Source organism: Magnetospirillum sp. LM-5, assembly GCF_902729445.1.
Taxonomy (GTDB): Bacteria; Pseudomonadota; Alphaproteobacteria; order Rhodospirillales; family Magnetospirillaceae; genus Magnetospirillum.
In genome coordinates this window covers 54,181-108,008 of record NZ_CACVCE010000003.1, presented here as the reverse complement: position 1 = coordinate 108,008, position 53,828 = coordinate 54,181, and the positions used below count along the sequence as shown (strand labels likewise).

The window sequence follows — 53,828 nt, the reverse complement described above, 5'->3', positions numbered from 1 at the left end:
CCGCCTACCAGCATGGCGTCCGCCTGGCCGTTCCCGGCAGCGAGGCCAGGCGCCACCTGCCGCTGGTGGTCAGCATCCAGGACAATGGCGCCGGCATTCCCGATGATCTGCGCCAGCACCTGTTCGACGCCTTCGTCACCACCAAGCCGGCCGGCAAGGGCCTGGGCCTGGCCCTGGTCGCCAAGATCGTCGGCGATCATGGCGGCATCGTCGAATTTGACTCTATTCCACGGCGCACCGTGTTCAGGGTGATGTTGCCGATGGTCGAGGAAGGGGATCGAGCCTAGGTCATGAGTACACCATCCACCATCCTGGTCGCCGACGACGATCGCGGCATCCGTACTGTTCTGGCCCAGGCGCTGGGCCGCGCCGGCTACGAGGTCCGCACCACCGGCAACGCCTCGACCTTGTGGCGCTGGGTGTCGGAAGGCGAGGGCGACCTGGTCATCACCGATGTCGTGATGCCCGATGAAAGCGGCCTGGATCTGCTGCCCCGCATCAAGAAGATCCGCCCGGAAATGCGCATCATCGTGATGAGCGCGCAGAATACCTTGCTGACCGCGGTCAAGGCGACCCAGCGCGGCGCCTTCGAATATCTGCCCAAGCCGTTCGACATCAAGGAGCTGGTCTCGGTCGTCAACCGTGCCTTGACAACGCCGCGCAGCCAGCCCAGCGAGGATGGCGCCGTCGAGGACGAGGAAAAGCTGCCGCTGATCGGCCGCTCGGCGGCGATGCAGGAAATCTATCGGACCCTGGCCCGCCTGATGGGCACCGACCTGTCGGTGATGATCACCGGCGAGTCGGGCACCGGCAAGGAACTGGTGGCCCGGGCGCTTCACAATTACGGCAAGCGCCGCAATGGCTCGTTCGTCGCCATCAACATGGCGGCGATCCCGCGCGAACTGATCGAGTCCGAGCTGTTCGGTCATGAAAAGGGCGCCTTTACCGGCGCCACCCAGCGGGCGTCCGGCCGGTTCGAGCAGGCCGAAGGCGGCACGCTGTTCCTGGACGAGATCGGCGACATGCCGCCCGAGGCGCAGACCCGGCTGCTGCGCGTGCTGCAGGAAGGCGAATACACCACCGTCGGCGGCCGCACGCCGATCCGGGCCAATGTCCGCATCGTCGCCGCCACCCACCGCGACCTGACCCAACTGATCCGCCAGGGACTGTTCCGCGAGGATTTGTTCTATCGCCTGAACGTGGTGCCGATCCGGCTGCCGCCCTTGCGCGAGCGGACCGAGGACATCCCTGAACTGGTTCGCCATTTCCTGAGCCAGGCCGGCGCCGAGGGATTGCCGCCCAAGGCCATCGATTCCCAGGCGATGGACCGTCTGAAGCGGCATCGGTGGCCCGGCAACGTGCGCGAGCTGGAAAATCTGGTTCGCCGGTTGGGCGCGCTTTATTCCCAGGAAGTGATCGGCGTCGATGTCATCGAGGCTGAGTTGGCCGGCGGCGCCCCGATCGCCGATGCCGTCGCCTCGGTCGAGGGCGAGGGGCTGTCGGCCAGCGTCGAGCGCCACCTGCGCGAATATTTCTCCAGCCACGGCGACAATCTGCCGCCGCCCGGCATCTACGACCGCGTGCTGCGCGAGGTCGAGCGGCCATTGATCAGCCTGGCGCTCGAGGTGACCCGCGGCAACCAGATCAAGGCCGCCCATATCCTGGGCGTCAACCGCAACACGCTGCGCAAGAAGATCCGCGATCTCGACCTGTCGGTGGCCCGCGGCGGGCTGAAATAGCCGATGGCCGGCGACCGCAGGCGCCAATTGCCGCGTTTGATGGTGTGGGCCAGAAAGATCGGGCTGGCCCGTAAACTGGCGCTGTTGTTGGCCTTCACCACCGTACCGTCGGTCATCGCCACCTTCCTGGCCATGACGGTGTCAGGCCCCGAGGTGCCCGACCCGCGGACCGTCCTTAGCCTGCTGGCGCTGGATGTCGCCTTGCTGCTGGGATTGGGCGTGCTGGTGGGGTTGCGCATCGTCTCGGTGTGGCGGGCCCATCGGCGCGGCACCACCGGCTCGCGCCTGCATTTGAAATTCGTCCTGCTGTTCTCGTTGGTGGCGCTGACGCCGGCGATCCTGGTGTCGGTCGGCTCGACGGTGTTTTTCCGCTATGGCGTCGAGGGGTGGTTCTCGGACCGGGTGCGGACCGCGCTGCAGGCCTCGCTGGCCGTCGCCAAGGCCTATCAGGAGGAACACCAGCAGATCATCGGCGGCGACGCCCTGGCCATGGCCAACGACATCAATCGCGAAGGGCCGATGCTGACCCGGTCGCTGGCCCGCTTTTCCAATTTCGTCTCGACCCAGGCGGCCGTCCGCGGCCTGACCGAGGCCATCGTCTTCGACGCCCAGGGCAGGGTGCTGGCCAAGTCCGGCCTGGCCTTCTCGATCGAATCGGGGCTGGATCAGATTCCGTTCTGGGCCTATGAAAAGGCCCGGTCGGGCGAGGTGGCGGTGCTGACCAGCGAGGATGACGACCGCATCCGCGCCCTGGTGATGCTGCAAGGCTTCTTCAGCGAGACGTTCCTATATGTCGGCCGCTTCGTCGATCCCAAGGTGATCGGCCATATGGAGCACACCTCGGCGGCGGTGGCCGAATACGAGCGGCTGGAAGGCAAGCGCCAAGGGCTGGAACGGGCCTTCTCGCTGGTGTTCGCCGTGGTCGCGCTGTTGCTGCTGCTGGCCGCCGTGTGGGTCGGCCTGAGCATGGCCATGACGCTGGCGACGCCGATCGCCAAGCTGATCGATGCCGCCGAGAAGATCCGCGCCGGCGACCTGTCAATCCGGGTTGACGAGGATGCCGCCGACGAGGTCGGCACGCTGGCCCGTGCCTTCAACCGTATGACCGGCCAGTTGGACCAGCAGCGCCGCGAGCTGATCGAGGCCAACCGCGAACTGGACGAACGCAGCCGTTTCACCGAAACCGTGCTGGCCGGCGTGTCGGCCGGCGTGATCGGTCTGGACCGCGAACAGCGCATCCATTTGCCGAACCGCTCGGCGTGCGAGTTGCTGGGCCTGTCGTCGGAAGAGATGATCGGCCACCCCCTGGTCGATATGGTGCCCGAACTGGCCGACGCCATCGACGACATGCGCCGCCGGCCCGACCGTCTGGTCCATCACGAGGTGCGCCTGTCGCGCGCCGGCCGGGCCAGGACCTTGCTGGTGCGTGCCGCCGCCGAGCGGCTTGAGGGCGAAACCATCGGCTATGTCGTCACCTTCGACGACATCACCGAATTGGTCTCGGCCCAACGCAAGGCCGCCTGGGCCGACGTCGCCCGGCGCATCGCCCACGAAATCAAGAATCCGCTGACCCCGATTCAATTGTCGGCCGAGCGGCTGAAGCGCAAATATCTTAAGGAAATTCAAAGCGATCCGGACACCTATGTAACCTTGATCGAAACCATCGTCCGTCAGGTCGGCGACATCGGCCGCATGGTCGATGAATTCTCGTCCTTCGCCCGCATGCCGGCCCCGCAGATGAAGCCCGAGAACCTGTCGGCCATCTGCCGCGAATCGCTGTTCCTGCAAAAGACCGGATATCCCGAGGTCACATTCACCGGCGACATTCCCGATCATCCGGTGACCTTGTTCTGCGACGCCCGCCTGATGGGCCAAGCCCTGACCAATCTGTTGAAGAACGCGGTCGAGGCCATCGCCGGCCGGGAAGGCGACGATCTGCCGCCCGGCCAGGTGTCGCTGGTGCTGACCGAGGACGCAACCGGCGCCATCCGCGTCGAGGTGACCGACAACGGCAAGGGATTGCCGGCGGAAAACCGCGAAAGATTGACCGAGCCCTATGTCACGACGCGGAGCAAGGGCACGGGATTAGGTCTTGCCATCGTCAAGAAAATCGTGGAAGACCATGAAGGTGACCTTTATCTGGAGGACGCCCCCTCAGGCGGGGCCCGCATCGGGATGGCGTTCCGCCACACCGAGTCGCAAGCGGCCTCCGCGTCTGCCGACATGACGGTTGAAAATGGCGCATGACATTCTGATCGTCGACGACGAGGCCGACATCCGGGCCTTGATCGCCGGAATTCTTGAAGACGAAGGCTATTCCACGCGTGAGGCCGCCCATTCCGATGCGGCGCTCGAGGCCGTGCGGGCGCGCCGTCCCAGCCTGATCATCCAGGATATCTGGCTGCAGGGCTCGAAGCTCGACGGCCTGGGCATCCTCGAGGCGGTCAAGGCCGAGCACCCCGACGTGCCGATGGTGATGATTTCCGGCCACGGCACCATCGAGACGGCGGTCGAGGCCATTCACAAGGGCGCCTATGACTTCATCGAGAAGCCGTTCAAGACCGACCGCCTGCTGATCATCATCGAGCGCGCCATCGAGGCCGCCCGCCTGCGTCGCGAGAACCAGGAACTGCGCCTGCGCATCGGCGGCGCCACCGCCGTCGGCGACATGGTCGGCGTGTCGGCCTATGTCCAGCAGATCCGCCAGATCATCGAAAAGGCGGCGCCGACCAATTCGCGCGTGCTGATCACCGGCCCGGCCGGTTCGGGCAAGGAAGTGGTGGCCCGCATCGTTCACGCCCATTCCAAACGGGCCGACGCGCCCTTCGTGGTGCTGAACTGCGCCGCCATGCACCCCGACCGCATGGAAATCGAGCTGTTCGGCTCGGAACACGGCCATGACGGCCAAGATGGTCAACGCAAGGTCGGCACCTTCGAACAGGCCCATGGCGGTACGCTGCTGCTGGACGAAGTGGCCGACATGCCGCTGGAAACCCAGGGCAAGATCGTCCGCGTCCTGCAGGACCAGACCTTCGAACGGGTCGGCGGCACCAAGCGGGTCGAAGTCGATGTCCGTGTCATCGCCACCACCAACCGCGACCTGCAATCGGAAATGGCCGCCGGCCGTTTCCGCGAGGATCTGTTCTATCGCCTGAACGTCGTGCCGATGCGGGTGCCGGCGCTGCGTGACCGCAAGGAAGACATCCCTCATCTGGCGCGCCATTTCATGTTCCTGGCGGCCCAGGCCGCCGGCGTGCAGCCGCGCACTTTGGGCGAGGACGCGCTGGCGGCGCTGCAGGCCTATGACTGGCCGGGCAATGTGCGCCAGTTGCGCAACGTGATGGATTGGTTGCTGATCATGGCCCCGGGCGAGCAGGCCGAGGCGGTGCGCGCCGACATGCTGCCCAGCGAGATCGGCGCCATCACGCCGGTCGTGCTGCGCTGGGAGAAGTCGGGCGAGATCATGACGTTGCCGCTGCGCGAGGCCCGCGAATTGTTCGAGCGGGAATATCTGCTGGCCCAGGTCAACCGTTTCGCCGGCAACATCTCGCGCACGGCCGCCTTTGTCGGCATGGAGCGGTCGGCGTTGCATCGCAAGCTCAAGCTTCTGGGCGTCAACACCGACGACAAGGCCCGCTAGTGTCCAGCCCCCGAAATTCGCAAGGCGAATTCCGGGGATAAGCAGGCCACTCATTTGTTGAATTGTGCACTGATCCCTTCGGATGGTCGGTGTACCATCTGAAGGGATCAGTGCACTAGGGGCGGGTCCAAAGGGGGCAGGGATGAAGGTCATCGTTTGCGGCGCCGGCCAAGTCGGCTTCAACATCGCCCATTACCTGGCCGGGGAAAGCAACGACGTCACCGTCATCGACCAGCGCCCCGATCTGATCAGGAAGATCACCGACACCCTGGACGTCCAGGCGATCCTTGGCCACGCCTCGCATCCGTCGGTGCTGGAACAGGCCGGAGCCGGCGATGCCGACATGATCATCGCGGTGACCCACGCCGACGAGGTCAACATGGTGGCCTGCCAGGTGGCGCACTCGCTGTTCAACGTTCCGACCAAGATCGCCCGCGTGCGCGCCCAGACCTATCTGCAGCCGATGTGGTCGACGCTGTTCACCCGCGATCACATGCCGATCGACGTCATCATCAGCCCCGAGATCGAGGTGGCCCGCGCCATCACCCGACGGCTGGAAGTGCCGGGCGCCATCGACGTCATCCCCATGGCCGGCGACAAGGTCCGCCTGATCGGGGTCCGCTGCGACCTGCAGACGCCGCTGATCAACACGCCGCTGCGTCAATTGACGGTTCTGTTCCCCGATCTCAACATCGTGGTGGTCGGCATCGTCCGCGACGGCCGCGCCATCGTGCCCAGCCCGGAAGACCAGATGCTGGACGGCGACGAGGTCTATTTCGTCGTCGATACCCTGCATGTGCCGCGCGCTTTGTCGGCCTTCGGCCGCGAGGACCAGGAAGCCCGCCGGATCATCATCTTCGGCGGCGGCAATGTCGGCCTGTTCCTGGCCCAGCAATTGGAAGAGGACTTCCCGGCGGCGTCGATCAAGGTCATCGAGGCCGACAAGGAACGCGCCGAATTTGTCGCCAAAAGCCTGAACCGCGCCGTGGTGCTGAATGGCGACGTGCTGGACCCGGAAATCCTCAACGAGGCCGGCGTCTCCCACGCCGAGGCGGTGGTGTCGGCCACCAACGACGATGAAACCAACATCCTGGCCTCGCTGCTGGCCAAGCGCTACGGCGCCCGGCGCTCGATGACGCTGATCAACAAGACCACCTATTCGGCGCTGATGGGACCGCTGGGCATCGACGTGGTGGTGTCGCCCCGGACCATCACGGTGTCCAATATCCTGCAGCATGTCCGCCGTGGCCGTATCCATGCCGTCCATTCGCTGCACGAAGGCTTCGGCGAGTTGATCGAGGCCGACGCGCTCGAGACCTCGAGCCTGGTGGGAAAGCCGCTCAAGGAAGTCAAGCTGCCGACCGGCGTGCTGTTGGGCGCGGTGGTGCGGGGCGGAACGGTGATCAGCCCGCGCGGCAACACCATCATCCAGTCCGGCGACCGTGTCGTCCTGTTCGCCGCCGCCGAATCGGTCAAGAAGGTCGAGAAGATGTTCTCGGTCCGGTTGGAGTATTTCTGATTGTCCCGCGTCAGCTATGTCAACGGCCGCTATGTGCCGCACGACCAGGCGGTGGTCCATGTGGAAGACCGCGGCTTCCAGTTCGCCGATGGCGTCTATGAAGTTCTGCCCCTGGTCGCCGGCCGCATCTGCCATCTCGATCAGCATCTCGATCGCCTGGGCCGGTCGCTGGGCGCCCTGGCCATCGCCTGGCCGGTGCCGCGTCGGGTTCTGCCGATTCTGCTGGCCGAAGTGGTGCGCCGCAATCGGTTGGCCGACGGCCTGGCCTATATCCAGGTGACGCGCGGGCCGGCGGCTCGCAATCACCAATTTCCGGTGGCGGCGGTGCCCAGCCTGGTCATCTCGGTATGGCCCACCAAGGCGGTGACCGCCCACCAGCTGGAAAACGGCGTGGCGGTGGTGACCCGGCCCGACCAGCGCTGGAAGCGCCCCGACATCAAGAGTGTCGGCCTGCTGCCCAATGCCCTGGCCCGACAATCGGCCAAGGAAGCCGGCGCCGTCGAGGCCTGGATGGTCGATGACCGGGGCGTGATCACCGAGGGCGCGGCCACCAACGCCTTCATCGTCGCCCGCGACGGCGCGCTGCTGACCCATCCGGCCGATCAGCGCATCCTGGCCGGCATCACCCGGGGCAATGTGATCGTCTTGGCGCGCGCCGACGGCATCGAGGTCGGCGAGCGCCCCTTCACGCTCGAGGAACTGAAGAATGCCCGCGAGGCCTTCATGACCGGCTCCACCATGACCGTGCTGCCGGTGACCAGGATCGACGGCCAGCCGGTCGGCGACGGCAAGCCGGGGCCGATCACCCTGCGGCTGCGCGCCCTTTACGCCAAGTTGCGGCAATCGTGACCATTCGACCGCGCGCCATTCTATTCGACTGGGACAACACGCTGGTCGATTCCTGGCTGTGCATCCAGGAGGCCTATAACCGCACCTTCCGCCATTTCGCCATGGCGGAATGGAGCCTGGATCAGACCAAGGCCAACGTCGCCCGATCGCTGCGCGACACCTTCCCGGAAATGTTCGGCGAGCGCTGGCTTGAGGCCAAGGACGTCTTCTACCAAAGCTTCGAAGCCATCCACCTGTCGCATTTGCGCCCCTTGCCCGGAGCCCAGGACATGCTGGAGGATTTGCAGGCGAGGGGGATCTATCTGGCGGTGGTCAGCAATAAGCGCGGCCAATATCTGCGCCAGGAAGCCGAGCTGCTGGGATGGGCCGGCTTCTTCGGAGCGCTGGTCGGCGCCGCCGACGCCTTGCAGGACAAGCCGGCCGCCGCCCCCGTCCATCTGGCGCTCAGTTCGGCGCCGGTGGCCGCCGGCCCCGAAGTGTGGTTCGCGGGCGATGCTGGCGTCGATCTGGAATGCGCCGTCAATGCCGGCTGCGTTCCGGTCCTGATCAGGCCCGAACCTCCCCAACCGGGTGAGTTCGCGTCCCACCCGCCCCGATATTATTTGGAAAAATGCCAGAGTATGACCGCGCTTATGGCCGATCTATGGGTTCCCAACGCCCCGATTTGATGGTAACTCCAAGGCAACAGGGGAGCTTCATCGCCAATGCGGATGAAGACTCTACTCGGGCAATAAGAACGGAACTAAAGACGATGTCCGCCGAAAAATCTCAGAACGTGCAAGATGTGTTTCTCAATCACATCCGCAAGAACAAGACCCCCGTCACCGTCTTTCTGGTCAACGGTGTGAAGCTTCAGGGGATCGTGACCTGGTTCGACAACTTCTCGGTGCTGCTGCGCCGCGATGGTCACACTCAGCTAGTGTACAAGCACGCCATCTCCACGGTGATGCCGTCGACGCCGATCCAGCTGTTCGAGCCGCAGTCCAAGGAAGGCGGCGAGGAATAGGTGCCAGGCGAACAGGCCGACAAGCCCGGTTCGACCCGCCCGCGTGCCATGGTCGTCCACCCGGCCCTCAAGGCCGGGGAGGGTGGTTGTCGCTCGCCCGAGGGGCGGCTGGCCGAGGCTGTCGGCCTGGCGCAGGCCATTGATCTCGACATCGTTGCCGCCGAATGGGTGGCGGTCAACAAACGCCGCCCGGCGACCTTGATCGGCAAGGGCGCGGTCGAACGCCTGGCTGTACTGGTCGAAGAACAGGCGATTGCCGTCGCGGTGATCGACGGCCACCTGACTCCGGTGCAGCAGCGTAATCTGGAAAAAGCGTGGTCGTGCAAGGTCATCGACCGCACCGGCCTGATCCTGGAAATTTTCGGCGCCCGCGCCCGCACCCGTGAAGGCACGCTTCAGGTCGAACTGGCGGCCTTGTCCTATCAGCGCTCGCGGCTGGTGCGGTCGTGGACCCACCTGGAGCGTCAGCGCGGCGGCTTCGGCTTCCTGGGCGGCCCCGGCGAGACCCAGATCGAGGCCGATCGCCGCATGATCGGCGACCGCATCGTCAAGCTGAAGCGCGAGCTGGAAGAGGTCAAGCGCACCCGCGAGCTGCATCGCCACGCACGCCGCCGGGTTCCCTATCCGATCATCGCCCTGGTCGGCTACACCAATGCCGGCAAGTCGACCTTGTTCAACACCCTGACCCGGTCCGAGGTGCTGGCCAAGGACATGCTGTTCGCCACCCTGGACCCGACCATGCGCGGCCTGGTGCTGCCCTCGGGGCGCCGGGTGATCCTGTCGGACACCGTGGGCTTCGTGTCGGACCTGCCGCACGAGCTGGTGGCCGCCTTCCGCGCCACCCTGGAAGAAGTGCTGGAAGCCGACATCGTCGTCCATGTCCGCGACATCTCGCACCCCGACACCGAGGCCCAGGCCGCCGACGTCGAGACGGTGCTGAAGGAACTGGGCCTGGCCGAAGTGGTCGATCGCGGCCTGGTCGAGGTGCTGAACAAGATCGATTGCCTGCCCGAGGCCGAGCGCCTGGAATGCCGCAATCAGGCCGAGCGGCGCCCCGATTGCCTGGCCCTGTCCGCCCTGACCGGCGACGGTGTCGATCTCTTGCTGGCCCACCTGGATTCGCGACTGTCGCACGGCCAGGAAACCATCGAGGCCGAGGTGGCGCTGGCCGACGGCGCCGGCATCGCCTGGCTGTACCGTCACGGCGACGTGACCGCCCGCATCGATGACGACCATGTCGCCCGCCTGACCGTCCGTCTGGACCCGGCCAACGCCGAGCGTTATCGTCAGCGCCTCGCCAAGAAGAGCAAGACTCCATGATCGACGTCGCCCGGGTCACCGCCATCATCCGTGAGGTCGCCGAGGCCGAGATCCTGCCGCGCTTCAAAAATCTGCGCCGCGACCAGATCCGCGAAAAGAAGCCGAACCAACTGGTCACCGAAGCCGACACCGAGGCGGAGCGGGTCCTCGCCCCCCGTCTGCGCGAACTGGCCGACGGCGTGGTGGTCGGCGAGGAAGGGGTCGAAAACGATCCGTCGGTGCTGACCGCGCTGGAGCGATCTGGCGTGGTGTGGGTGATCGATCCGGTCGACGGCACCGCCAATTTCGCCAACAACAATCCCCGTTTCGCGGTGATCGTCGCCCTGGTGGTGGACGGAATCACCCAGATCGGCTGGATCCATGATCCGGTGCCCAACCTGACCGTGGTCGCCGAGCGCGGGCAGGGGGCGTGGCGCGACGGCACCCGCCTGAAGGTCGCCGCCGAAGTGCCGCTGGCCCAGATGACCGGCTCGGTCAAGAAACGGGGCCGTGTCGCCGACCAGGTGCTGCATGTGGCCCGGCGCGGCAGTGCCGCCCACGATTACCTGGACCTGGCCGCCGGACGGCAGCATTTCGTCCATTTCCGCCGCCTGATGCCGTGGGACCACGCCGCCGGCGTGCTGATCCATCAGGAAGCCGGCGGTTTCGCCCGCCTGTTGAATGGCCAGGATTACCGGCCGGTGCTCAACGTCGAAGGTCAGCTGCTGCTGGCGCCAGGCGAAAAAAGCTGGCAGGACATCGCCGCCCTGATGGATTGATCAGCGGCGATAGACCGTCAGGCCGGCCGGCGCCTGGCAGGTCGGCATCATCTCGATGCGGTTGATGTTGACATGGGCGGGCAGGTTGGCCGCCCACACCACCGCCTCGGCGACATCTTCAGGGGTCAGCGGCTCGGTGCCGGCATAGACCTTGGCCGCCGCGTCCTTGTCGCCCTTGAAGCGCACTTCGGAAAATTCCGAGCCGCCGCACAGGCCCGGTTCGATGTTGGTCACCCGCACCCGGGTCTTGACCAGATCGGTGATCAAATTCAGCGAGAACTGAGTCACCGCCGCCTTCGAGGCGCCATAGGCGTTGCCGCCGGGATAGGGGTAGGTGCCGGCGGTCGAGGACAGGTTGATCACATGGCCGCGGTCGCGCGCCACCATGCCGGGCAGCACCGCCCGGGTCATGGCCATCAAGCCCTTGACGTTGGTGTCGATCATGGTTTCCCAATCGTCCAGGCTGGCCTGATCGGCCGGTTCCAGCCCCAGGGCCAGGCCGGCATTGTTGACCAGCACGTCGATGCCGGCGAAATCGGCGGGCAGGGTGGCGATGGCCTGTTCGATTCCGGCGCGGTCGCGGACATCCAAAACCAGCGGCAAGATCGGCACCGCCAGTTCGCCGGTCAAGGCGGCCAGCCGATCGGCGCGCCGGCCCACCAGGATCAGGCGATCGCCCAGGGCGGCGAAGCGCTTCGCGATGGCCTCGCCGAAGCCGGCGGTGGCGCCGGTGATCAGGATGGTGCGGGGCATGGCGTGGCTCCTAAAGCGGGCGACTGGGGTCGGGATCGCGCAGCATCACCAGGGTCGGCGTCGACGACAGCGCGTTTTCGATCTTCCAGATATAGACGCGATACTGGCCGAATGGCCTGACCTCGGTGGCGTTGTGGCGCAAGACGTTGGCATCGGTGGTGATGCGGAACTCGCCTTCCATGCCGATGCCCAGCTCGGCCATGCGCTGGGCGTCCGACGCCTTGACGCCGTTGGCGTCGATGATGATGGTGCCGTCCTCGTTTGATTTCAACGAGATCAGGCGGGCGTCTCGCCGCAGAAGCGAGGTCAGCTGCACCTTGCCCAGCCGACCGCCGCGTTCGTATTTCAGATGGAAGCGGCCCTTGCCGACCTTCTTCAGATCCTTGACGGCGATGTCGCGCACCAGATCCTTGTAGATGTTGTTGTGGCGCTCCAGCTCGTTCTCGGGCGTGATCGTGCCGTTGGCGTAATCATGCAGGATGGGCGCGTAGATGACGTCGCCCTCGTAGGTGATGGCCCAGTCGCCATAGCGCGAGATGCGCAGCTCGCCCTTGAACTTGTCCGGGATGTAGCATGACGACAACAAGATGGTGAGGGCCGCCACCGACAGCAAGCGGACCATGCCGCCGAACATACCCCTCATGGCCCGTCCCCCTTGCTCCGTTCCTGGTGCTTGGCCTGCACCCATAATGCTTCCATCTCATCGAGGGTCGCCTGGGCCGGGGTCCGGCCGGCGCGCCTCAATTCGGATTCGATATGACGAAATCGGCGCTCGAACTTGGCGTTGGCCCGCTTCAGGCACCGCTCGGGGTCGATTGTGAGCTTGCGGGCCAGGTTCGCGCAAGCGAAGAGAAGGTCGCCCATCTCGTCCTCGACCCGGTCAATTTCGGCGTCATCGATGATTTCTGTTTTTATTTCAGCAAGTTCTTCATCGATCTTGTCAACGACGTCGAGCGGTTTTGCCCAGTCAAAGCCGACACGGGCGGCGCGCGCCTGCAGCTTCAGCGCCCGGGTCATCGGGGGCAGGGAGCGGGCGATTCCGTCCAGCACGCTGTCGGTCCCCTTGGCGGCTCGCTCGGCCTCCTTGGTGGCTTCCCACGCCTGGGTCTGCTCGGTGGCATTGCGCGCCTCGGCCTGGCCGAACACATGGGGATGGCGGCGGATCATCTTGTCGCAGATCGCCGCCACCACATCGTCGAAGCCGAAATGACCGGCCTCGGCGGCCATCTGCGCATGAAACACCACCTGGAACAGCAGATCGCCCAATTCGTCGCGCAAGGCCTCCATGTCACCATGGTCGATGGCGTCGGCGACCTCGTAGGCTTCCTCGATGGTGTAGGGGGCAATGGTGGCGAAATTCTGTTCCCGGTCCCATGGACAGCCGCCTTCCGGCGCCCGCAAGGTCCGCATGATGGTCAGCAAGTCGTCAATGGAGGGCATGGCCTGCGGCGGGGAAGGTTGATGGGACGGCAACCATAGCGCATCCCAACCCACCCGTCTGCGTGGAGATTGGCCCGTCCACCTGCGTTGACCAGCCAGCCCCACGGGGTGAAGCGGCCATAGCCCTTCCTCATGTAAGGTTTCCTTCATAGGGGACCATCAGAGTCCCGTCATGGGAGGCAGGAATGTCCGTCAGGCATCCGATCATCGCGGTCACCGGCGCCTCGGGCGCGGGCCGGGAATCCGTCAGGTTCGTTTTCGACCGTCTGTTCCGGCGGGAAGGCATCACCGCCGCCTATGTCGCCGGGGAAAGCTTTCACCGCTTCGACCGGGCCGAGTTCAAGGCCGCCGAGGCCGACGCCGCCGCCAGCGGCAACCCGCATTTCAGCCATTTCGGCCCCGACGCCAATCTGTTCGACGAGCAGGAGCGTCTTTACCGGGATTACGGCCAGACCGGCACCGGCCGGCGACGCCATTATCTGCATGGCGACGAGGACGGTCGCCGGCTCGGCTATCCCGAGCTGGGGGCCGGCCAGTTCACCCCGTGGGAGGATTTGCCGCAAGACACCGACCTGATGCTGTACGAGGGACTGCACGGCGTGGTCCGGGGCGACGGCTTCGATCTTGGCAAGCATGTCGATCTGAAAATCGGCATGGTGCCCATCGTCAATCTTGAATGGATCCAGAAGGTCCACCGCGACACCGCCAAGCGGGGGTACTCGCGCGAGGCGGTGATGGACCGCATCCTGCACCGGATGCACGATTACACCCATTACATCCTGCCGCAATTCAAGCATTCGGATATCAACTTCCAGCACGTGCCGGTGGTCGATACCTCCGAGCCGTTCATCGCCCGCGACATTCCTGCGGTGGACGAGCGGGTGGTGGTGATCCGCTTTCGCAAGCCCGAGGAAATGGGCGTGGATTTTCCGCTGCTGCTGAGAAAGATCGCCGGCTCGTGGATGACCCGGCGCAATACGCTGGTGGTGCCCGGTGGCAAGCGTGAACTGGCCAAGGAATTGATCCTGACCCCGATCTTGCGCCGCCTGATGGACCGCCGCGCCGAGGTCAGGGGAGCGGCCTGACATTCAGGTCCTGGCGAGAAGCAGGGCGGCTTTCACAAGGAAGCCGCCCTTATCGCCATATGCAAATGTCGCATAATGCATATTATGACAACATTCGGATGATCCACGCCAGGTCACCCGGGCAGGCTGATCCTTAGCCCGTCATGGGCCGGCGCAACTCCCGCCGGCAGCCTGGCCTTCAGGGTCTCGTAATCCAGCGACGGCGTCATGTGGGTCAGCCAGGCCTGGCGCGGCTTGACCCGTTCGACCCATTCCAGGACCTTGTCGAGATGGGCGTGGGTCGGATGCGGAGCCAGGGTCAGGCAGCCGACGATCCAGGTGTCGATACCGGCCAGCGCGGCGAAGCTTTCATCCGGCAGATCGACCACGTCGGTCGAATAAGCCAGCGGGCCGAAGCGATAGCCGGTGGTGCGGCAATAGCCGTGATCCTGGTCGAACGATACCACCTCGATATCGCCGACCCTAAAGCGCGGCTGCAATTCGGTGAAATCCAGCATCGGCTTGTAGATGGTCTGCCCCTCCTCGACCGCGCCCACCACATAGGCGAACCGGGTGCGGATCGAGCCCAGCACGTCGGGGCTGCCGAACACCGGGAACGGCTTGCCCATGGCCCGATTGACCTCGCGCAGATCGTCGATGCCATGCAGATGGTCGGCATGGTCGTGGGTGTAAAGCACCCCGTCCAGCCGGTTGGTGCCGGCGCCGAGCAATTGCTCGCGGCAATCGGGCGAGGTGTCCACCAGCAGAGTGGTCGTTTCGGACTCGACCAGGATCGACGGCCGCAGCCGGCGGTTCTTCGGATTGGCCGGATCGCACAAGCCCCATCCCCGCGAGATCGACGGCACGCCGCCGGCCGAACCGCACCCGAGGATGGTGGCCGAGATCATTGCGCCACCTTATTGAAAAGACGGCGGAAATTGGCGGTCGTCGCCTCGGCCAGCCGGTCGGTCGAGACCCCCTTCAACTCGGCCAGCTTGGCCGCCGTGTGGGCGACATAGGCCGGTTCGTTGCGCTTGCCGCGATAGGGGATCGGGGCCAGATAGGGGCAGTCGGTTTCCACCAGCAAACGGTCCAGCGGAACCGTCGCCAGGGTGGCCTGCAACGCCTCGGCCTTCTTGAAGGTGACGATGCCGGAAACCGAGATGTAAAGGCCTAAATTCAATGCGATTTCAGCAAGTTCCGGTCCAGAGCTGAAGCAATGCACCAGCCCGGTGAAGGCCCCCTTGCCCATCTCCTCGGCCAGGATGGCGGCCATGTCGTCATCGGCGTCGCGGGTATGGATCACCACCGGCAGACCGGTGGCCCGGGCGGCGGCGATATGGGTGCGAAACGAGTCCCGCTGCCGGTCGCGCGGGCTTTTGTCGTAGTAATAATCAAGCCCGGTTTCGCCGAAGCCGACCACCTTGGGATGGCGGGACAAGCCGATCAGGCCGTCCAGGTCGGCGGCCGGCTCGGTGCCGGCCTCATGCGGGTGGATGCCGACGGTGCAATAGACTTCCGGGAATCGTTCCGCCACCGCCAGGACCTGGGGGAAACGGGTGACATGGGTGTTGATGGTCAGCATCATGCCGATTCCGGCCGCGCGCGCCCGCGCGACCACCGCGTCCAGTTCGTCGGCGAAGTCGGGGAAATCCAGGTGGCAGTGGCTGTCGACCAGCATCAGGCCGCCCCCTCCTCCTCGACGAAGCGCGGAAACACCCCTTGCGGCGCCGGAAGCGCCGTGCCGGACACCAGGGCGCCCTCCATGCCGCACCGATCCAGGGTGCGGGCGTCGGGGGCCACCGCCAGCTGGTCCAGCAAGCGGGCCGAGGAATCGGGCATGAAGGCCTGGGTCAGCAGGGCCAGGTTGCGCACCGTTTCGGCCAGCACCCACAGCACCGTTCCCATGCGTTCGGGGTCGGTCTTCTTCAAGGCCCACGGGGCCTGGCGATCGACATAGCCGTTGGCCGCGCGGATCACCACCCAGGCGGCTTCCAGCGCCTCGTGGAACATCTGGCGGTCCATGGCGTCGCGCATCTTGGCGACCAGGCCGTGGGCGGCGCCCAGCATCTCGTCGTCCTCGGGGGTGAAGGGGCCGCGGGCCGGGACAAGGCCGGCGCAATTCTTGCCGATCATCGACAGCGAACGCTGGGCCAGATTGCCGTAATCGTTGGCCAACTCGGAATTCATCCGGGTGATCATGGCGCGATGGCTGAAATCGCCGTCATTGCCGAACGGGACCTCGCGCAGCAGGAAATAGCGCACCTGATCCAGGCCATAGCGCTCGATCAGGCCGTTGGGCTCGATGACGTTGCCGACGGACTTCGAAATCTTCTGGCCCTCGTTGGTCCACCAGCCGTGGGCGAACACCCGCTTGGGCGCCTCCAGGCCGGCGGCCATCAGGAAAGCCGGCCAATAGACCGCATGGAACCGCACGATGTCCTTGCCGACCATGTGCAGATCGGCCGGCCACCACTTGGCATAGGCGCCATCGACATCGGGATAGCCGATGGCGCTGATATAGTTGGTCAGGGCGTCCAGCCAGACATACATGACATGGGCCTCGTCGCCCGGTACCGGCACACCCCAGGTAAAGCTGGTGCGCGACACCGACAGGTCCTGCAGGCCGCCCTTGACGAAGCTGATCACCTCGTTTCGGCGCGACTGCGGCGCGATGCAATCGGGATTGGCCTCGTAGAAGGCCAGCAGGCGGTCCTGCCACGCCGACAGGCGGAAGAAATAGCTGGGTTCCTTGACCCATTCGACCGGAGCGCCGGTGGGGGCCAGCTTGGAGCCATTCGGGCCGGCGACCAGTTCGTCCTCGCCGTAGAAGGCCTCGTCGCGCACCGAATACCAGCCCTCGTAATGGCCGAGATAGATGTCGCCGGCCTCGACCAGCTTGGTCCACAAGGCCTGGACGGACTGGATGTGGCGGGGCTCGGTGGTGCGGATGAAATCGTCGTTGGTGCAGTTCAGACGGGCGGCCAGCTCGCGGAAATTGGCGGAATTCTGGTCGGCCAGGGCTTGCGGGCTCATGCCGGCGGCCTCGGCCGACTTCTCGACCTTCTGGCCGTGTTCGTCGGTGCCGGTCAGGAAGCGGACATCGAAGCCGTCCAGGCGCTTGAAGCGAGCCATGACGTCGCAGGCCAGCGTGGTATAGGCGTGGCCGATATGGGGCTTGTCGTTCACGTAATAGATCGGCGTGGTGACGTAGAAGGTCTTGGCCCCACTCATAATCATCTCCGTATCACTATGCTGGACCTGGGCGCGGCGGCGGCCCGGATCAACCCTTGGCCAGACGTTCGATCGCCAGGAACGCCGTCAGGATGGCCTGTTTGCGGTCCAGGTTGACCGCGTCGGTGCGACCGAACAGGGCGGAGACCTTTTCCCACAGCTCAAGCCAGCGTTCAAGGCCGGCGGCGGCCAGAAGCCGGGCCATCACCTGGCCCTCGCCGGGAACCACCTCGGCCATGCCCCTGCCCTCGCGTCCGCCGACCTGGACCAGGCGGGCCAGCCACCATACCAGCAATTCGGTCACCGTGCGCCAGGCGGCTTCGGCCTCGGGGCGGCTGGTGCGGTCGGCGAAGGCGTGCAGCGCCGGCACGTCCAGCCGCGGCAGCGCCACCAGCAGGCCCATCAATTCCTGATAAAGCTCGAGCCCGCCCTCGGCGGCCAGGCCCAGCGCCTTGCCCAGGCTGCCCTCGCCCAGGCGGGCCAGGGCGGCGATCTCGGAATCGGTCAGCTCGGGGCGATAATGGGACAGAAGCTGGCTGACATGCTGTTCCGACAGGGGATTCAAGGCCAGCTTGCGGCAGCGCGAGCGGATGGTCGGCAACAGCCGGCCGGGGCTGTGGCAGACCAGCAGGATCAGCGCCTGACGCGGCGGCTCTTCCAGCACCTTCAAGACGGCGTTGGCGGCGTTGCGGTTCATTTCATCGGCGGCGTCGATCAGCACCACCCGCCAGCCGGCATCGGCGGTCTGGTGGAACAGGTCGCCGATCTTCCTGACGTCATCGACGACGATCTCGGACTTCAGCTTGCCCTTCTTCTCGTCGGCGACGCCGCGTTCGATCACCTTCAGGTCGCGGTGGGCCTGCGAGGCCATCTGGTGGAACACCGGATGATCGGCGGAAATCTCCAGGCTGTCGGGCGGGCCGCCGAACAGCCCGCCGCCCTCGCCGCCGCCGGCCAGGGCGAAGCGGGCGATGCGATAGGCCAAGGTCGCCTTGCCGATGCCCTTGGGCCCGGTCAGCAGCCAGGCATGGGCCATGCGGCCCGAATTCCACGCATCCAGGAACACCCGCTCGGCAGCCTGATGGCCGACCAGATGGGGATTGGCCCGGGGATGGGGGATGTCGGTCATGCGGCCAGTCGCTGAGTCACCACCGCCAGGACGGCCTGGTGCACCCATTCCGGCCCCTGGGTGGCGTCGATGACCGCGCAGCGGTCCGCATGGCGTCGGGCGATGTCCAGGAAGCCCTGGCGCAGGCGGCGGTGGAAATCCAATCCCATCCGTTCATAGCGATCCTCGGCCCCGCCACGGCCGCCGGCGCGGGCCAGCCCGGCCTCGACCGGCAAGTCCAGGATCAGGGTCAGGTCGGGGGCGAAGTCGCCGACCGTCAAGGCGGTCAGGCGCTCGAGCTCGTCGATGGGCAGGCCATGGCCATGGCCCTGATAGGCGATGGTCGAATCGGCGAAGCGGTCGCACAGCACCCACTGGCCGGACTCCAAGGCCGGCCACACCGTCTTGACCAGATGGTCGCGCCGCGCCGCCGAATGCAACAAGGCCTCGGTGCGCGCGTCCCAGCGGTCGGTGTCGCCGGTGACCAGCAGGGCGCGGATGGCCTCGGCCCCGGGCGAGCCGCCGGGCTCACGCGTCAGAATCACCGGCTTGCCCATGGATTCCAGCGCGGCGGCCAACAGGCGGATCTGGGTCGATTTCCCGGCCCCCTCCCCGCCTTCCAAGGTGATGAACCGTCCGCGCATCAATTCTAGCCCTTCGGCCCCCACAGGATATGGCGCAAGGCCGTGCTGATGCGGCCGATCACGCCCAGTTTGGCGACATCGGCGCCGGCGGCCAGCGGCAGTTCCACCGTCTCGATCCCCGGCGCGGTGATCACCAGCTTGCCGACCACCTCGCCGCGACGGATGGGCGCGGCGATCGGGCCGGTATAGACCGCCGTCACCTTCATGCCCTGGCGAGCCCGGCGCGGCATGGTCACTTCCAGGCGCTCGGCGGCGACCAGCGGGATGGTGGCCTGTTCGCCCAGCCACACCTCGGCATCGGTGACGACGTCGCCGACCTTGAACAGGGCGTAATTCTCGAATTCGCGATAGGCCCACTCGATCAGGCGCTGGCTTTCCTCGGCGCGGTCCTTCATCGACTTCAGGCCGTTGATCACCATGATCAGCCGGCGCTCGCCGCGCTTGACGGTGCCGACCAGGCCGTAACCGGCTAGTTCGGTGTGGCCGGTCTTCAGCCCGTCGGCGCCCGACACCCCGTACAGCAGCGGATTGCGGTTGCCCTGCTTGATGCCGTTGAAGACGAATTCCCGTTCCGAATAGATCGGGAAAAATTCCGGGAAGTCGGTGATCAGGCGCCGGGCCAGGATCGACAGGTCGCGCGCGGTGGTCAGATGCTCGGGGTCGGGCCAGCCCGACGCGTTCCTGAGGGTGGTGTTGCGCATGCCCAGATCGCGGGCGCGCCGCGTGGCGAATTCGGCGAAGGCTTCCTCGGTGCCGGAATGGGCCTCGGCCAGAACCGAGCAGGCGTCGTTGCCCGACTGGATGATGACGCCGCGGATCAGGTCGGACACCTTGGCCTCGGAACCGACCGGCAGGAACATCAGCGAGCCGCCAGACTTGAAATGGCGTTTCCAGCTGGTTTCCGACACCGGCAGCCGGTCATCCATCTTCCAGCTGCCTTCCTTCAGCTTCTCGAAGACCAGATAGGCGGTCATCAGCTTGCTCATCGACGACGGCGCCATCAACTCGTCGGCGTTCTTTTCCAGCAAGATCGCCCCGGTGCGATAATCGAGAATGATGGCCTGGCGGGCCGAGGTCTCGAGCGGCTCGGCCTGGGCGGCCGGGCGAACGGCGACCAGCAGGCACAGGGCCAGAACCAGCAGGCGAATGGACGGCAACGGATCGATCTTCAACGGAAAAGTCCTCGGTTCAATTAATCGACGATGACGCGGGCATCCTGCTGCCCGGTGGCGATGACCGATTCCAGCAGGCGGTCGGCCTCTTCGACGCTGGAAAGCGGGCCGAAGCGAACCCGGAACAGGGTCTGCCCCTTGACATGGGTCTGCGAGATGACCGGACGGCCCACCCCCGACAGGCGGGCCTGCAGGCGAAGGGCGTTGTCGTGACGGCTGAAGGCGCCGGCCTGGACGAACAGGCTGGTCGCCTTGACCGAATCCATCTGGACGTCCGGGTTGGCCAGGGCGCGTTCGGCCTTGGCCAGCGCCTGGGCGTTGCGGGCTTCGGCCGGCGACGAAACGGTGCCGCTGGAAATGGTGCGCGGCGCCTCGCGGCTGCCCGGCGCCGGCAGGGTCTCGGCGGTCACGCTCTCGCGCGGGGCGGCGGCCACTTGCGGCTCGCGGCCGCCCGCAGTCGGCGCGGTGTTCAGCTTGCCGGCCAGGGCGCGGCTTTCCTCGGGCATGATCTGCACGCGCACCCGTGCGGTGCCCTGCCCCTCGAAGCCCAGCAATTGCGCGGCTCGCCGCGACAGATCGATGACCCGGCCGTTGGCGAAGGGGCCGCGATCATTGACCCGGATCACCAGGGCGCGGCCGTTTTCCAGGTTGGTCACCCGCACCACCGACGGCATCGGCAGGGTCTTGTGCGCCGCCGACACGGCGTTCTGGTCGAAGATCTCGCCGTTGGCGGTCTGCTTGCCGTGGAAGTCGGGGCCGTACCACGAGGCGATGCCGGATTCGTCGTATTCCCAATCCTCACGCGGATAGTACCACACGCCCTTGACCTGATAGGGCTTGCCGATCTTGTAATTGGGGGCCGCTCCGCCGACCGGCGGAGGGTCGTCGCCGGCGGCCCGCTTGGCCATGTGGCCGAACAGATTCATCTCCGAGCAGCCGGTCAGCAGCGTGGCCGACAGCAACAGCGCCGCCCAGGGTCGCGGCCTATGCCGTGTCGCCCGCATCATCTAGTTGCCCCCTCGGCCGTCACCCAAAGATGTGGTAGTCTACTTGGCGCCGATCCGCTCCGCAAGATGGCCGACGGCCAGAGCGAAATAGGTCGACCGGTTCCATTTCAGGATGGTGCGGAAATTCTCGTAGACCAGGAAGGTCGGCCCCTTGCCGTTCTCGGCATAGATCACCGACGCCTGCAGGTCGGCCTTGGGCAGTTTCTTGCCGTTGGCGGCGGTCAGGCCCAGGGCGCTCCACTCGGCCAGGCTTTTCCGGGTGTCCAGGCCGATCAGCCGGGTGTCGAAGCCCTTGGGCAGCGTGACGGCGCGGCCCCAGGTCTCGTCGCCGTTCCAGCCGGACCGCAGCAGGTAGTTGGATGCCGAGGCGAAGACGTCGGGCTTGGTGCCCCAGATGTCGCGCCTGCCGTCGCCGTCCCAATCCTCGGCGAAGCGCAGGAACGAGGACGGCATGAACTGGCATTGCCCCATGGCCCCGGCCCACGAGCCCAGCATGGCCTGCGGACTGATATGGCCTTCGTCCAGAATCTTCAGGGCGTTCATCAACTCGCCGCGGAAATAGGCCGAGCGTCGGCCGTCGAACCCCAGCGTGGCCAGGGCCGAGACCACCGGATAGCCGCCGGTGACCCGGCCGAAATCGGTCTCGATGCCCCACAGGGCCACCACATATTTGGATTGGACGTGATAGCGTCGCTCGATCTCGGACAGAACGGCCCGGTGCTCGGCCAGCAGCTTGCGGCCTCGCTCGATCTTCGAGGGCGTCAGCACGCGGTCGATATATTGCTGATAGGTGATTGTAAACTCGGGTTGACGACGATCCAGCTCGACCACCTTGTCGATGTGCTGGATTCCGCTCAGGGCGGTCTCGACCGTCTCGGCCTTGATCCCCTGGGCCAGGGCGTCGCGTTCGACCTCCTTCAGCCAGGTTTGGAAGTCGCGCGCGGGCTCTTGCGCCATGGCCGGCCCCAAAGAACCCACCACCAGAAGTGCCGCCACCAGAATACGCATGGAATACCTCGACCGCGAAAGACCGCGCCCTTGTGCCACATTCGATCGAAGCCCGGCAACCGTCACGGTGCCGGGAACCAGTCGGTGGTCCAGCCGAGCAGCCGATAGGACACCAGCCCGACCCATTCGTGGAGGGCGGCGCCCAGGACCCCCAGCCCGGCCGGCAGGTTGAAGCGCACGTGCGCCACCGAGGCGGTGCCGTTGGTGGCGTAATCGACCGGCCAGGCGGTCACCGGCCAGCCGGCGGCCCGGAACACCCCGACCGAGCGCGGCATATGGCTGGCCGAGGTCACCAGCAGCCAGACCTGACCCGGGCGGGGATTGGCCAGCGGCAGGGAAAACGCGGCGTTCTCGCGGGTATTGCGTGATTGCTCCTCGAACAGGATGCGGCTGCCATCGATGCCCAGTTGGGCAAGATACTGACGGACGGCGGTGGCTTCCTTATAGGCTTGTTCGGTGACGCTGCCGGAGCCGCCGGTGAAGATCACGGTGGCATCTGGGAACCGCCGGGACAGCTCGATCATGGCGGTGATCCGGTCGATGGCGCTGCCAGCATTGGGCTGGCCCCGCAAGGCCGAGCCGACCGGATCGATGGCCCCCCCCAGGACGACAATCCCGTCGACCCGCTCCAGCTTGGCCGGCGGGGGGAAGCGGTCCTCGAGCGGTGCGATCAACCATTCCTCGATCGGCGATAATGCCACGATCAGCAGCACCAGGCATTCCCACAGCAGGACGGTCCGGCCCAATCGATGCCAGCGCGTCAGCAGCAAAATGGCCGCCAACCCCATGATCAAGAACGCCAAATTGGTCGGATTTGTAAGGATTCCAACCACTTTGGACAAGATGAACATCAATGACTCCCTTTGGCCGCCGACCCGATCATGATAAACAGGCCACCGATTGTCACCTGGGAGGACCACATGGACAAGCTGATCGACGGCTTCCGCCGATTCCGCGAAACGAATTTCGCCCAGAACCGGGGCCTGTTCGAGACCCTGGCCCAACAAGGACAGACCCCGAAAGTGCTGTTGATCGGCTGCTGCGATTCGCGCGTCGATCCGGCCATCTTGTTCGACGCCCAGCCCGGCGAGATGTTCGTGCTGCGCAATGTCGCCAATCTGATCCCGCCCTATGCTCCCGACCAGGGCCATCACGGCACCTCGGCGGCACTGGAATTCGCCGTGCGCGGCCTCGAGGTTGAGCACGTGGTGGTCCTGGGCCACGCCCAGTGCGGCGGCGTCCGCGCGCTGGTGGAAAACCAGTCGGGCGACCAGACCGACTTCATCAAGGGTTGGATGACCATCGCGCGGGCCGCCCGCGACCGGGCCTTGGCCCTGACCCTGTCGGCCGGCCAGCCCATCGAGGCGGCACGGCGGATGTGCGAGCAGGAAACCGTCGCCATCTCGCTGGCCAACCTGATGACCTTCCCCTGGGTGCGCGAGCGGGTCGAACAAAGCCGTCTGATGCTGCACGGCTGGTTCTACAACATGGAAGAAGGCAAGCTGTTCCGCCTGGACCCCTATACCAACACTTTTCTTGAGGTTTAATTGCGCGCCCCTGCCTCTTCTCAACCTGTTCCGGTCGCGCTATTGTAAGCCCAATCTTTTGTCATAGCGCGCCCGGGGGAAATATACGTGCACAATGCCCAGGATCTGAGCGACGGCCATGCCTTCGCCGTTCGTCTGATGCAGCACCTGGTGGTGCCGACCTTCGTGCTGGATGCTGAACGCCGCGTCATCATCTGGAATAAGGCCTGCGAGCGGCTGACCGGGGTGATGGCCGAGGATATCCTGGGCACCTCGGACCATTGGCGGGCCTTTTACGACGAGCCCAGGCATTGCCTGGCCGACATCCTGGCCTTGGGCAGCACCGAGGAACTGGACCGCCTTTACGAGACCCATTCCGACCCCACCACCGGGACGCTGGGGTTGAAGGCCGAGAATTGGTGCGTCATGCCCAAGGTCAAGAAGCGGCTGTTCCTGGCCATCGACGCCGGCCCGATCTTCGACGAGAACGGCGTGTTGCAGGCGGTGGTCGAAACCTTGCGCGACAACACCGAACAGCGTCTGGCCCAGATGGCCTTGCAAAGCCTGGCGGTCAAGGACGGCCTGACCGGCCTGGCCAACCGCCTGTCCTTCGACGAAAAGATCGAGGCCGAATGGCTGCACAACAAGCGCGAGGGCACGCCCTTGTCGGTGCTGCTGATCGATGTCGATCATTTCAAGCTTTATAACGACACCTACGGGCACCAGAAGGGCGATGCCTGCCTGAAGGCGGTGGCCCAGGCCATCGGTGCCCAGGTGTTCCGCCAGGGCGATCTGGCTGCGCGCTATGGCGGCGAGGAATTCGTGGTGGTTCTGCCCAACACCGACCCCGACGCCGCCAAGGCGGTGGCCGAGCGCATCCGCCACGCCGTCGAAATCCTGGCCCTGCCCCACGGCGCCAGCTTGACCAGCGACCACGTCACGCTCAGCGTCGGCGTCGCCTCGACGGTTCCCGGTGATTCAGGCAGCCACGACACCCTGGTCGCCGCCGCAGACGCCGCCCTGTACCAGGCCAAGCATGCCGGCCGCAACCGGGTTGGCCTCGGCGTGGTGGTGCCGGCCTGAGGGTTGGGCGTATGGCACGAAGCTTGCTGAGGTAATGGCACGGCAAACCAGCGGCAAAGGCAGCGACCATGAGCACCATCTTGAACAAGTTGCAGGGATTGTCGGCGGCCGAGGAATTCTTCGCCGCGCTGGACGTGCCCTTTGAACAGGCGGTCCTGAACGTCAGCCGCCTGCACATCCTCAAGCGGTTCAACGAGAACATGGCCCGCGCCAAGGTGGCGGAAATGGCGGAATCCGACCAGTTCGAAGCCTGCCAATCCTGCCTGGCCTCGGCCTACAGCGATTTTCTGACCTCGAGCGGGGTCAAGGAAAAGATGTTCAAGGTGTTCAAGGACCAGGCGCCCCAGGCCGGATTCGTCTCGATCGACCAGTTGAAAACCAAACGCTAGGCTGGGGCCGCGCCTTGATCTCGGTCGGCCGCGCCCCCATCTGAGGCCGGTCGCCGGGACAATCCGCCGTGCCGGCCCAGCGAATTTGTAACCGACAGTCGCTTGACCGGAGCCCATTGTTTAGCCATATGCCAAGTATGCACAATTTATGTGCACGATTGACCAGCACAGGATACCGGTGTGAACAAGATCAGGATCGATGACAGCGAAGCCCATCTGATCGGGATTTATGAGATCGGCAAGGTCCTGGGGGCCAGTTTCGACCTCGACCGCGCCTTGCACGATGTTCTGAACATCCTGTCTTCGTATCTGGCCATGCGTCACGGCGTCATCATGCTGACCGATCACGACGACCGTCTGGTCATGGCCGCGGTCACCGGCATGTCTTTGGCCGAGGCCAAAGGCGGCGGCATCCGCTATCCGGTCGAGGCCATCCGCCCGGTGGTCGATCGCGGCATGCCGATGGTGGTCCCCAGCGCCGTCGGCGACCCCGATCTGGCCGATTACATCGCCGAATTCCTGGAGCCCGACGACGACAGCCTGGCCTTCCTGTGCGTGCCGATCAAGACCAACGACAAGCCGTTCGGGTCGCTGTCGGTGTTGCGCGGCCGCGAGTCTGGGGCGTTGCGCGGCTTCCAGCACGATATCCGCTTCCTGACCATGGTCGGCACCCTGATCGGCCAGACCGTCAGCCTGTACCGCAAGGTGCTGGCCGACCGCGAGCGGCTGATGGAGGACAATGTCCGCCTGCAAAAGCAGGTCATCAAGATCGCGCCATCCGCCGCGCCGCACGGCATGGACGACATCATCGGCGCCTCGGACGCCATCAGCAACGTGCTGGGCCAGATCCAGCAGGCGGCGCCGACCAAGGCCACCGTGCTGCTGCGCGGCGAATCCGGCACCGGCAAGGAAATGATGGCCCAGGCGCTGCACCAGATGTCGAAGCGGGCGCAAAAGCCGTTCATCAAGGTCAATTGCGCGGCATTGTCGGAAAGCGTGCTGGAATCCGAATTGTTCGGCCACGAAAAAGGCGCCTTCACCGGGGCCATCGCCGAACGCAAGGGCCGCTTCGAGCTGGCCAATGGCGGCACGCTGTTCCTGGACGAGATCGGCGAGATTTCCCAGGCCTTCCAGTCCAAGCTGTTGCGCGTGCTGCAGGAAGGCGAGTTCGAGCGGGTCGGCGGCGTCAAGACCATCAAGGTCGATGTCCGTCTGGTCGCCGCCACCAACCGCGACCTGGAAGCCGCCGTCACCAAGGGCGAGTTCCGCGCCGACCTTTACTTCCGCCTGAACGTGGTGCCGATCTTCCTGCCGCCGCTGCGCGACCGCAAGGCCGACATCCCGGCCCTGGCCGACCATTTCCTCAAGCAGTTCAACCAGGAAAACGGGCGCACCGTCGGCATCACCGCCAAGGCCCTGCAGACCCTGCAACGCTGCAATTTCCCCGGCAATGTCCGCGAACTGGAAAATTGCGTCTACCGTTCGGCGACCATGGCCGCCGACGGGGTGATCGACGAGATCGACCTGTCGTGCAAGCGCGACACCTGCCTGTCATCCACCTTGTGGGGCGGCAAGCCGGGCCAGTCGAATCTGGCGGCGGCGATTCAGCCCCATGATGCGGGCCACCACCACCATCACCATCCTACCCCGGCGCCCCAGACCCCGGCCCCTGCCCCGGCGGCGCAGCCGGCCCCGGTTCCCGCTGGCGACGGCGACGAGGCCGAACTGGACGCCGACGACGAACGCGGCCGCTTGATCCAGGCGATGGAGCGTTGCGGCTGGGTCCAGGCCAAGGCCGCCCGCCTGCTGGGCCTGACGCCGCGCCAGATCGGCTATGCGCTGAAAAAGCACAACATCGAAATCCGCCAATTGTGATCTGTCGCATCCCCGACGCGATGTCGGGGATGCGACAACCGACAAAACCCCAAAAAACCGCAGAACTCAGCCACTTTTGAAGTTGGCATCATCGTTGCAAAGCTTATCGGCAAGAGACCTCAATCCGTGGAGGCTGCCGGTGACGAGCAACATCGTATCCCTGAACAGCATCGCCAAGCGCGGTGCGTCCAAGCCTCAGGCCAGTGGCTGTTCGTCGAAGTCGAGCTGCGGCTCGTCCTCGGGACCCGACGACATGCCCGCCCATGTGTGGGACAAGATCAAGGACCACCCCTGCTATTCCGAAGAGGCGCACCATTATTTCGCCCGCATGCATGTGGCGGTGGCGCCGGCCTGCAACATCCAGTGCAATTACTGCAACCGGAAGTACGATTGTTCGAACGAGTCCCGCCCCGGCGTGACCAGCGAACGGATGAGTCCGGAACAGGCCGCCATGAAGGTGGTCGCCGTCGCCAACAAGGTGCCGCAGCTGTCGGTTCTGGGCATCGCCGGCCCCGGTGATTCCTTGTACGACTGGCGCAAGACCTTCGAGACCTTCCGTCTGGTCGAGAAGCGCCTGCCCGACCTCAAGTTCTGCGTCTCGACCAACGGCCTGGCCCTGCCCGACCATGTCGATGCCCTGGCCGAGCACAATATCGACCACGTCACCATCACCATCAACATGGTGGACCCCGAGGTCGGCACGGCGATCTATCCGTGGATCTATTTCAACGGCAAGCGCTATACCGGCCTCGACGCCTCGAAGATCCTGCACGAGCGCCAGATGGAAGGCCTCGAGGCGCTGACCGCCAAGGGTATCCTGGTCAAGGTCAACTCGGTGATGATCCCCGGCATCAACGACCAGCACCTGCTGGACGTCAACGCCGCCATCAAGGCGCGTGGCGCCTTCCTGCACAATGTCATGCCGCTGATCTCGGCGCCGGAACACGGCACCCATTTCGGCCTGACCGGCCAGCGCGGCCCATCGCCGGCCGAGCTGAAGGACCTGCAGGACAAGCTGGCCGGCGGTGCCAACCTGATGCGCCATTGCCGCCAGTGCCGGGCCGACGCCATCGGCATGCTGGGCGAGGATTTGTCGCAGGATTTCATGCTGGACAGCATCGATCCCGACCTTGAGTACGATCCCGAGGCCCGGCGCCTGTACCGTGAAGTGGTCGAGCGCGAGCGCGCCGATCGTCGGGCCGCCGTCCTGGTGGCCGAGGACGAACTGGCCGCCACCGTCACCGCCGCACCGGCCCAGCTGGTCGCCGTCGCCACCAAGGGCGGCGGGCGCATCAACCAGCATTTCGGCCATGCCAGCGAATTCCAGGTCTACGAGGTCGATCAGGCCGGTGTCCGCTTCGTCGGTCACCGCAAGGTCGAGAATTACTGCCAAGGCGGCTGGGGCGACGAGGACGTGCTGGAAGACCAGCTGATCCCGACCTTGGCCGGTGTTGCGGCGGTTTTCGTCTCGAAGATCGGCTCGTGCCCCAAGAAGGATTTGGCCGCCGCCGGCATCGCCGCCATCGACGCCTATCCCTTCGATTACATCGAAACCGCCATCGCCGATTGGTATGCCGGCCTGAACGGCCGCCAGACCCTCGGTTCCATCGCCTGACCCCCCTGTCCTTCCAAGGAGAACCATCATGGCCATGAAGATCCTCGCCGAAGAATGCACCGCCTGCGGCGCCTGCGAATTCGAATGCCCCAACGCCGCCATCTCGATGAAGGGCGACGTCTATGTGATCAAGGCCTCGGCCTGCACCGAATGCGACGGCGATGCGCCGAAGTGCACCGCGGTATGCCCGACGGACGGCTGCATCGTCCAGGGCTGACGTCCGTTTCAGGAGGCGCCGATGACCGACGAGAGCGAACTCTACTCCTCGCCGCGGTTCGAAGCCGGGGACAAGGTCCAGTCTTTGCGGGAAATCCGCAATGACGGCACCTATCCGGGCATGCCCATCGGCGCCTACCTGATCCATACCGGTGACGTCGGCTATGTGAAGTCGGTCGGGACCTATCTCAACCGCTTCTATGTCTACGCCATCGACTTCGTCGATCGCGGCATGCTGGTAGGCATGCGCGGACATGAACTCGAATGCCTGGAGGCTTCGGCATGAAGGTGACCCTGCGCAAGGTCGGTGACAGCTTTGAAATCTACGTCCCCAAGAAGGACCTGGAAGAAAAGGTGGTGTTCGCCGAGAAGCCGGGCCTGTGGGGCGGTGTGATCCGCATCGGCAACGGCTGGTCGTTCCAGATGCCCGACATGCCGGCCGACACCCCCATGCCCATCACCGTCGAAGCCCGCAAGCTCGCCGACGACGAGGATTGAACCCATGAACGCCGCCGCCACGCTTAGGGATATCGTTTCCGATATCGGCCATCGGGTCGCCGGCGGACAATTGATTCCCTTCCTCGGCCCCGAGGTGCTGACCCTGTCGCCCGAGGCCTGCCCGGTGCCGGTCGGCGCCCGCGACCTTGCCCACCTGCTGTCCAGCCGGGTGGCGGTTCCGGGGCGGATTCGCAACAATCTGTGGCACACCGCCCAGTATATCGAGACCTTCCGCCACCGCGTCACCCTCGACAAGCTGATGCTTGAAGTGTTCAAGCCGGTGCCGGCGCCGTCGATCCTGCACAGCTGGCTGGCCGCCCTGCCCGGCGTGCCGCTGATCGTCGATACCTGGTACGACGGCACGCTGGCGCAATGCCTGGCGCCGCGCGCCGATTGGGCGCTGGTCCAGGGCACCTCGAAGGCCCGGCGTACCGGCGACGCGCCGTGGTACCGCGCCTATGGCTCCGACGGCGCCGAAACCACCGAGGCCCAGGCCGCCCAGGCCGCCACCGTGCTCTACAAGCCGCACGGCGCGGCGCAGCCGGCCGGCGACGTGCTGGCCTCGGACGCCGATTATGTCGAGGTGCTGACCGACATCGACCTGGGCTTGCCCATTCCGCAGGCGGTGAAGGACCGCCGCAAGGAACGCGGCTTCGTCTTCCTGGGCTGCCGGTTCTACGACCAGATCCTGCGGACCTTCGCCCGCTCGATCATCAAACATTCCAGCGGGCCGCGCTTCGCCGTGGTCCCGGTGGGAGACCTGACCCGCAACGAGCTGAAGTTCCTGGAGGTCGAGGGCATCACCCCGATCGACATGAGCCTGGCCGAAGTCGCCGCCTTGTTTGCGGGCGCGACACCCTAAGAGAGAGAGGAGCGCAATCGATGGCCAACGTTACCTTCAGCGGCCCGACTTTGGACAAGGACGTCACCGTCTATGCGGTGGCCGGCGACCGTGGAACCCTTTTGTCGGTGGCCAAGGCCGCCAACATCGCCATCCCCTTCCAGTGCCAGGACGGTGAGTGCGGTTCGTGCCTGATCAAGGTGACCCACCTGGGCAAGAACGCCCCCAAGGCCATCCATCTGACCGACAAGGAAAAGCTGACCCTGTCCGTCAATGGCAAGCTGAGCAAGGAAACCCTGGCCAAGGCCGAGGTCGAGGACATGCCGCCGGCCTATCGCCTGGCCTGTCAGTACCTGGTCCAGGACGAGGATATCCTGGTCGAGTTCACCGGCGAGCCCGGTGTCGAGATCGATCTGCGCCGATAGTGGCGGAAGCGCGCAGATCGATACAGGGGGCGCTTCCCGGCGGAGGCGCCCCCGTTTTCCTTCACGTTGTCACCGCCTTCGCGGCCCGCATGCGGATGTGAAACCAGCCGCCATTGCGGCGGCGGCCAAGGGGCCGAAGGCCCCGCCCGGCGAGGGCTGTCCTAATCAGGGAGGGGACTATGGCCCATGTGATTTTCTTCGAAAAGCCCGGATGCGGCGGAAACGCACGCCAGAAGAAGGCATTGTCGGATTCCGGACACAGCCTCGACGTTCGCGACCTGCTGACCCATCCGTGGACCAGCATCGAGCTGGCATCCTTCATGACCGGATTGCCGACGGCGCAATGGTTCAACCGCGCGAGCCCCAGGGTCAAGTCCGGCGAAATCGTTCCCGAACTGATCAGCGCCAGCCAGGCGATGGCCCTGCTGCTGGCCGATCCGCTTCTGATCCGCCGCCCCTTGATGCAGGCGGGTGACACCCGCATGGTCGGCTGGGACGAGGCCAAGGTGGCGGCGTGGATCGGGCTGAACGGAACCGGCATCGGCGAGGGCTGCCCCAAGCACGACCATCACCCCGGTTCATGCAAGGCGCCCGCCCCCGCCTCTATTGCCCAAGAGCAATCAGCTTAGGGACCTGGGCGCGGATTTCCTCGGCGACGTGCTTGTCCAGTTTGGACAGCCACGCCTTGGGAATGTCGCCCACCCCATAGCACGCACCGGCCAGCATGCCGGCGATGGCGCCGGTGGTGTCGGCGTCGCCGCCGTAATTGACCGTCTGGGTGACGCAATCCGCGAACGAATCAGTGATGAAATAGTGGTGCAGCACCGTCTGCATGGTATCGACCACATAGGCCGAGCTTTGGCCGCGGAAATTCTCGAAGCGGAAGGTCTTGTGCTCATCGACCAGGGCGGTGGCGACGGCGCGCGCCCCCTTCATGCCGCCGCCCGACAACAGCGCGTGCACCATGCGCACCAACGCCAGCGATGCCGAATCCGACAAGGGATGGTTGTGGGTGATGCGTGACTGGCTGAGCGTCCAGTCGGTGGTGCGGTCTTGCTGGTGAAGCGTGGCCAGAGCCAGCGGCAGCACCCGCATGGCGGCGCCGTTGCCGGCATCGCCATCGCACACCGGACCTTCGACCGAACCGTGAATGACATAGCGGCGAATGCCGCGCCGACAGGTGTTGCCGATATCGACCGGCCCGGTCTTCATCCAGGCGGCGAATTCCTCGCAGGTATCGACGGCGTCGAAGCGGCCCTTGCGGATCAGCGACCGGCCCAGGGCCAGGGCCATTTCGGTGTCGTCGGTGACCTGGCCCGGGGCCAGATGCAGCCAGCCGCCGCCGATCATCTTGCGATGCACCCCGTATTTGGTCTGGATCTCCCCCTTGGTCATGAACTCGACGGTGGCGCCCAAGGCGTCACCGACGGCGAAGCCCAGATAGGCGCCCAAGGCGCGATCCATCAAGGGAACATCGTACATGCGAATGACCTTTCCTAAATGTAGCTGGCCTGAGCCAGGTATTCCCCGCCGATGACGAGAAACTCGCCCTCTCCCTTCAGCGGATGAACCGGTAATAAGGTGTTGAAGAAAACGATCTTCACCGCCGGCACCTGGGCGGTCAGGATGACGTCGCCGAAACAGCCGGCGACGTCGCGATCCGAGGAAAAGGACGCCAGGTTGTTGATGCGAATCACCACCTGACGCTTGTCGATCCGCTCGACGATCTGATGTTCGTCGAAGGAATTGGTGCCGCGATAAAGGGTGTGGTGGGTCGTGGCCTCCGAGCCGAAGTGGCGCAACGCCCACTGGCAGAAGGTGTAAAGCATGTCCAGCTGGGTGTAGATCGAGTTGTTGTGGAAGCGGCTGGACATCTTCTCTTCGACATAGGTGTTCCACACCGGACCGGATATGCGGTCGATGACATCCTTATGGAAGGTGGGGACCAGGCCGAACCGGCTTTGCACCCAGCCCTTCAGCACCGCGCCCTCGTGGCTGTTGCTGTCATAGCCCCAGCCCTTCAAAAGACGCAGGAACGACGAACGGTAACGTCGGGTCGGCCCCTTGTTTTCCTGCTGCTCGGGATCGATGCCGAACATCGCATTCATATAAGACTGGAAGGCCACCCCGGCATCGGCCAGATCCGGCGCATGTGACAGCATTTCGAACAGGTTCTTGTTCATTTCGCGGGCACCGGAGATGTCCAGCGGCACCGGATGGGCGTTGAACTCACGGCTGGCCAAAAGCGCCGTCGGCAAGCCAACCAGGTTGGTGGACTGACCAAAACTGACTTTGGGCGATTGATTCACTGCCGCCTGCTCCCGAACGTTCCGGAAAGACCATGCAATCTTTGTGCCTTGCAACAAATCAAGGCGAGACCCCACCAAAACCCACCCCGCCTTGTGCGGCATACGACACCGTGTCGGCTTCCCGACAGGGGTGTGTCGGGACCTACAAACAGTGTTAGTGTATTGTTTTTATTGAAATGTTGCCCGCTTTTCCAAGTTGGCACGCCCTTTGCTGCATAGCTTTCCGAGGCGGAGGCCGATGCCCCCGTCGACCCATTCGGAAGCTTAGACTAGCGAAAGGAACATCATATGCCTCGTCAGATCGCTTTCTATGGTAAGGGCGGTATCGGCAAGTCCACCACCTCCCAGAACACCCTGGCCGCTCTGGTCGAGATGGATCAAAAGATCCTGATCGTCGGCTGCGACCCCAAGGCTGACTCGACCCGCCTGATCCTCAACACCAAGCTGCAGGACACCGTGCTGCACCTGGCCGCCAAGGCCGGCTCGGTCGAGGACCTGGAACTCGAAGACGTCATGAAGATCGGCTACAAGGGCATCAAGTGCACCGAAGCCGGCGGTCCGGAGCCGGGCGTCGGCTGCGCCGGCCGCGGCGTCATCACCGCCATCAACTTCCTGGAAGAGAACGGCGCCTATGACGACGTGGACTATGTGTCCTACGACGTGCTGGGTGACGTGGTGTGTGGCGGCTTCGCCATGCCGATCCGCGAAAACAAGGCCCAGGAAATCTACATCGTCATGTCGGGCGAGATGATGGCGCTGTTCGCCGCCAACAACATCGCCAAGGGCATTCTGAAGTATGCCGGCACCGGCGGCGTCCGTCTGGGCGGCCTGATCTGCAACGAGCGTCAGACCGACCGCGAGCTGGACCTGGCCGAAAGCCTGGCCGCCAAGCTGAACACCCAGCTGATCCACTTCGTGCCGCGCGACAACATCGTCCAGCACGCCGAGCTGCGTCGCCAGACCGTGATCCAGTACAAGCCGGACTCGCAGCAGGCTGCCGAGTACCGTCAGCTGGCCACCAAGATCCACGCCAACGGCGGCAAGGGCACCATCCCGACCCCGATCAGCATGGAAGAGCTGGAAGACATGCTGCTCGAGTTCGGCATCATGAAGTCGGACGAGCAGCAGCTGGCCGAGCTGGCCGCCAAGGAAAAGACCCTCTGCGCCGGTTGATCCGGACCTGCGTGACCCAGTAGTTCGCCCCCCGCCGCTCGTATGGCGGCGGCGGGGATGGCGGAACCCTAGGAAAGGAGAAGGGGCATGAGCCTCGACGAAACCAACGACGCTGCGTTCCACGAAGGCCTGATCAAAGAGGTCCTCGAGCAGTACCCGGAAAAGGCCGCCAAGAAGCGTGGCCGTCACCTCAACGTCAAGAAGACCGACGATGCCGGTTCTTCCACTTGTGGCGTGAAGTCCAACATCAAGTCGGTTCCGGGTGTGATGACCATTCGTGGTTGCGCCTATGCCGGCTCGAAGGGCGTGGTGTGGGGTCCGATCAAGGACATGGTCCACATCAGCCATGGTCCGGTCGGCTGCGGCCAGTATTCGTGGTCCCAGCGCCGCAACTACTTCAACGGCATGGTCGGCATCGACTCGTTCGTCACCATGCAGATCACCTCGGACTTCCAAGAGAAGGACATCGTGTTCGGCGGCGACAAGAAGCTCGACAAGATGATCGACGAGCTGAACGAGATGTTCCCCCTGAACAAGGGTATCTCGGTTCAGTCGGAATGCCCGATCGGCCTGATCGGTGACGACATCGAAGCCGTTGCCAAGAAGAAGATCAAGGACATCGGCAAGACCGTTGTTCCGGTCCGTTGCGAAGGTTTCCGCGGCGTGTCCCAGTCGCTGGGTCACCACATCGCCAATGACGCCATCCGGGATTGGGTGTTCGAGAAGAGCAAGCCCGAGTGGGAAACCGGCCCCTACGACGTCAACCTGATCGCCGACTACAATATCGGCGGCGACGCCTGGCCGAGCCGGCGTCTGCTGGAAGAGATGGGTCTGCGCGTGGTCGGCATGTGGTCGGGCGACGCCACCCTGGCTGAAATGGAGCGCGCTCCCAAGGCCAAGCTGAACCTGATCCACTGCTATCGGTCGATGAACTACATCTGCCGCCACATGGAAGAGAAGTACAACATTCCGTGGGTGGAATATAACTTCTTCGGTCCCAGCCAGATCGCCAAGAGCTTGCGCAAGATCGCGGCCCAGTTCGACGAGACCATCCAGAAGAAGGCCGAAGAGGTCATCGCCAAGTACGAGCCGCTGGTCGCCGAGATCATGGCCAAGTTCAAGCCGCGTCTGGAAGGCAAGAAGGTCATGCTGTATGTCGGCGGCCTGCGCCCGCGTCACGTGTCCAACGCTTATGACGATCTGGGCATGAACATCGTCGGCACCGGCTATGAATTCGGCCACAACGACGACTATCAGCGCACCACCGATTACGTCAAGGACGGCACCCTGATCTATGACGACGTCTCGGGCTACGAGCTCGAGAAGTTCATCGAGAAGATCCGCCCCGACCTGGTCGGTTCGGGCATCAAGGAAAAGTACGCCACCCAGAAGATGGGCGTGCCGTTCCGCCAGATGCACTCGTGGGACTATTCCGGCCCCTATCACGGCTATGACGGCTTCGCCATCTTCGCTCGTGACATGGACATGGCCATCAACAGCCCGATCTGGAGCAAGTTCAAGGCTCCCTGGAAGGCTGCCTGACACCGGTCGGCTTAGGTCCGCCGACCGGCTAGCCCGAGCGGCGCCTGAGCCCGCCGTCTCGGCGAGAACCGCCCCCCGCGGGGCGGTTCGCCAGCCGGGCGGTATGAGGTTTATCGGAAAACACCCCTCCCCGCGTGACGCCCACAAAACGGGGGCGCGGGGAGGTAGTAAGGAGAGTTGCCATGCCCCAGAGCGCTGCCAAGGTCAAAGACCACATTTCCTTGTTCCAGGAGCCGGAATACAAGGAGCTGTTCGCCTCGAAGAAGGCCCAGTTCGAGTGCCGGCCGACCGACGAGGCCGTCGAAGCCCAGTCCGAGTACACCAAGACTTGGGAATATCGCGAAAAGAACTTCGCCCGTGAAGCCGCGACCATCAACCCGGCCAAGGCTTGCCAGCCGCTGGGCGCCGTGTTCGCCGCCGCCGGTTTCGAGGGCACCCTGCCCTACGTCCACGGTTCGCAGGGCTGCGTCGCCTATTTCCGCTCGCACCTGGCCCGTCACTTCAAGGAAGCCGTGCCGATCGTCGCCGACTCGATGACCGAGGACGCGGCGGTGTTCGGCGGCCTGACCAACATCGTCGAAGGCCTGCAGAACGCCTATGCGCTCTATAAGCCGAAGATGATCGTGGTCTCGACCACCTGCATGGCGGAAGTCATCGGCGACGACCTGTCGGCCTTCATCGCCACCGCCAAGGAAAAGGAATCGGTTCCGGCCGACTTCCCGGTCCCCTTCGCCCACACCCCGTCGTTCGTCGGCAGCCACACCACCGGCTACGACAACCAGATCAAGGGCATCTTGCAGTACTTCTGGGAACGTGAAGCCCAGTTGACCGCCAAGCCGGGCTCGAAGATCAACATCATCCCCGGTTTCGACGGCTACGCGGTCGCCAACAACCGCGAGATCAAGCGTTACCTCGACACCATGGGCGTCGAATACACCCTGATCGGCGACGTCTCGGAAGTGTACGACACTCCCTCGGACGGCGAGTACCGCATGTATGACGGCGGCACCACCATCGCCGAAGCCCGCGACTCCATCAACGCCAAGGCCACCATCAGCCTGCAGGAATTCTGCAGCCTGAAGACCATGGAACTGATCGCCTCCAAGGGCCAGCAGACCGCCGCCTTCAACTATCCGATGGGTATCGGTGCCACCGACGCCTTCCTGATGAAGGTTTCGGAACTGACCGGCAAGGCCATTCCCGCCTCCATCGAAAAGGAGCGCGGCCGTCTGGTCGATGCCATCACCGACAGCCAGGCCTGGCTGCATGGCAAGAAGTTCGCTGTGTTCGGCGATCCCGACTTCACCCTGGCCATGACCGCCTTCCTGCTGGAAATGGGCTGCGAGCCGACCCACGTCCTGGCCACCAACGGTGGCAAGGATTGGGAAGCGAAGGTCAAGGAACTGCTGGCTTCCTCGCCGTTCGGCGCCGAAGGCCAGGTGTGGGCCGGTAAGGACCTCTGGCACCTGCGCTCGCTGCTGTTCACCGAGCCGACCGACTTCATCATCGGCTCGTCCTACGGCAAGTACCTCGAGAAGGACACCGGCATCCCGCTGATCCGTCTGACCTTCCCGATCTTCGACCGTCACCACCACCACCGCTTCCCGACCTTCGGGTATCAGGGTGCTCTCAGGGTGCTGGTCGAAATCCTCGACCGGGTCTTCGAAGTGGCCGACGCCTCTTCGGACATCTCCTACGATCTGACCCGCTAAACCCTGCAGCGGTAACGATCACAATAGCCCGGGGCCTTGGCGACAAGGCCCCGGGTTTTTTGTCGCCCCCTTGTCGCATGTCCGACAACGACATCCGACAACAGCGCGGAAAGGCGCGGATTCGAGCCATTCCAACTTCTGGCCCGCCCTTTGCATCAGTGAGATCGAAGACTGAGGAGGGCCGCCACCCATGCTCAAGAAAAAGATCCAGGACCTGATGACCGAACCCGGCTGCGCCACCAATCAGGCGAAGTCGGCGTCCGAGCGTAAGAAGGGCTGCGGCAAGCAGCTGGTGCCGGGAGCCGCCGCCGGCGGCTGCGCCTTCGACGGCGCCAAGATCGCCCTGCAGCCCATCACCGACGTCGTTCATCTGGTCCACGGGCCGATCGCCTGCGAAGGAAATTCGTGGGACACCCGCAATACCGGGACCACCGGCCCCGAGCTTTATCGTCGCGGCTTCACCACCGATCTGTCCAACATGGACATCATCAATGGTGGCGAGAAGAAGCTGTACAAGGCGATCCGCCGGGTCATCGACAAGCACCATCCGCCGGCGGTGTTCGTCTATCAGACCTGCGTGTCGGCCCTGATCGGCGACGACATCGTCGCCGTCTGCCGCGCCGCCACCGAACGCATGGGCACCCCGGTCATCCCGGTCGAGGCCCCGGGCTTCGTGGGCTCGAAGAATCTGGGCAACCGCCTGGCCGGCGAGGCGCTGATCGATTACGTCATCGGCACCCGCGAGCCCACCGATGCCGGCCCGACCGACATCAACATCCTGGGCGAATACAACGTCGCCGGCGAGATGGATCTGGTCCGCGACCTGCTGGCCCGCCTTGGCATCCGCCTGCGCACCGCCATCACCGGCGACGCCCGCTATAACGACGTCGCCGCCGCCCATACGGCGCGGGCCAACATGGTGGTGTGCAGCCAGGCCCTGGTGACGCTGGCCCGCAAGATGAAGGAGCGCTGGGGCATCCCGTTCTTCGAGGGCTCGTTCTACGGCATTTCCGACACCTCGGAAGCCTTGCGCGCCATCGCCGGCATGCTGGTGGAACGGGGCGCCGACGCCGCACTGCTGACCCGCACCGAGACCCTGATCGCCGAGGAAGAGGCCAAGACCTGGGCGGCGATGGAACCCTACAAGGCCCGCCTGGCCGGCAAGCGCGTGCTGCTGTACACCGGCGGCGTCAAAAGCTGGTCGGTGATCCACGCTTTGCAGGAAATGGGGATGGAAGTGGTCGGGACCTCGGTGCGCAAATCGACCGAGGCCGACAAGGAAAAGGCCCTGGACCGCCTGGGCGGCGACGAGGACAAGCTGGTCGACGCCATCGCGCCCAAGGACATGTACCAGATGTTCAAGGATGGCCGCGCCGACATCATGCTGTCGGGCGGGCGTTCGCAGTTCGTCGCCTTGAAGGCCAAGACGCCGTGGTTGGACATCAACCAGGAACGCCACCACCAATATGCCGGCTATGACGGCATGCTGGAACTCGTGCGCCAGATCGACCTGGCCCTTTCCAATCCCATCTGGTCCCAGATCCGCAAGCCGGCCCCCTGGGAAATCGAGGAGTAAGCCGATGGCCCTGATCGTCAGCCACGGACATCCCGTTTCGTCGAACCCGCTGAAGCTGTCGGCGCCCCTGGGCGCGGCGATGGCCTTCATGGGCATGGACAAGACCATGCCGCTGCTGCACGGCAGCCAAGGCTGCACCGCCTTCGCCCTGGTGATGCTGGTGCGCCACTTCCGCGAGGCCATCCCGCTGCAGACCACGGCGATGAACGAGATTTCCACCATCCTGGGCGGCATGGACCATGTCGAGCCGGCGCTGGTCAACATCGCCAAGCGCACCAAGCCCAAGGTGATCGGCCTGATTTCCACCGCTCTCACCGAAACCCGCGGCGAGGACATGGAAGGCGACCTGAAGGTGATCCTGGGCCGCAATCCGGAACTGGCCGACACCAAGGTCGTGCCGGTGTCGGCGCCGGAATTCGAGGGCTCGCTGGAAACCGGCTGGAGCAAGGCGGTCACCGCCATCATCAACAATCTGGTCGAGCCGGTCTCGGGCTCGGTCCCCGACGGCGCCCGCATCAACATCCTGCCCGGCATCCACCTGACCCCCGGCGACATCGAGCATCTGTGCGACATCGTCGAGATGTTCGGCCTGAAGCCGGTGGTGCTGCCCGATCTGTCGGGCTCGGTCGATGGTCATGTGCCGGACCATTTCATCCCCACCACCCTGGGCGGCGCCACGATCGAGGCCGCCCGCCACATGGGCAAGGCCCGGCTGACCATCGCCATCGGTGACCATATGCGAGGGGCCGCCGAGGCGCTGCACGAACGCACCGGCGTTCCCTTCCTGGTGTTCGACCGCCTGACCGGCCTGGAAGCGGTCGACCGCCTGATGGTCTGCCTGTCCACCGCCGCCGGCAAGCCGGTGCCGGCCAGGCTGCGCCGCGCCCGCAGCCAGTTGGTCGATGCCATGCTGGACGGCCACTTCTATTTCGGCGGCCGCTCGTTCGCGGTGGCCGGCGAGCCCGATTTCCTGTGGAGCTGGGGCAAGTTGCTGGCCGACATGGGCGGCGAGCTGGCGGCGGCGGTCACCACCCTGCCCCAGCCCTTCCTGGCCGAGATGCCGTGCGACCGGGTGATCGTCGGCGATTTCGACGATCTGGAGGACCAGATCCTGGAAGCCGGGGGCGTCGATCTGGTGATTTCCAACACCAATGCCCGCCTGACCTGCCAGCACCAGGGCATCCCCCACTTCCGCGCCGGCTTCCCGGTCTATGACCGCCTGGGCGGCGCGCACCGCGTCACCATCGGTTATCGCGGCACCCGCGACCTGATCTTCCAACTGGCGAACGTGCTGATCGACCATCCCGGTCACGGTCACGCCGCCACCCCCCATCCGATGGAGGTGGCCGATGCTGCGGCGCCTGCGGCTGGTTGACGATCCCGCCCATCGACCCGTGAAAGGAGCTCACATGCGACTTGCCTTTGCCACTCACGACCGCACCCACGTCGATGCGCATTTCGCCAGCGCCAAGACCTTCCTGTTCTACGATGTCGGCCCGGATTCCTATGCCTTCCTGGAAGCGGTGCAGTTCGGCACCGTCACCCAGGAAGACGGCAACCATGACGAGGGCGAGGACCGCCTGGCCACCAAGATCGATGCGCTGGGCGGCACCTCGCTGCTGTTCGTGCGCGCCATCGGTGGCCCGGCGGCGGCCCGGGTGGTTCGCGCCAAGGTCCATCCCATCAAGCTGCCCAACGACGAAACCATCACCGCGGTCATCGACCGGGTGCAGACCATGCTGAAGACCAATCCGCCGCCGTGGCTGCGCCGCGCCTTGAAGGATTCCGAAGGCGGCGACGAACGTTTCATCGATGACGAAGGCTGACCGACCATGGATATCGAGACCATTCCCCATCCGATCGTGCAAAGCCTGGTGCGCCTGATCCGCGCCGAGGATCGGAGCGGCGCCTTCGACGCCGATTCCGACGAGGAATTGCTGTCCCCCTTCATCGTCACCAAGGCGGAAAAGCGCGAGATGCCGATGTTCGGCGATCCCGATCCCGACATCCTGGCCCGGGTCGAGAAGTTCTATGGCGCCGTCGCCATCGAGTTGGAACAACGAACCGGCCGCGCCGTGGTGCCGATGCTGAACATCCACCATGAAGGCTGGGGCCGGGTGCTTTTGATCGCCGGCCGCTTGGTCGCGGTCAAGGCCCATGTCCGCGAGCTCCATCGTTTCGGCTTCGAGACGGTGGCGCAGCTTGTTGAAAAAGCAGAAAAACTCGTCGTCGAGGGAGTCACCTCGATCGAGACCTACCCCGCCGTCGCCGACGCCTGATAGCCCACAAGGAGCAAAGACATGACCGTGACCTTCACCACCCGCGATGGCACCCCCTGGGTTCCGCAATATCTGGACAGCATCGACAAGGAGCTGTGCATCGGCTGCGGCCGTTGCTTCAAGGTCTGCACCCAGGGCGTCCTGAAGCTGATGGGCATCGACGACGAAGGCGAGTGGTGCGACCCGTTCGACGACGATGTCGAGGTCGAGCGCAAGGTGATGACCGTCGACAAGTCGGGCGCCTGCATCGGCTGCTCGTCGTGCGAGACGGTGTGCGGCACCAACGCCCAGAAGCATTCGGCCCAGGCGGCCGCCTGAGCCCAAGGAGGATCGCGATGGATGCTCACTCCCTCTATCGCGTCCTGATGGGGGGCGAAGATCGTTCCAGCGACTTCGCCCGCCATCTGCTGGCTTGTCCGCTGGCCTTGGCGGCATCCGAGGGCGATGACGGCCTCGATGCCCGCCTGGGTCTGTCGGCCAACGCGCTGACCAGCCTGATCCTGGCCCACTTCCCCCATGCCGCCGCCTATCTGGCGCAGTTCTTCGCCCCCGACGGCAACGGCGACGAACCGGCCAGCATCGAGGAGCCCGACCTGCGCCGCCTGCTGCTGGACAATTCCAGCCTGACCGGGCCGGAAGGGATCTGGCTGGCCCATATCGTCGCCCGCCGCTGCCTGCAATCGAACCATCTGTGGCAGGATCTGGGACTGACCGACCGCACGGACCTGTCGCGCCTGATGGCCATCGCCTTCGGTCCGCTGGCCATGGCCAACAGCCGCGACATGAAGTGGAAGAAATTCTTCTATCGCGAACTGTGCCAGCAGGAAGGCGTGCTGGTGTGCAAAAGCCCGGTCTGCGCCGCCTGCACCGACGTCGTCATCTGCTTCGGCGCCGAGGAAGGCCTGAGCCTGCTGGCGAAGTCGGCCTGACAAAGGCCTGTCGGGTTCGCGACATTGTCGCCCCTGCCCTTCGGACAAAGCGCGGATTTCCGCGCTTTTTTCGTTTGGCACCGCCTTTGCTTAGAAAACACCAGCCCCCCGTTTCCGTTCAAGGAGACCCGCCATGCTGACCATCACCGACAAAGCCGTGTCCGTCCTGTCGTCGCTGTGCGCCGAGCAGGCCGCCTCGTTGCGCATTTCGGTCAACGCCGGATCGTGCTCGGGCATCCAGTACGACATGAGCCTCGAAGACGAACCGGCCGACAATGACGAAGTGCTGACCTTCGGTTCGTTGAAGGTGCTGGTCGATCCGCCGTCAACCATGTGGTTGACGGGCGTGAAGGTCGATTATGTCGATGACGGCAACGGCGCCGGCTTCAAGTTCGAGAACCCGGCCCAAGCCAAGAAGTGCGCCTGCACCGGCAAGTGCGGGTGACCATCATGACCGCGCATGTGGTCAAGAAAACGGCGCTCGCGCCGGTGGTCAAGAAAACGGCGCTCGCGCCGGTGGTCAACGACACGACGCTGCGCGACGGCGAGCAGACCGCCGGCGTGGCGTTTACCCTGGCCGAGAAGCTGGAAATCGCCCGTGCCCTTGATCGGGCCGGCGTGCCGGAAATGGAAATCGGCATCCCAGCCATGGGCGAGGACGAGATCGCCTCGATCCGCGCCCTGGCCGAGGCCGGGCTGTCGGCCCGGCTGATCGCCTGGTGCCGCATGCACGACACCGATCTGGCCGCCGCCGCCCGCACCGGCCTTTCCACCATCAATCTGTCGGTGCCGGTGTCCGATCTGCAGCTGGCCGCCAAGCTGGGCCGCGACCGCGATTGGGCGCTGGCCCACATCGCCACCATGGTCGCCAAGGCCCGCGACCAGGGCTTTACCGTGCTGGTCGGCGGCGAGGACAGCTCGCGCGCCGACCGCGACTTCCTGCTTCGGGTGGTCGAGGCCTGCCAACAGGCCGGCGCCCGGCGCTTCCGCTTTGCCGACACGCTGGGCATCATGGACCCGTTCGACACCCGCGACATTTTCGTCGCCTTGCGCGCGGCCTGCGACATCGAGCTGGAAATCCACGCCCACGACGATCTGGGACTGGCCACCGCCAATTCGCTGGCCGCGGTCAAGGGCGGCGCCACCCATGTCAGCACCACCGTCAACGGCCTGGGCGAGCGCGCCGGCAATGCGCCGCTGGAAGAGGTGGTGGTGGCCCTCGAGCATCTGTACGGACTGGATACCGGCATCGCCAAGACCGACCTGGCGGCGATTTCCCGCCTGGTCGCCGATGCCTCGGGCCGGCCGGTGCCGGTCAACAAAAGCATCGTCGGCGACGCCATCTTCACCCACGAATCCGGCATCCATGTCAGCGGCCTGCTGCGCGACCGCCGCTCGTACGAAGCCATCGACCCGCGCGACCTGGGCCGCGCCCACCGGGTGGTGCTGGGCAAGCATTCCGGCCTGACCTCGGTGCTGCACGCCGCCCGCGAGGCCGGCCTGGACCCCACCGGCGAGGAAGCCGCCCGCATGCTGGCCGCCGTCCGCCGCCATGCCGGCGAGACCAAGACGCCGCCCAGCCGTGACGACCTGCTGCGTTTCCACCGTCAGGCGATCGGGGCGGCCAGCCCGCTCAACTGATCCGCTTTTCGCCTGCCCCGGTTTGGCTTATGCTGAACCGGATAGTCGAGAGGCGGAACGGGCGAAGATGGACGCGGCTTGGAAGAAGCAATACGAGACCGGCAATCCCCGCATCGATTTCGAGCACCGGGTCTTTCTTGATCTGGTCAGCCAATTCGGCGCCGAGGCCGAAAGCGACGCGTTGCCCGACCGGCTGCGCCGCACCGCCACCGAGATCTTCAAATACGCCGATTTTCATTTCTACAGCGAAGAGACGCTGATGCTGGATGTCGGCTATCCCGACTTCGACCACCACCACCAGATTCACATCAGCCTGCTGAACGAGCTGCGCCAGTACATCGAATCGATCATCGTCGATTCCGCGCGGGCCACCGACATGAGCCGGTTCCTGTTTCAGTGGTTTGTCAGCCACACTGTCGCGGAAGACACCAAGCTGGCCCGCTACGTGGCGGCGGCGTCTTCTTAGCGCCCGCTGTCTTGCCCTGGACCGCCCGTGCCGCTACAAAGGGGCGCATCGCGGATGGGTGGCCGAGCGGTTTAAGGCACCGGTCTTGAAAACCGGCGTAGGGGCGACCCTACCGTGGGTTCGAATCCCACCCCATCCGCCAAAAAAGCCCCAAGGCGAGCCTTGGGGCTTTTTTGGTGGATGCGGTTCGGCGAAGACCCCACCGGGTTCGGTGAGGGCGCGCTGATGACGCGCGCCCGAACGACGCCGAAGGCGGCAATCCCGACCGTGGTGCGGGTTTGTGAGGGCGATATTGAGTGCACTGCGCACCGGAACCGTAAATTTGGAGGTGGGGTAAAGCATTGATTTTAAATCCGAGAAGGTTCGGCACGAGCTCTCCGCCAAATTTCAATCGAAACCAGTTCTCGACCTTCGGGCGTCAGGGGGAAATCCACGTGTGTCGCGCCGTCCCGGCGGCTGAGCGGGAAATGGACTCTGCCCCCATTTCTCTGCCCCTCTAACAGTGCGAATCGCATTGCCTCCTGCGACCCCAAAGCGGTTGTCAGCCGTTCCGATAGTCATAAGCCTGCTTCATCAGCCTCTTGAGCAGATCGCCATGCTTCTCAATGTCTCCGTTCGACAATGGAAGCTGGTAGAACTTCCAAGTATTGTTGTATGTCAATGTCTCCATGCCAGACGCTTCAATTTCTGCATCAACTTCCTGAGACTGTGGCAATTTGACTTCAAGAACGAGCGAGCGGCGTTGAGGGCGGAAGGTGACGAAGTTGTTTGCCCGTCCCGTCCTCGCCAAACCGATGTACGACCTGTTGTATTTAAGAACCAAGCCAGCATCGAATTCTTTAATTATCTCAAAGAGTTTGTCGACCATGCCGACAGCCAATTGACTCCCTTTTTGCTCCCAGAAGGATCGGTCGGCAGGAGCAGTTTCTTGTTCCTCGTCCTCGTCTATCAGCCCACGGCTCATTTCATCCACTACGGTCGTAAAGACCAAGGTGATGTGTTCGCCCACCTTGAACGCCTGCATCTGGATTGCCACAAGCGGTATCGTTCCGTTGAACAGCGAGACCACGTTAAGGAAGCGGCTGGTTATGTCCTCAGCGACGATGACCGCACAGTGGTCGTACTGGGGATAACGTTTCCGTTCGATGTCCCAATACTCGATGGTACGGATGATGTGGGCTTCGTCCGTGGCCCCCAACTGCAACTCAACCTCGTAGCGGCGTTTCGTGTCTGGGTCTTGGAGCAACAGGTCAAGGCGACCAGCCCGAGGCTGAGTCCGCTCGCTTTGCCGAAACACCAAATCGCCCAGCCCGAGAATGGAGGGGTCTTCGGCAATAAGGTTCTGCACCCATTTCTCGGTGTACTCAGGGTGGGTCTTCAACAGGATGCGTTCGGCTCTGGTGTAGTTGGACATATCACCCCTCGATCAAACTTCGACCGCATCCTGCCACCGAAGGGCGAAGGACGGAAGGGGCGGAAAGACAGGCGAAACCACCGTCGAGCGGCGTTGCATCGATGTTGCAGAAATGGGCTAGCGGGAAATGGACTCTGACCCCATTTCCCCTGGCCCCGATCCTTCTAGTTTCGGTGACAGTACCCTTAACCAGGGAAGGTTTTGACCGCGCATTTTCGGGCACCCTCTCCTCCTTGCGGCCAGCGCCGCCCCGCCCTATCCTTGATCAAGCAGTTTGACCAGCAACAGACGAAACCTCAATGGCCGCCACTCTTCAACACGTCGTCCAGCAGATCAAGGCGACCGAACCCGAACTTCGCCGTCGTGGCATCGCGCATCTGTCGCTGTTCGGGTCGCTGGCCCGCGAGGAGGCGCGCGACGACAGCGACATCGACATTGCCGTCGAGATCGAACCCGGCCGCTCGTTCTCGCTGATCCGCATGGAGGACACTCGGCTGCTGCTGGAAGATGTGCTCGGCCGTCCCGTTGATCTGGGCGAGGTCGATTCGTTTCGCCCCGCCGTGCGGGAAGCGTTCGAGCACGATCAGGTCCGGGTGTTCTGATGCCGCGCGGGCACCGGGATCGGATCGCAGACATTCTTGCGGCCATCGCCGATATCCAGGCCGGCACCGAGGGCATGAACCTTGCCGCCTTCGAGAACAATCCCGTCGTCGTCCGCTCGGTTCTCTTCCTGTGCACGAGTATTTCCGTACCAATACCCGGCGTATCTGGGGTGTAATCCAAGACGACCTCGATCCGCTGGAAAGCGCGCTCAAATCCGCTTTCAACGGCCCGTCGTCTCATTGATTTCCGGGGACCTCGCATGGCCGAGCATCGTCATAAGCGTTCGTTGAAATTGCGCATTCGCCTGTGCTCCTTCGCCGCCCTGGGGCCGGGAAAGGCCGATCTGTTGGCCGCCATCGACCGGTGCGGCTCGATCACCGCCGCCGCCAAGGATCAGGGCATGTCCTATCGCCGCGCCTGGCTGCTGATCGACGAGTTGAACCGCGCCCTGAAACAGCCGGTCCTGGCGACCTCGGTCGCAGGCGCCACCCTGACCGCCACCGGCCGGGAAGTCCTGGACCTTTACCGCGCCATCGAAAGCAAGGCCCAGGCCGCCGTGGCCGATGAACTGGCCCGGATGGAACTTTTGCTGGCCGACGAACTGCCGCAAGCCCCTGAAGGGTGCACCGGCAAGAAGTCCCCGGCCGCTTGCTCCTGACCGACAAGGTTGCTGTATCCATCCGGATATGATATCTGACTGGATATCGCTCGCCGACCAGGGGGTTGCACCGATGAAGCGCCTTTTGCACGCCTTGACGCTGATCCTGATGGGCTGCGCCGCCGCCGGCCCGGTGGCCGCGCAGGAGGTGACGGTGTTTGCCGCCGCCTCGCTGACCAACGCCCTGACCGAGGTGGGCGAGCGTTTCGCCGCCACCGGCCAGGGGCGGATCAAGCCGTCCTTCGCCGCGTCGTCGGGCCTGGCCAAGCAGATCGAAAACGGATCGCCGGCCCACCTGTTCATCTCGGCCGACCTGGAATGGATGGATTACCTGGCCTCGCGCCGGCTGATCGACCCGGCCAGCCGCATGAACCTGTTCGGCAACAGCCTGGTCCTGATCGCGCCCAGCGATTCGAAGCTTTCCGGGGTGGCCATCGATTCCGCCACCTCGCTGGCCAAGCTCGCCGGCGACGGCCGCATCGTCACCGGCGACCCCGATCACGTTCCGGTGGGGAAATATGCCCGCCAGGCCTTCCAGGCGCTGGGGCAATGGAACCAGATTGAGCCGAAGCTGGCCCGCGTCGATAGCGTCCGCGCCGCCCTGGCCTTGGTCGAACGCGGTGAGGTGCCGCTGGGGGTGGTCTATGCCACCGACGCGGCGATGTCGAGGAAGGTCAAGGTGCTGGCCACCTTCCCGGCCAACCTGCATGCCCCGGTGGTCTATCCGGCGGCCTTGGTGGCCGCCCCCCCTTCCCCGGCCGCCAAGGCGTTCCTGGCCTTCCTGGCCGGCCCCGAGGCGAAGGGAATCTTCGCTCGGCACGGTTTCCGGTTGAACTGACAAGGCCCAAGGGCGGATTTTTCCAGAACCCCTCTAGACTCTTTAGCGGAATCGGCTCCTAATGATCGCGCGGCGCGTTATTGCGTCTGATTGATGACTTTACGAAGGAGGACATGCATGAAGGTTATTGCTGCTCTCGGGCTTACCCTTGCCCTGGCTGCCTGTGCCGGCCGTGGCGAACCGGCCGGTTCCTTCTTCGACCCGGTGTGCATGCCGGACGGATCGGTCGCGTGGCGCCAGCTGTCGGACGACAAGGGGGCGTTCACCGACCCGCGCGCCAAGAAGGAATATTGCGCCTGGAACAAGGCCAAGTAGGCCGGTTCCGCGCTGTTTCGGGGAAAGGGGGCCATCGGCCCCCTTTTTCATTGCTTGACCGTCATCACGGCGCCGACCTTGGCGATCGCTCACCCTGATCGCCGATGACAGGGAGGGACCCGATGAACGATTCACAGATCGCGGTGGCTTTCGGCATGGTGGCGATCCTGACCACCGCCGGATTGTTGTTCCGCCAGCAGGCGCTGGGCTGGAAGGGGCTGGTCGCGGTCACCTTGTTCACCGCCATCGTCGGCGGTTTCATTTTCGTCACCCTGACCGAGGTTACAGCAGGACCTGGGTGACGAACTTGACGCCGGGATAGGCCAAGGTGACCAGCAGATAGGCCGCCAACACCACGCGGGCGGCCAGGCGGCCGCGCACGCCGCAGACCCGGTGACCCAGCAGCAACGCGCCGATCAGGGCGAACGACACCAGCGACAACAGCGCCTTGTGGTCCAGGCGCAGCAATGATCCGGTTTCGAAATACTGGGTGGCCATGCCGGTGGCGATCCCCAGCCCCAGAATGATCTGGCCGGCCATCAACAGGCGTCCGTTCAAAGATTCGCCCTCGACCACCGCCGGCAGCATGCGGGTCAACGGGCCGGGGCGCTTCTTCTTCAGGGCCCGCTCCTGCAGGAATACCGCCAGCGAGGCCATGGCCGCCAGGGTCAAAAGCCCATAGGTCAGCACCGACACCAGGATATGCAGGTCCAGCCACACAGCCGGAGCGCTGGCCACCATCGGCTGCCCGTGCCCGCTGATTACCGAGGCCAACAGGCCCAGCAGCAGCAGATAGGGCATCACCAGCGGCGCCAGGCGCCATCCGACCCGGGAAAAGGCCGCCAGGGCGGCGAACAACAGCACGGTGGTGGCGATGCTGACCCACAGGGCCACACCCAGGTCGGTCTGCCAGGATTGCGACAATTGCAGCCAGGCCCACGCGCCCGAGCCGGCGGCGGCGAAGATGATCACGCCCCAGAACACGCCGTCGCGCGCCGCCACTGGTCGAAACGCCAGCAAGGCGGCGGGAAGCAGGCTGACCAGGGCCAGAAGGTTGAGAAGGATCGAACCCGACATGGCGGCGACTATACCATTGTTTCCGCCCAGGCAAAGATGCTCGTCCACTTGGCAAGCACGCGCGGCCGGCATAGATTTGCCGCCGAACAGGCAGGATGGCGTGCTGATGGCGAAAGTAGTGGCGCTGGTGGTGGCGGCGGGGCGCGGACACCGCATGGCAGGGGCCATCCCCAAACAATATCGCGACCTGGCCGGGCGGCCGGTCTTGCGCCACACCCTGGCGGCCCTGGCGTCCGATCCGGTCATTTCCGCCGTCCGGGTGGTCATCCATCCCGACGATCGCGAGCTTTACGACCGAGCCGCCGCCGGCCTGGGCCTGCTGGACCCGGCCCATGGCGGCGCCACCCGCCAGGATTCGGTGCGGCTGGGGCTGGAAAGCCTGACTGGCCTTTCCCCCGATCTGGTGCTGATCCATGACGGCGCCCGCCCCTTCGTCGATCCCGGCACCGTCGGTCGGGTCGTCGCCGCCCTGGCCGCCCAGCCGGGCGCCATTCCGGCACTGCCGGTGGTCGATACCCTGAAGCGCGGCCAAGACGGCCTGATCGGCGCCACCGTCGACCGTTCCGGCCTGTGGCGGGCGCAGACGCCGCAAGGCTTCCGCTTCGCCGACATCCTGGCCGCCCATCGGGCCCAGGCCGGGCGCGAACTGACCGACGACGCGGCGGTGGCCGAGGCCTGCGGCCTGAGCGTTGCCCTGGTCGAGGGGGCCGAGGACAACGTCAAGATCACCACCAATGCCGACCTGGAACGCGCCGAGGCCCGTTTCCAGGGCATGTTCGAGACCCGCATGGCGACCGGCTTCGACGTTCACCGCTTCAAACCGGGATCAGGGCTGTGGCTGGGCGGAGTGTTGGTCCCCCACGACCAGACGCTCGAGGGTCATTCCGACGCCGACGTGGCTTTGCACGCGCTGACCGATTCCTTGCTGGGCACCATCGGGGCCGGCGATATCGGCCACCACTTCCCGCCCAGCGATCCGCGCTGGAAAGGTGCGTCGTCCGACCGTTTCCTGACCCATGCCGCCAGTCTGGTCGAAGCCAAAGGCGGCCGCATCGTCCATGTCGATGTGACGGTGATCTGCGAACGCCCCAAGGTCGGGCCGCACCGGGCGGCCATCCGCGCCCGCATCGCCGAAATCCTGGGGATTTCCCAATCCCGGGTCAGCGTCAAGGCCACCACCACCGAGGGCCTGGGCTTCACCGGCCGGCGCGAGGGCATCGCCTGCCAGGCCGCCGCCACCGTCGCCCTGCCCGCGGTCTAAAGCTGCCCGCCGTCTAAAGTCTGGTCGTTTCCGCCGCCAGCCAGCCCAGAAAGGCCGGATTGCCGCCATCGATGGCCACCGCCACCACGCAGGGGCAGCTATAGGGATGAAGGGCGCGCAGGCGTTCCGTCGCCTCGGGGACCAATTCGGTGCGGGTCTTCAGGATCAGCGCCACTTCCGGCTCGTCATTGACCTTGCCGTCCCACCAATAGACCGACTGGATCGGTCCCAGCAGGTTGGCGCAGGCCGCCAGCCGCTCGCCCACCAGGGCGTGGGCCAGGGTCATCGCCACATCGCGCGACGGCGCCGTGACATAGAGCAGCGAAAATCCGGTATCCATGGCGTTGAAGATTGTCCGCTGGCGCCTTTTCGGTCAACGCCATTCGATGCCTGCACGAGATGAATGTTCGATAAACTAACTACGTTCGCAGGCGCCAAGGGCGGAAAGCAGGACATCAACCGCCTGATCCACCCCCGTTGGAACCGCAACCGGCTGTTTCGGCAAACAAAACAACCTTCGCAGTAGCGCTTCCAGGCTGCCATCGACAAGGCTTTCCGCCGAAATGGACAGGGCCTGGGTGTGGGCTTGAAGCCAATTGTCGAGGTGCGGACATTCCGGCCAATCGGGCCGCGCGACATACAGGACCGGGGTTCCGACCATGCCGGCCTCGGTGAAGGTGCCATAACCCGGCTTGGTCACCACCACATCGACCGAGGCGACCAGATCGGAGAATGTCAGGCCCGAGGCCTGCCAGGGCGCCATGTCGGGGCGATCCGGCACCTGGCCGCCACCCAGGAACCAACGCCAGCCGGGCAGCCTGGGCCAGGCATCCAGGGCCAGCGGATGATCGATGCCGCCGAAGGCGACCAGCCCGAGCTTTTCGCCCGGCGCGGCGATCTGTTCCCGCCGGTTGCGGCCGGGCGCGGCGATTGGGCCGATATCGATGACATTGGGCAACGTCATGGTCTGGGCTGGAATGCAGCGAAGAAATGCACGGGCCGAACCGTATGCCGCGCGGATTTGCGCCAAGACCGGCGCCATGTCCGGGCGGTCGCCCAGATAGTGTGCCACCATGTCGGCCCAGTTCAGCGACGACAGCGCCACGGCGGGAATTCCCGCCCGGCCGGCGGCGGCCAGGGGCACATAGGCGACGTTGCTGAGCACCAGATCGGGCCGGGCGGCGGCCAGGCGAGCGGCCTCGGCATCGATCAGGCGGTCGAAGTCGCGGTGCAGGGCACCATAGCCGGCGGCACTGGACTCCAGATCAATGGCCACCGAGGACAGCATGCGAAAGCCGAAATCGGCGATGTCGGGAACCAGGGTGAAATCGTGGTAGCGGCTGTCCAGGAAAGGGCGGGAAATTGTGGTCTGGATGGTCAAGCGCAGACCGGGCAGCCGACGGCGCAGTTCGGCCACCACCGGCGCGGTCATGGCCGCATGGCCGAAACCGTGGGGCGACAGCGCCAGCCAAAGATGCGGTGCGTGCGTCATGATGGTCGGGAATAGACGCTTGGGCCGAAATGGTCAACCGGGCTGAATTGGAAAGGCCCCGAAACCTTTCGGTTTCAGGGCCTTATAATGGTCGGAGCGGCGGGATTCGAACCCACGACCCCCAGTCCCCCAGACTTCAAAACGGGACTTTCGGGGGTGAACATAGCCGAACATCGCCCAACCACATAACAACCCAATGCCTTGGTTTCCTTGCATTCTACTCAGGGCCGGATAACATGGCAGAACATGGGGAAATACCCCAAAACCTGCCAAGTCTGTTACCCCGTGTTACCCCGAGATGGAGCCTGGGCCAATGGCGAAGGAAAAGAAGACACTGACCGCCGCCGCGATCAAGCGATTTCCCGCCGCCCCCAGCGGAAAGCGGGTGGAGCACTTCGACGCGGCCATGCCCGGCTTTGCCCTCCGGGTGACGGACAAGGGGGAAAAGTCCTTCGTCCTGTTCTCCCGAATCGGCGGGAAGCAAGTCCGCCTCACCATTGGCAAGGCCCAGCTTGAGGAGGACGGCCCCGGCGTAACGCTGGCGGATGCCCGCCAAACTGCCCGCGACTGGATCACCCTATGCGCCAAGGGGGAACACCCCCGAGAGAAGAAGGGAGAAGGCGGCACGCTCGGCCTCGCCACTCCTGCCGCCGCCCCGGTCGAGACATACACCGTTCGCATGGCGGTTGCCGCGTATGAGAAGGCCCATATCTCCCGCCTCAAGCCGCGCTCACAGCTTGAGGCCCGCCGCCCGCTCAAAAAAATCCTGCTCGCCAAGTGGCCGGATCGTGCCCTTTCGGACGTTTCGAAAGCGGATTTACGCGAAGTGCTCTCCGGCATGGTCGAAAGCGGCAATCCCGTTGCCGCAAACCGGGCACTTGCCAACCTCAAGGCGTTCTTCAACTGGTGCCTTGCCGAGGATCGCCTGACCGTCAATCCGTGCATCGGCATCCGCGATCCAGGCGGAAACGAGACGAGCCGGGATCGGGTGCTTTCGGATGAGGAAATCCGGACGCTCTGGCCGATCCTGGAGGAGACGAGCTATCCCTTCGGCTCGCTCGCGCAATTCCTTCTCGTGACGGCGCAGCGCCGCGACGAGGGGGCAAACCTCCGCTGGAGCGAGATTACCGACCTGGAGGGGGATAATCCGGTTTGGACGATCCCCGCCGCCAAGAACAAGGGCGGCAGGCTCCATGAGGTGCCACTTTCCCCCTTAGCCGTCCGCCTCCTCCGCTCCCTTCCCCGGATCGCCGTCGAGACGGAGGCGGACAAGCCCATGCTTTCGGATTTCGTTTTCACCACCACGGGCAAGGGCCCGGTTTCGGGCTTCTCGGACGGCAAGGAACGGATGGACAAGCTCACTGTCCGGGAATTCAAGCGGATCGAGCACGAGACGGGCAAGGCCCCTGCCCCGCTTGCCCGCTGGACGCTTCACGATCTCCGGCGGACGGCGGCCTCCGGCATGGCTCGCGACGACATCCCGCCGCATGTCGTCTCCCGCGTGCTCAACCATTCGCCCGGTAAGGCGGAAGGGATCACGGCGGTGTATAACCGGCATGGGTATTTGCGGGAGAAGCGGCACGCCTTGGAGGCTTGGGCCGGAAAGCTCGAAATCCTCATCCGCCCCGTGGGGGCGAACGTAGTGCGACTTCGGGGATGATCGAAACAACTAAGCCCGCCCCTTCGAGGGCGGGTTCTACATTCTATCAAGCGGCAACGCGACCAATCCGAGGCGTCTTCATCCACCGACCATATCCAGGAACTCCCGCGCCGAAACGACCAGGGCGGAGCCATAGGATGGGGCGGTAAAATGG

61 protein-coding genes and 1 tRNA gene (2 of these 62 only partly in view) are annotated in these 53,828 nt (G+C 64.8%); 43 read left to right on the top strand and 19 right to left on the bottom strand.

The genetic code is table 11. The features are described 5' to 3' along the window. The 10 genes from MTBLM5_RS02875 to MTBLM5_RS02830 form a co-directional block, all read left to right on the top strand. Nucleotides 1-287: the 3' end of a nitrogen regulation protein NR(II) gene (locus MTBLM5_RS02875; protein ID WP_173974288.1), read on the top strand. It extends 826 nt beyond the left edge of the window; the window shows 287 of its 1,113 coding nt (coding positions 827-1,113); its start codon lies beyond the left edge, outside the window; its stop codon occupies nucleotides 285-287. A 3-nt stretch (nucleotides 288-290) separates the two neighbouring features. Next, a complete protein-coding gene (gene ntrC, locus MTBLM5_RS02870; protein WP_173974287.1) occupies nucleotides 291-1,739 on the top strand; it encodes a nitrogen regulation protein NR(I) in 1,449 nt (482 codons plus the stop codon). A 3-nt stretch (nucleotides 1,740-1,742) separates the two neighbouring features. After that, nucleotides 1,743-3,986: a PAS domain-containing sensor histidine kinase gene (locus tag MTBLM5_RS02865; protein ID WP_173974286.1), complete on the top strand. Its 2,244-nt coding sequence runs from the start codon at nucleotides 1,743-1,745 to the stop codon at nucleotides 3,984-3,986. Continuing rightward, entirely contained in the window at nucleotides 3,976-5,379 is a 1,404-nt protein-coding gene (locus tag MTBLM5_RS02860; RefSeq protein ID WP_173974285.1) for a sigma-54 dependent transcriptional regulator, read from the top strand. Before MTBLM5_RS02865 ends, MTBLM5_RS02860 begins: the two co-directional genes overlap by 11 nt. Nucleotides 5,380-5,521: 142 nt before the next feature. Then, nucleotides 5,522-6,898, top strand: coding sequence for a Trk system potassium transporter TrkA (gene trkA / locus MTBLM5_RS02855; protein WP_173974284.1), 1,377 nt, complete (start codon nucleotides 5,522-5,524; stop codon nucleotides 6,896-6,898). Continuing rightward, nucleotides 6,899-7,747 carry a D-amino-acid transaminase gene (locus tag MTBLM5_RS02850; RefSeq protein ID WP_173974283.1) on the top strand — a complete coding sequence of 283 codons (849 nt, stop codon included), beginning with the start codon at nucleotides 6,899-6,901 and terminating at the stop codon, nucleotides 7,745-7,747. It begins immediately after the preceding gene. Continuing rightward, nucleotides 7,744-8,415 (top strand): HAD family hydrolase, encoded by a 672-nt coding sequence (locus MTBLM5_RS02845; protein ID WP_254430878.1) that lies wholly within the window; start codon nucleotides 7,744-7,746, stop codon nucleotides 8,413-8,415. The genes MTBLM5_RS02850 and MTBLM5_RS02845 overlap by 4 nt, the downstream gene beginning before the upstream one ends. Before the next feature lie 83 nt (nucleotides 8,416-8,498). Beyond that, nucleotides 8,499-8,753, top strand: coding sequence for an RNA chaperone Hfq (hfq, locus tag MTBLM5_RS02840; protein WP_068503713.1), 255 nt, complete (start codon nucleotides 8,499-8,501; stop codon nucleotides 8,751-8,753). A gap of 48 nt (nucleotides 8,754-8,801) precedes the next feature. Beyond that, a complete protein-coding gene (gene hflX / locus MTBLM5_RS02835) occupies nucleotides 8,802-10,073 on the top strand; it encodes a GTPase HflX (RefSeq protein ID WP_173974317.1) in 1,272 nt (423 codons plus the stop codon). After that, nucleotides 10,070-10,831: an inositol monophosphatase gene (locus MTBLM5_RS02830; RefSeq protein WP_173974282.1), complete on the top strand. Its 762-nt coding sequence runs from the start codon at nucleotides 10,070-10,072 to the stop codon at nucleotides 10,829-10,831. Before hflX ends, MTBLM5_RS02830 begins: the two co-directional genes overlap by 4 nt. On the opposite strand, the gene MTBLM5_RS02825 is transcribed toward MTBLM5_RS02830, so the two are convergent. Genes MTBLM5_RS02825 through mazG form a run of 3 tightly spaced genes read right to left on the bottom strand, consistent with a single transcriptional unit; the run spans nucleotide 10,832 to nucleotide 13,024 of the window. Next, on the bottom strand, nucleotides 10,832-11,584 hold the full coding sequence (locus tag MTBLM5_RS02825) for an SDR family oxidoreductase (RefSeq protein ID WP_173974281.1): 753 nt from the start codon (nucleotides 11,582-11,584) through the stop codon (nucleotides 10,832-10,834). It abuts the gene before it with no gap. Nucleotides 11,585-11,594: 10 nt separating this feature from the next. Next, nucleotides 11,595-12,227, bottom strand: coding sequence for a hypothetical protein (locus tag MTBLM5_RS02820; protein ID WP_254430877.1), 633 nt, complete (start codon nucleotides 12,225-12,227; stop codon nucleotides 11,595-11,597). After that, nucleotides 12,224-13,024 (bottom strand): nucleoside triphosphate pyrophosphohydrolase, encoded by an 801-nt coding sequence (gene mazG / locus MTBLM5_RS02815; protein ID WP_173974280.1) that lies wholly within the window; start codon nucleotides 13,022-13,024, stop codon nucleotides 12,224-12,226. The genes MTBLM5_RS02820 and mazG overlap by 4 nt, the downstream gene beginning before the upstream one ends. A 185-nt stretch (nucleotides 13,025-13,209) precedes the next feature. Between mazG and MTBLM5_RS02810 the strand changes: the two genes are divergently transcribed. Beyond that, nucleotides 13,210-14,109 (top strand): phosphoribulokinase, encoded by a 900-nt coding sequence (locus MTBLM5_RS02810; protein ID WP_173974279.1) that lies wholly within the window; start codon nucleotides 13,210-13,212, stop codon nucleotides 14,107-14,109. A 113-nt stretch (nucleotides 14,110-14,222) separates the two neighbouring features. Here MTBLM5_RS02810 and MTBLM5_RS02805 read toward each other — a convergent pair whose 3' ends face one another. From MTBLM5_RS02805 to MTBLM5_RS02765, 9 genes are all read right to left on the bottom strand, one after another. After that, a complete protein-coding gene (locus tag MTBLM5_RS02805; RefSeq protein ID WP_371813994.1) occupies nucleotides 14,223-14,996 on the bottom strand; it encodes an MBL fold metallo-hydrolase in 774 nt (257 codons plus the stop codon). Beyond that, nucleotides 14,993-15,769 carry a TatD family hydrolase gene (locus tag MTBLM5_RS02800; protein WP_173974278.1) on the bottom strand — a complete coding sequence of 259 codons (777 nt, stop codon included), beginning with the start codon at nucleotides 15,767-15,769 and terminating at the stop codon, nucleotides 14,993-14,995. The genes MTBLM5_RS02805 and MTBLM5_RS02800 overlap by 4 nt, the downstream gene beginning before the upstream one ends. Then, entirely contained in the window at nucleotides 15,769-17,322 is a 1,554-nt protein-coding gene (metG, locus tag MTBLM5_RS02795) for a methionine--tRNA ligase (protein ID WP_173974277.1), read from the bottom strand. Before metG ends, MTBLM5_RS02800 begins: the two co-directional genes overlap by 1 nt. 49 nt (nucleotides 17,323-17,371) lie before the next feature. Beyond that, nucleotides 17,372-18,451, bottom strand: coding sequence for a DNA polymerase III subunit delta' (locus MTBLM5_RS02790; protein WP_173974276.1), 1,080 nt, complete (start codon nucleotides 18,449-18,451; stop codon nucleotides 17,372-17,374). Continuing rightward, nucleotides 18,448-19,074 carry a dTMP kinase gene (gene tmk, locus MTBLM5_RS02785; protein WP_173974275.1) on the bottom strand — a complete coding sequence of 209 codons (627 nt, stop codon included), beginning with the start codon at nucleotides 19,072-19,074 and terminating at the stop codon, nucleotides 18,448-18,450. Before tmk ends, MTBLM5_RS02790 begins: the two co-directional genes overlap by 4 nt. A gap of 5 nt (nucleotides 19,075-19,079) precedes the next feature. Beyond that, complete coding sequence (locus MTBLM5_RS02780) at nucleotides 19,080-20,246, bottom strand: D-alanyl-D-alanine carboxypeptidase family protein (protein ID WP_254430876.1); 1,167 nt, start codon at nucleotides 20,244-20,246, stop codon at nucleotides 19,080-19,082. 20 nt (nucleotides 20,247-20,266) lie between these two features. Further along, nucleotides 20,267-21,253: a septal ring lytic transglycosylase RlpA family protein gene (locus MTBLM5_RS02775; protein WP_217424956.1), complete on the bottom strand. Its 987-nt coding sequence runs from the start codon at nucleotides 21,251-21,253 to the stop codon at nucleotides 20,267-20,269. Nucleotides 21,254-21,292: 39 nt separating this feature from the next. Next, entirely contained in the window at nucleotides 21,293-22,261 is a 969-nt protein-coding gene (locus MTBLM5_RS02770) for a lytic transglycosylase domain-containing protein (protein WP_173974274.1), read from the bottom strand. Between the two features lie 62 nt (nucleotides 22,262-22,323). Then, nucleotides 22,324-23,049 (bottom strand): YdcF family protein, encoded by a 726-nt coding sequence (locus tag MTBLM5_RS02765; protein ID WP_173974273.1) that lies wholly within the window; start codon nucleotides 23,047-23,049, stop codon nucleotides 22,324-22,326. A gap of 132 nt (nucleotides 23,050-23,181) precedes the next feature. Here MTBLM5_RS02765 and MTBLM5_RS02760 point away from each other — a divergent pair, with 132 nt between their 5' ends. The 11 genes from MTBLM5_RS02760 (at nucleotide 23,182) to MTBLM5_RS02710 (ending at nucleotide 31,358) form a co-directional block, all read left to right on the top strand. Further along, the gene (locus tag MTBLM5_RS02760; RefSeq protein WP_173974272.1) at nucleotides 23,182-23,808 is read left to right on the top strand and encodes a carbonic anhydrase; all 627 of its coding nucleotides are present in this window, start codon (nucleotides 23,182-23,184) and stop codon (nucleotides 23,806-23,808) included. Between the two features lie 87 nt (nucleotides 23,809-23,895). After that, nucleotides 23,896-24,870, top strand: coding sequence for a diguanylate cyclase domain-containing protein (locus MTBLM5_RS02755; RefSeq protein WP_254430875.1), 975 nt, complete (start codon nucleotides 23,896-23,898; stop codon nucleotides 24,868-24,870). A gap of 68 nt (nucleotides 24,871-24,938) precedes the next feature. Further along, a complete protein-coding gene (gene nifW, locus MTBLM5_RS02750) occupies nucleotides 24,939-25,259 on the top strand; it encodes a nitrogenase-stabilizing/protective protein NifW (RefSeq protein WP_173974271.1) in 321 nt (106 codons plus the stop codon). 180 nt (nucleotides 25,260-25,439) lie between these two features. Next, the gene (gene nifA / locus MTBLM5_RS02745) at nucleotides 25,440-27,134 is read left to right on the top strand and encodes a nif-specific transcriptional activator NifA (RefSeq protein ID WP_173974270.1); all 1,695 of its coding nucleotides are present in this window, start codon (nucleotides 25,440-25,442) and stop codon (nucleotides 27,132-27,134) included. Between the two features lie 139 nt (nucleotides 27,135-27,273). Continuing rightward, entirely contained in the window at nucleotides 27,274-28,749 is a 1,476-nt protein-coding gene (nifB, locus tag MTBLM5_RS02740) for a nitrogenase cofactor biosynthesis protein NifB (RefSeq protein ID WP_173974269.1), read from the top strand. Between the two features lie 28 nt (nucleotides 28,750-28,777). Then, nucleotides 28,778-28,966, top strand: a complete 189-nt coding sequence (locus MTBLM5_RS02735) for a 4Fe-4S dicluster domain-containing protein (RefSeq protein ID WP_068503746.1) — start codon at nucleotides 28,778-28,780, stop codon at nucleotides 28,964-28,966. Nucleotides 28,967-28,987: 21 nt separating this feature from the next. Then, entirely contained in the window at nucleotides 28,988-29,251 is a 264-nt protein-coding gene (locus MTBLM5_RS02730; RefSeq protein ID WP_068503748.1) for a nitrogen fixation protein NifZ, read from the top strand. Next, entirely contained in the window at nucleotides 29,248-29,463 is a 216-nt protein-coding gene (nifT, locus tag MTBLM5_RS02725; RefSeq protein WP_173974268.1) for a putative nitrogen fixation protein NifT, read from the top strand. The genes MTBLM5_RS02730 and nifT overlap by 4 nt, the downstream gene beginning before the upstream one ends. Nucleotides 29,464-29,467: 4 nt before the next feature. Beyond that, nucleotides 29,468-30,325 carry an SIR2 family protein gene (locus MTBLM5_RS02720; RefSeq protein WP_173974267.1) on the top strand — a complete coding sequence of 286 codons (858 nt, stop codon included), beginning with the start codon at nucleotides 29,468-29,470 and terminating at the stop codon, nucleotides 30,323-30,325. A gap of 20 nt (nucleotides 30,326-30,345) precedes the next feature. Beyond that, nucleotides 30,346-30,729, top strand: coding sequence for a 2Fe-2S iron-sulfur cluster-binding protein (locus MTBLM5_RS02715; protein WP_173974266.1), 384 nt, complete (start codon nucleotides 30,346-30,348; stop codon nucleotides 30,727-30,729). A 179-nt stretch (nucleotides 30,730-30,908) separates the two neighbouring features. Beyond that, nucleotides 30,909-31,358 (top strand): ArsC/Spx/MgsR family protein, encoded by a 450-nt coding sequence (locus MTBLM5_RS02710; RefSeq protein ID WP_173974265.1) that lies wholly within the window; start codon nucleotides 30,909-30,911, stop codon nucleotides 31,356-31,358. Here the strand turns inward: MTBLM5_RS02710 and draG are convergent. Next, the gene (gene draG, locus MTBLM5_RS02705; RefSeq protein ID WP_173974264.1) at nucleotides 31,333-32,211 is read right to left on the bottom strand and encodes an ADP-ribosyl-[dinitrogen reductase] hydrolase; all 879 of its coding nucleotides are present in this window, start codon (nucleotides 32,209-32,211) and stop codon (nucleotides 31,333-31,335) included. The genes MTBLM5_RS02710 and draG overlap by 26 nt on opposite strands. A 14-nt stretch (nucleotides 32,212-32,225) precedes the next feature. Further along, nucleotides 32,226-33,038 carry an NAD(+)--dinitrogen-reductase ADP-D-ribosyltransferase gene (locus tag MTBLM5_RS02700; RefSeq protein WP_254430874.1) on the bottom strand — a complete coding sequence of 271 codons (813 nt, stop codon included), beginning with the start codon at nucleotides 33,036-33,038 and terminating at the stop codon, nucleotides 32,226-32,228. 288 nt (nucleotides 33,039-33,326) lie between these two features. Here MTBLM5_RS02700 and nifH point away from each other — a divergent pair, with 288 nt between their 5' ends. From nifH to MTBLM5_RS02635, 13 genes are all read left to right on the top strand, one after another. After that, nucleotides 33,327-34,211 carry a nitrogenase iron protein gene (nifH, locus tag MTBLM5_RS02695; RefSeq protein ID WP_173974262.1) on the top strand — a complete coding sequence of 295 codons (885 nt, stop codon included), beginning with the start codon at nucleotides 33,327-33,329 and terminating at the stop codon, nucleotides 34,209-34,211. 87 nt (nucleotides 34,212-34,298) lie between these two features. After that, on the top strand, nucleotides 34,299-35,753 hold the full coding sequence (nifD, locus tag MTBLM5_RS02690) for a nitrogenase molybdenum-iron protein alpha chain (protein ID WP_173974261.1): 1,455 nt from the start codon (nucleotides 34,299-34,301) through the stop codon (nucleotides 35,751-35,753). A 182-nt stretch (nucleotides 35,754-35,935) separates the two neighbouring features. After that, nucleotides 35,936-37,465 (top strand): nitrogenase molybdenum-iron protein subunit beta, encoded by a 1,530-nt coding sequence (nifK, locus tag MTBLM5_RS02685; protein WP_173974260.1) that lies wholly within the window; start codon nucleotides 35,936-35,938, stop codon nucleotides 37,463-37,465. A gap of 190 nt (nucleotides 37,466-37,655) precedes the next feature. Next, the gene (nifE, locus tag MTBLM5_RS02680) at nucleotides 37,656-39,041 is read left to right on the top strand and encodes a nitrogenase iron-molybdenum cofactor biosynthesis protein NifE (protein ID WP_173974259.1); all 1,386 of its coding nucleotides are present in this window, start codon (nucleotides 37,656-37,658) and stop codon (nucleotides 39,039-39,041) included. Between the two features lie 4 nt (nucleotides 39,042-39,045). Continuing rightward, nucleotides 39,046-40,416 carry a nitrogenase iron-molybdenum cofactor biosynthesis protein NifN gene (gene nifN / locus MTBLM5_RS02675; protein WP_173974258.1) on the top strand — a complete coding sequence of 457 codons (1,371 nt, stop codon included), beginning with the start codon at nucleotides 39,046-39,048 and terminating at the stop codon, nucleotides 40,414-40,416. 34 nt (nucleotides 40,417-40,450) lie between these two features. Continuing rightward, entirely contained in the window at nucleotides 40,451-40,867 is a 417-nt protein-coding gene (nifX, locus tag MTBLM5_RS02670) for a nitrogen fixation protein NifX (RefSeq protein WP_068503773.1), read from the top strand. Between the two features lie 6 nt (nucleotides 40,868-40,873). Further along, nucleotides 40,874-41,320: a NifX-associated nitrogen fixation protein gene (locus MTBLM5_RS02665; protein WP_173974257.1), complete on the top strand. Its 447-nt coding sequence runs from the start codon at nucleotides 40,874-40,876 to the stop codon at nucleotides 41,318-41,320. Nucleotides 41,321-41,341: 21 nt separating this feature from the next. Beyond that, the gene (gene fdxB / locus MTBLM5_RS02660) at nucleotides 41,342-41,638 is read left to right on the top strand and encodes a ferredoxin III, nif-specific (RefSeq protein ID WP_068503777.1); all 297 of its coding nucleotides are present in this window, start codon (nucleotides 41,342-41,344) and stop codon (nucleotides 41,636-41,638) included. A 17-nt stretch (nucleotides 41,639-41,655) separates the two neighbouring features. Then, entirely contained in the window at nucleotides 41,656-42,249 is a 594-nt protein-coding gene (locus MTBLM5_RS02655) for a nitrogen fixation protein NifQ (RefSeq protein ID WP_254430873.1), read from the top strand. A gap of 133 nt (nucleotides 42,250-42,382) precedes the next feature. Further along, nucleotides 42,383-42,694: an iron-sulfur cluster assembly accessory protein gene (locus tag MTBLM5_RS02650; RefSeq protein WP_173974256.1), complete on the top strand. Its 312-nt coding sequence runs from the start codon at nucleotides 42,383-42,385 to the stop codon at nucleotides 42,692-42,694. 5 nt (nucleotides 42,695-42,699) lie between these two features. After that, nucleotides 42,700-43,890, top strand: coding sequence for a homocitrate synthase (gene nifV, locus MTBLM5_RS02645; protein WP_173974255.1), 1,191 nt, complete (start codon nucleotides 42,700-42,702; stop codon nucleotides 43,888-43,890). A gap of 67 nt (nucleotides 43,891-43,957) precedes the next feature. After that, nucleotides 43,958-44,356, top strand: a complete 399-nt coding sequence (locus MTBLM5_RS02640; RefSeq protein ID WP_173974254.1) for a bacteriohemerythrin — start codon at nucleotides 43,958-43,960, stop codon at nucleotides 44,354-44,356. A gap of 52 nt (nucleotides 44,357-44,408) precedes the next feature. Next, nucleotides 44,409-44,498: transfer RNA gene (locus MTBLM5_RS02635), tRNA-Ser, on the top strand. 399 nt (nucleotides 44,499-44,897) lie between these two features. Here the strand turns inward: MTBLM5_RS02635 and MTBLM5_RS02630 are convergent. Next, on the bottom strand, nucleotides 44,898-45,770 hold the full coding sequence (locus MTBLM5_RS02630; protein WP_173974253.1) for a hypothetical protein: 873 nt from the start codon (nucleotides 45,768-45,770) through the stop codon (nucleotides 44,898-44,900). Nucleotides 45,771-46,069: 299 nt separating this feature from the next. Here MTBLM5_RS02630 and MTBLM5_RS02625 point away from each other — a divergent pair, with 299 nt between their 5' ends. From MTBLM5_RS02625 to MTBLM5_RS02600, 6 genes are all read left to right on the top strand, one after another. Beyond that, a complete protein-coding gene (locus MTBLM5_RS02625; protein ID WP_173974252.1) occupies nucleotides 46,070-46,372 on the top strand; it encodes a nucleotidyltransferase family protein in 303 nt (100 codons plus the stop codon). Beyond that, entirely contained in the window at nucleotides 46,372-46,548 is a 177-nt protein-coding gene (locus MTBLM5_RS02620) for a hypothetical protein (RefSeq protein WP_173974251.1), read from the top strand. Before MTBLM5_RS02625 ends, MTBLM5_RS02620 begins: the two co-directional genes overlap by 1 nt. Nucleotides 46,549-46,632: 84 nt before the next feature. Further along, nucleotides 46,633-47,031: a winged helix-turn-helix domain-containing protein gene (locus tag MTBLM5_RS02615; RefSeq protein ID WP_173974250.1), complete on the top strand. Its 399-nt coding sequence runs from the start codon at nucleotides 46,633-46,635 to the stop codon at nucleotides 47,029-47,031. Nucleotides 47,032-47,104: 73 nt separating this feature from the next. Beyond that, entirely contained in the window at nucleotides 47,105-47,869 is a 765-nt protein-coding gene (gene modA, locus MTBLM5_RS02610; RefSeq protein ID WP_173974249.1) for a molybdate ABC transporter substrate-binding protein, read from the top strand. Nucleotides 47,870-47,986: 117 nt separating this feature from the next. Beyond that, nucleotides 47,987-48,184, top strand: a complete 198-nt coding sequence (locus MTBLM5_RS02605) for a hypothetical protein (protein WP_068503790.1) — start codon at nucleotides 47,987-47,989, stop codon at nucleotides 48,182-48,184. 122 nt (nucleotides 48,185-48,306) lie between these two features. Continuing rightward, complete coding sequence (locus tag MTBLM5_RS02600; protein WP_173974248.1) at nucleotides 48,307-48,486, top strand: hypothetical protein; 180 nt, start codon at nucleotides 48,307-48,309, stop codon at nucleotides 48,484-48,486. Here MTBLM5_RS02600 and MTBLM5_RS02595 read toward each other — a convergent pair. Further along, nucleotides 48,467-49,261, bottom strand: a complete 795-nt coding sequence (locus MTBLM5_RS02595; protein WP_173974247.1) for an inner membrane protein YpjD — start codon at nucleotides 49,259-49,261, stop codon at nucleotides 48,467-48,469. The two genes, MTBLM5_RS02600 and MTBLM5_RS02595, sit on opposite strands and share 20 nt — an antisense overlap. Before the next feature lie 106 nt (nucleotides 49,262-49,367). On the opposite strand from MTBLM5_RS02595, the gene MTBLM5_RS02590 reads away from it, so the two are divergent. Beyond that, nucleotides 49,368-50,522 carry a bifunctional 2-C-methyl-D-erythritol 4-phosphate cytidylyltransferase/2-C-methyl-D-erythritol 2,4-cyclodiphosphate synthase gene (locus MTBLM5_RS02590; protein WP_173974246.1) on the top strand — a complete coding sequence of 385 codons (1,155 nt, stop codon included), beginning with the start codon at nucleotides 49,368-49,370 and terminating at the stop codon, nucleotides 50,520-50,522. A 13-nt stretch (nucleotides 50,523-50,535) separates the two neighbouring features. Here the strand turns inward: MTBLM5_RS02590 and cutA are convergent, their stop codons facing one another. After that, nucleotides 50,536-50,862 carry a divalent-cation tolerance protein CutA gene (gene cutA / locus MTBLM5_RS02585; protein ID WP_173974245.1) on the bottom strand — a complete coding sequence of 109 codons (327 nt, stop codon included), beginning with the start codon at nucleotides 50,860-50,862 and terminating at the stop codon, nucleotides 50,536-50,538. Nucleotides 50,863-50,937: 75 nt separating this feature from the next. Beyond that, nucleotides 50,938-52,014 carry a hypothetical protein gene (locus MTBLM5_RS02580; protein ID WP_173974244.1) on the bottom strand — a complete coding sequence of 359 codons (1,077 nt, stop codon included), beginning with the start codon at nucleotides 52,012-52,014 and terminating at the stop codon, nucleotides 50,938-50,940. Nucleotides 52,015-52,327: 313 nt separating this feature from the next. On the opposite strand from MTBLM5_RS02580, the gene MTBLM5_RS02575 reads away from it, so the two are divergent. Then, nucleotides 52,328-53,674 carry a site-specific integrase gene (locus MTBLM5_RS02575; RefSeq protein ID WP_173974243.1) on the top strand — a complete coding sequence of 449 codons (1,347 nt, stop codon included), beginning with the start codon at nucleotides 52,328-52,330 and terminating at the stop codon, nucleotides 53,672-53,674. A 78-nt stretch (nucleotides 53,675-53,752) separates the two neighbouring features. On the opposite strand, the gene MTBLM5_RS02570 is transcribed toward MTBLM5_RS02575, so the two are convergent. Next, nucleotides 53,753-53,828 carry the final stretch of a putative toxin-antitoxin system toxin component, PIN family gene (locus tag MTBLM5_RS02570; RefSeq protein WP_173974242.1) on the bottom strand. The gene runs 332 nt beyond the window's last position, so the window shows 76 of its 408 coding nt (coding positions 333-408); its start codon lies off the right edge, out of view; its stop codon occupies nucleotides 53,753-53,755.

What these genes read in the sequence shown, in the direction of transcription:
- MTBLM5_RS02825 (WP_173974281.1), bottom strand. Translation starts at nt 11,584, where the DNA reads ATGCCCCGCACCATCCTGATCACCGGCGCCACCGCCGGCTTCGGCGAG.
- trkA (WP_173974284.1), top strand. Translation starts at nt 5,522, where the DNA reads ATGAAGGTCATCGTTTGCGGCGCCGGCCAAGTCGGCTTCAACATCGCC.
- cutA (WP_173974245.1), bottom strand. Translation starts at nt 50,862, where the DNA reads ATGGATACCGGATTTTCGCTGCTCTATGTCACGGCGCCGTCGCGCGAT.
- MTBLM5_RS02735 (WP_068503746.1), top strand. Translation starts at nt 28,778, where the DNA reads ATGGCCATGAAGATCCTCGCCGAAGAATGCACCGCCTGCGGCGCCTGC.
- MTBLM5_RS02620 (WP_173974251.1), top strand. Translation starts at nt 46,372, where the DNA reads ATGCCGCGCGGGCACCGGGATCGGATCGCAGACATTCTTGCGGCCATC.
- MTBLM5_RS02830 (WP_173974282.1), top strand. Translation starts at nt 10,070, where the DNA reads ATGATCGACGTCGCCCGGGTCACCGCCATCATCCGTGAGGTCGCCGAG.
- MTBLM5_RS02595 (WP_173974247.1), bottom strand. Translation starts at nt 49,261, where the DNA reads ATGTCGGGTTCGATCCTTCTCAACCTTCTGGCCCTGGTCAGCCTGCTT.
- MTBLM5_RS02860 (WP_173974285.1), top strand. Translation starts at nt 3,976, where the DNA reads ATGGCGCATGACATTCTGATCGTCGACGACGAGGCCGACATCCGGGCC.
- MTBLM5_RS02640 (WP_173974254.1), top strand. Translation starts at nt 43,958, where the DNA reads ATGGACGCGGCTTGGAAGAAGCAATACGAGACCGGCAATCCCCGCATC.
- mazG (WP_173974280.1), bottom strand. Translation starts at nt 13,024, where the DNA reads ATGCCCTCCATTGACGACTTGCTGACCATCATGCGGACCTTGCGGGCG.
- MTBLM5_RS02810 (WP_173974279.1), top strand. Translation starts at nt 13,210, where the DNA reads ATGTCCGTCAGGCATCCGATCATCGCGGTCACCGGCGCCTCGGGCGCG.
- MTBLM5_RS02710 (WP_173974265.1), top strand. Translation starts at nt 30,909, where the DNA reads ATGGCCCATGTGATTTTCTTCGAAAAGCCCGGATGCGGCGGAAACGCA.
- MTBLM5_RS02580 (WP_173974244.1), bottom strand. Translation starts at nt 52,014, where the DNA reads ATGACGCACGCACCGCATCTTTGGCTGGCGCTGTCGCCCCACGGTTTC.
- nifN (WP_173974258.1), top strand. Translation starts at nt 39,046, where the DNA reads ATGGCCCTGATCGTCAGCCACGGACATCCCGTTTCGTCGAACCCGCTG.
- MTBLM5_RS02590 (WP_173974246.1), top strand. Translation starts at nt 49,368, where the DNA reads ATGGCGAAAGTAGTGGCGCTGGTGGTGGCGGCGGGGCGCGGACACCGC.
- MTBLM5_RS02790 (WP_173974276.1), bottom strand. Translation starts at nt 18,451, where the DNA reads ATGACCGACATCCCCCATCCCCGGGCCAATCCCCATCTGGTCGGCCAT.
- MTBLM5_RS02665 (WP_173974257.1), top strand. Translation starts at nt 40,874, where the DNA reads ATGGATATCGAGACCATTCCCCATCCGATCGTGCAAAGCCTGGTGCGC.
- nifH (WP_173974262.1), top strand. Translation starts at nt 33,327, where the DNA reads ATGCCTCGTCAGATCGCTTTCTATGGTAAGGGCGGTATCGGCAAGTCC.
- draG (WP_173974264.1), bottom strand. Translation starts at nt 32,211, where the DNA reads ATGTACGATGTTCCCTTGATGGATCGCGCCTTGGGCGCCTATCTGGGC.
- MTBLM5_RS02765 (WP_173974273.1), bottom strand. Translation starts at nt 23,049, where the DNA reads ATGGGGTTGGCGGCCATTTTGCTGCTGACGCGCTGGCATCGATTGGGC.
- MTBLM5_RS02630 (WP_173974253.1), bottom strand. Translation starts at nt 45,770, where the DNA reads ATGTCCAACTACACCAGAGCCGAACGCATCCTGTTGAAGACCCACCCT.
- metG (WP_173974277.1), bottom strand. Translation starts at nt 17,322, where the DNA reads ATGAGTGGGGCCAAGACCTTCTACGTCACCACGCCGATCTATTACGTG.
- nifW (WP_173974271.1), top strand. Translation starts at nt 24,939, where the DNA reads ATGAGCACCATCTTGAACAAGTTGCAGGGATTGTCGGCGGCCGAGGAA.
- modA (WP_173974249.1), top strand. Translation starts at nt 47,105, where the DNA reads ATGAAGCGCCTTTTGCACGCCTTGACGCTGATCCTGATGGGCTGCGCC.
- MTBLM5_RS02655 (WP_254430873.1), top strand. Translation starts at nt 41,656, where the DNA reads ATGGATGCTCACTCCCTCTATCGCGTCCTGATGGGGGGCGAAGATCGT.
- MTBLM5_RS02625 (WP_173974252.1), top strand. Translation starts at nt 46,070, where the DNA reads ATGGCCGCCACTCTTCAACACGTCGTCCAGCAGATCAAGGCGACCGAA.
- MTBLM5_RS02605 (WP_068503790.1), top strand. Translation starts at nt 47,987, where the DNA reads ATGAAGGTTATTGCTGCTCTCGGGCTTACCCTTGCCCTGGCTGCCTGT.
- MTBLM5_RS02575 (WP_173974243.1), top strand. Translation starts at nt 52,328, where the DNA reads ATGGCGAAGGAAAAGAAGACACTGACCGCCGCCGCGATCAAGCGATTT.
- nifV (WP_173974255.1), top strand. Translation starts at nt 42,700, where the DNA reads ATGACCGCGCATGTGGTCAAGAAAACGGCGCTCGCGCCGGTGGTCAAG.
- nifX (WP_068503773.1), top strand. Translation starts at nt 40,451, where the DNA reads ATGCGACTTGCCTTTGCCACTCACGACCGCACCCACGTCGATGCGCAT.
- tmk (WP_173974275.1), bottom strand. Translation starts at nt 19,074, where the DNA reads ATGCGCGGACGGTTCATCACCTTGGAAGGCGGGGAGGGGGCCGGGAAA.
- nifK (WP_173974260.1), top strand. Translation starts at nt 35,936, where the DNA reads ATGCCCCAGAGCGCTGCCAAGGTCAAAGACCACATTTCCTTGTTCCAG.
- hfq (WP_068503713.1), top strand. Translation starts at nt 8,499, where the DNA reads ATGTCCGCCGAAAAATCTCAGAACGTGCAAGATGTGTTTCTCAATCAC.
- MTBLM5_RS02775 (WP_217424956.1), bottom strand. Translation starts at nt 21,253, where the DNA reads ATGATGCGGGCGACACGGCATAGGCCGCGACCCTGGGCGGCGCTGTTG.
- nifD (WP_173974261.1), top strand. Translation starts at nt 34,299, where the DNA reads ATGAGCCTCGACGAAACCAACGACGCTGCGTTCCACGAAGGCCTGATC.
- ntrC (WP_173974287.1), top strand. Translation starts at nt 291, where the DNA reads ATGAGTACACCATCCACCATCCTGGTCGCCGACGACGATCGCGGCATC.
- MTBLM5_RS02760 (WP_173974272.1), top strand. Translation starts at nt 23,182, where the DNA reads ATGGACAAGCTGATCGACGGCTTCCGCCGATTCCGCGAAACGAATTTC.
- MTBLM5_RS02615 (WP_173974250.1), top strand. Translation starts at nt 46,633, where the DNA reads ATGGCCGAGCATCGTCATAAGCGTTCGTTGAAATTGCGCATTCGCCTG.
- MTBLM5_RS02600 (WP_173974248.1), top strand. Translation starts at nt 48,307, where the DNA reads ATGAACGATTCACAGATCGCGGTGGCTTTCGGCATGGTGGCGATCCTG.
- nifT (WP_173974268.1), top strand. Translation starts at nt 29,248, where the DNA reads ATGAAGGTGACCCTGCGCAAGGTCGGTGACAGCTTTGAAATCTACGTC.
- MTBLM5_RS02820 (WP_254430877.1), bottom strand. Translation starts at nt 12,227, where the DNA reads ATGAGGGGTATGTTCGGCGGCATGGTCCGCTTGCTGTCGGTGGCGGCC.
- MTBLM5_RS02650 (WP_173974256.1), top strand. Translation starts at nt 42,383, where the DNA reads ATGCTGACCATCACCGACAAAGCCGTGTCCGTCCTGTCGTCGCTGTGC.
- hflX (WP_173974317.1), top strand. Translation starts at nt 8,802, where the DNA reads ATGGTCGTCCACCCGGCCCTCAAGGCCGGGGAGGGTGGTTGTCGCTCG.
- MTBLM5_RS02805 (WP_371813994.1), bottom strand. Translation starts at nt 14,996, where the DNA reads ATGATCTCGGCCACCATCCTCGGGTGCGGTTCGGCCGGCGGCGTGCCG.
- MTBLM5_RS02715 (WP_173974266.1), top strand. Translation starts at nt 30,346, where the DNA reads ATGGCCAACGTTACCTTCAGCGGCCCGACTTTGGACAAGGACGTCACC.
- MTBLM5_RS02720 (WP_173974267.1), top strand. Translation starts at nt 29,468, where the DNA reads ATGAACGCCGCCGCCACGCTTAGGGATATCGTTTCCGATATCGGCCAT.
- MTBLM5_RS02730 (WP_068503748.1), top strand. Translation starts at nt 28,988, where the DNA reads ATGACCGACGAGAGCGAACTCTACTCCTCGCCGCGGTTCGAAGCCGGG.
- MTBLM5_RS02800 (WP_173974278.1), bottom strand. Translation starts at nt 15,769, where the DNA reads ATGCTGGTCGACAGCCACTGCCACCTGGATTTCCCCGACTTCGCCGAC.
- MTBLM5_RS02770 (WP_173974274.1), bottom strand. Translation starts at nt 22,261, where the DNA reads ATGCGTATTCTGGTGGCGGCACTTCTGGTGGTGGGTTCTTTGGGGCCG.
- MTBLM5_RS02865 (WP_173974286.1), top strand. Translation starts at nt 1,743, where the DNA reads ATGGCCGGCGACCGCAGGCGCCAATTGCCGCGTTTGATGGTGTGGGCC.
- fdxB (WP_068503777.1), top strand. Translation starts at nt 41,342, where the DNA reads ATGACCGTGACCTTCACCACCCGCGATGGCACCCCCTGGGTTCCGCAA.
- nifE (WP_173974259.1), top strand. Translation starts at nt 37,656, where the DNA reads ATGCTCAAGAAAAAGATCCAGGACCTGATGACCGAACCCGGCTGCGCC.